The sequence below is a fragment of the Mesorhizobium sp. LNJC394B00 genome, assembly GCF_000502555.1.
Taxonomy (GTDB): Bacteria; Pseudomonadota; Alphaproteobacteria; order Rhizobiales; family Rhizobiaceae; genus Mesorhizobium.
The window spans coordinates 509,492-565,889 of sequence record NZ_AYWH01000001.1 but is presented as its reverse complement, the minus strand read 5'-3'; the positions used below and the strand labels follow the sequence as shown (position 1 = coordinate 565,889).

The window sequence follows — 56,398 nt, the reverse complement described above, 5'->3', positions numbered from 1 at the left end:
TTTCGGCGCCCAGCCGAGGATGCGGCCTGACTTGGAAAGATCGAGGCTCTGCGCATAGGCGAACAGGCCAAGACCGTAGCGCGTCACCGGCGGTTCCGGGCAGCCGGGCAATATATTCGCTACCGTCTCCGCTATCCCGGCCGCCAGCATGGCGGGCCAGAGCGGCATTCTGCGCCAGCGCGGCTGCACGCCGGCGCGGGCGCAGGCCGCCTCGGCAATGCGGCGGACCGGCACCACTTCGCCGCCGGAGATGTTGAATACCTGTCCCTCGGCAGCGCTGCCGGCGGACAGCGCGGCAAGCACCGCATCGACGACATCCTCTATATAAGTGAGATCGATGCGCGCCTTGCCGTCGCGAAACAGCGGCAGCGGCCGCTGCCGTGCCACCTGCAGCAGACGCGGCAGCAGCGTGCGGTCGCCGGGACCGTAGAGGCCGCGCGGCCGTAGCACCACCGGGCTGATCTCAGGCGCCGCCAGCACGATCTCCTCGGCCTGCCGCTTGGTGCGGGCATAGTGGTTGACCGGAGGGGGCAAGGCCGCATTCTCGGAAACTCCGAGCTGGTCGCGATAGGCGAAACAGACCGTCGGGCTGGAGATATGGACGAAGCGGCGCACGCCTTGCCCGCGCGCGAAATCGCTGAGGTTGCGGGTAGCTGTGACATTTGCCGTCTGGAAATCCGCCAACCTGCCGAAGGGCGCGGAAAGTGCCGCGCAGTGGATGATCGCATCGACTCCGTCGAGAGCGCGCGCGGCAGCTGCATCGAACGGTTGAGACAAATCGAGCCGAACGACCCGATGACCAGCGGCTTCGAGCGCCGCGCAGCGTTTGGCGTCCCTGCCAAGACCCAGCGCAGGTGTACCCAGTGCAGCCAGCCGCGCCATGACATGCGCGCCGAGGAAGCCGCTGGCGCCGGTGACGAGGACGCGTCCCACGGTCATGCTTCCAGCGCCATGCCGCCGAACGACACGCCGGCCGAGGTGCCGAGGAACAGCACCTTGGCGCCGGGCACAATGCGTTGTTCGCGGCGCGCGACGTCGAGCGCAAAGGGGATGGAAGCGGCGATCTGATTGCCGTAGCGCGCCGCGATGTCGACGAGCTTTTCCCTGGCGAAGCCGGTCTGGCGCGCCATGTGGGCGAGCGCGAAAGGGCTTGCCTGATGCGGCACGACGAGGTCGACATCGTCGTGCCGCCAGCCGGCGCGATCGAGCAACTCCGCTACAAAGCCGTTGAAATGGCGTGACGTGACGCGAAACAGTTCCTTACCCTCCATGTGGAACAGGCTGTGGCGGGCGAATTCCTCGGGCTCACGATGAAAGTCGAACCGGGTGCCGCCGGAGCCGATGCTGCAGGCCGCATAGGCGGAAGGGTAGGTGCGCATCAGATTGGCCGCCACCCCACCTTCGCCAGGGGCTGCCTGTTGCAGCACGGCGGCCGCCGCGCCATCGCCGAAGAGGGCCGCAATTTCCGGCTGGTCCTGCCACGGCAGGGCGCGCGAGGCGATTTCAGACGAGAACACCAGCGCCGTCCGGCATTGCCCGGCCTCGATCAGGCGCGACGCGGTCTCGAAGGCTGTGAGGAAACCGAGGCAGGTGCTGTTGACGTCGAAGGCGGCCGCCGACCCATCGGCAAGGCCGAGGCGCTGCATGACCAGCGGAGCCGTCGACGGCAACGGCTGATAAGGCACGCCGCAACCGCCGATGACCAGATCGACACTGCCTGCCTCAAGTTCGGCATCGGCAAGCGCCAGACGGGCTGCGGCACAAGCAAGGTCGACCTGCGATTCGGCGTCGCAGACATAGCGTTCGATGACGCCGGTCGCGGCCTCGAAATGTCCATCGCCATACCCCAGCCGCGCATCGAGGGCGCGCGACGTCACGCATCGAGCCGGCACGGCCCGCCCGGTTCCGATGATCCTGATCCGCATTCTCAGCCCGCCCAATGAGCCTGCATCCAGTCAATCCATAAAACGGATCCAATGTGATGGCCATCATCAAGACGAATGCGTGGGAACTATGGAGCCTTCAGTGGATTGCGTCTAGAATCTCTCGCAAGTATAAAGACCCGTACGGGGGCGATTATGGCCAGATCTTTTTTCCGCTTTATTTCTTCAATTTTTGGCGCGTCCGACGCCAGACAGGAAGGAAAAGCCGAGCCCAACAGAGCCAATACAGGGGGCTTGATCAGAGCCGAATGGCCCCATGACTATCAGTTCCTCTTTATCGAACCACCTGCGAACGAAATCGCGGAAGCGTTGGACGGCTGGAAGTGGATCGGACTGGATGGCCTTGAACCAGCTGCGGTGTCAGCTTTCGGCGACATATTTTTCCGTGCCGGCGACGGGTCGGTTCGTCATCTCGATATGCTCGACGGGAAATTGACCAGAATTGCGGGTCATTGGGCGGAATTTCAGGCCGACTTGCAGAATGAAGCGCGCCGCGACGAGTTGCTGCTGGCGGGCCTTGTCGTTGCCGCCCGAAAGAACGGACTGATTCCGGCAGCCGGCCAATGCTATGATTTCAAGAAGCCGCCGGTGCTTGGCGGCGAAATGAGTCTGCGAGAGATGGAAACGACGTTTTTCGTTGTGAAGGTGCATATCGCCGGCCAAATCCATCGGCAGGTGAAAGATCTCCCGCAGGGCGCGAAGATAAACAAGGTTACGATCAGCGACCGATAACGCGACTTACGCCTTGCGCTCCCAGCGACGGTCGGGCGTCTGCTGCCAGTAGGTGACAGCGTGGCCCGCTTCTTTCAACACCTTCCAATGCGTCCGCGCCCCTTCGACCTGGGCCGCGTCATGGCCGTCGAACAGGAACACGGCGCGTTCGTAGCCGGCGAGATCGGCGGGTGCGGCGCCATCGACGAGGAAGCGTATCTGCGCCTGGTTGGGGTTGGCGTCGCTCGTGGTGAGCAGGATTGGCTGTTCGGCCGGATGGGCTTCACGGTCGGTCGCGTGCGCGAGGAACGAATCGTCCCTGAATGTCCACAGATGCAGGTCGAGCGCATCGCGCCGCTCCTCGGTCCCTGTCTGCACCACGGCGCGCCAGCCGCGATCGACGCTGCGCTCGAGCAGGCCGGGAAGCGCATCCTCCAGCGTCGATTCGGTCAGGTGGTAGAACAGGACATCGGCCATTCCCTGCCTTATCCCTCGTAATTGTCGCGCACCAGCCGGTCGAGCAGCCTGACGCCGAAACCCGAGCCCCAGGACTGGTTGATCTCGCTCGGCGGCGAGCCCATCGCGGTGCCGGCGATGTCGAGATGCGCCCACGGCGTTTCCTTGACGAACCGCTGCAGGAACTGCGCGGCGATGATGGCGCCGCCATAGCGGCCGCCGATGTTCTTCATGTCGGCGTTCTTGGAATCGATCAGCTTGTCGTATTCAGGCCCAAGCGGCATGCGCCACAGCCGCTCCTGACTCGCCTGGCCGGCCGCCGTCAACCTGTCCGAAAGTTCGTCATTGTTGGAGAACAGGCCGGCATAATGCTGGCCGAGCGCGACCATGATGGCGCCGGTCAGCGTCGCCAGATTGACCATGAATTTCGGCTGGAAGCGGTCGTTGCAATACCACAGCGCGTCGGCCAGAACGAGGCGTCCTTCGGCATCGGTGTTGAGCACCTCGATGGTCTGACCCGACATCGAGGTGACGATGTCGCCGGGGCGCTGGGCATGGCCGTCGACGGCATTTTCCACCAGCCCGACGATGCCGACGACATTGGCCTTGGCCTTGCGCGCGGCTAGCGCCTGAATGAGCCCGATGACGGCCGCGGCGCCGCCCATGTCGCCCTTCATGTCCTCCATGCCGGAAGCCGGTTTCATCGAATTGCCGCCGGTGTCGAAGGTGACGCCCTTGCCGACGAAGGCGACCGGTGCGTCCTTGGCCTTGCCGCCCTTCCATTGCATGACAGCCATCCGGGCGCCGCGTGGCGAGCCTTGCGCGACACCGAGGAGCGAGCCCATGCCGAGCTTCTTCATTTCCTTCTCGGTGAGGATTTCGACCTCGACGCCGAGCGCTTCCAGTTCCTTGGCGCGGGCGGCGAATTCGATCGGGCCGAGCGTATTGGCCGGTTCGTTGACAAGGTCGCGCGCCAGAAGCACGCCGTCGATGACCGCAACCTCGTCGGCGAAGGCCTTTTTCGCCGCGGCAGGATCGGCGGTGTGGATGGTCACCTTGACCGGTTTCTTCGGCTCGGCATCGTCCTTGTCTTTCCTGGTCTTGTATTTGTCGAAGGAGTAGCTGCGAAGAATGATGCCGGCGGCAAGGTTCGCCGCTTGCCTGCCGCCAATCTTTGCGCCCGGCACATCGAGGATGACGGCCACCTCCGCTGCCTTGCGCAGGGACGCGGCGATGGTGCCGCCAAGCTTCAGCCAGGCAAAGTCATCGAGGCCGGCGACCTTGCCGGCGCCGACCGCCACCAGTCGGTCGAGCGATGTTCCCTGCGGCGCCAGCACTTCCACGACACCGGCGAATTTTCCGGAAAACTCCGCCACCGGAAACGCCCGCGCCAGCGTTCCTGAGGGGTCGCAGGCCTTTGCCGGTTCGCCAAGGCCACCATCGTCGGCCGCCAGCACGAAGATGCTGCCCTTTTTGGGTGCGGCAAATTTGGCGAAGGCGATCAATGGTCTCAAAGTCATCAGGTCCTGCTTTCGGGAAACGGCTCAGATTTTCAGGAAAAATGCATTCTCAGGGAAGATGCGCGACATTTGGTCGTTTTCCTTGATTTGGCAAGACTTTGCCGGAATCAGGGCTCATATGCGCAGCGGAATCGATAACGATTCGTCGCGGCACGGCCCCGCTTTCCTGCCGCAACCTGTTGTTAACCATCGATGTTCTCCCTTTCTTATCCATTGCCGCCGACACTCCGGCCTGCGGGACGGGCGATGTGGGACGGAGAATCGGATCGAACTGCCTGAAAGAAATGGCCAAACGCACCCAGTTGTACAGCCGCAGCCGGACGACTACCTTGTCCGCGGGCATGATGCCGTTCGGCAAATCGAGAAAAGCCTTACATGAAGGTCGTTGAACGCTACATCATGCGTCGCGCGTTGGCGGTGTTTCTCGCTGCGCTGATCTGGACGCTGGCCATTGTCTGGACGACGCAGGTGCTTGCCCGCATCGACCTGGTCACCGACAGTGGCCAATCGGCGCTGACTTTTTTCGAGGTCGCGGGCCTCATCATCCCCACCATCATCCCGATCGTGGTGCCATTCGCCCTGGTGGTGGCGGTGGCCCAGACGCTCAGCGTCATGAACTCCGATTCGGAATTGGCCGTCATCAACGCCGCCGGCGCCTCGCGCTGGACGATTGTGCGGCCGGTCCTGCTGATCGCGCTGGCGGCCAGCGTCTTTTCCTTCGCGGTCGACAATGGCGTCGAACCCTATGCCAGGCAGAAGAACCGCCAGCTGATCGCGTCCTCGCGCGCCGATCTCTTGTCGCTGATCATCCAGGAAGGCACGTTCCGCAAGATCGACGACGGGCTGTTCCTGCAGATAGGCGAGCGGCTTCCGGACAACCGGCTCGGCGGCATCTTCGTGGCCGATTCGCGCGAGGAAGGCGCCAATCTGATCTATTATGCCAAGAGCGGCAGCGTCGTCGAAAAGGGTGACGAGAAGGTGCTGATGATGAATGACGGCGTCATTCATCGCAAGACGCTGACCGGCGACCTGTCGGTCATCCGCTTCACGTCCTACGCCTTCGACCTTTCCGCCTTCATGTCGGCGGCGAACGATATCATGCTCCTGCCCAAGGACCGAACGACGCAATACCTGCTCAACCCGGATCCGAACGACAAGATCTTCCAGCGCAGGCCCGGCGCCTACAAGGCCGAGCTCGACCAGCGCTTTTCCGAATGGTCCTATTCGCTGGTGTTCGCGCTGATCGCGCTGGCCGTGGCAGGCGATGCGCGCTCACACCGCGAGGCGCGCATCCACCCGCTGATCACAGCCATCGCCATTGCGCTGTTCGTGCGCTGGCTGGGCTTCTTTGCCGCCGGCAAGGCCGACAAGATCCCGCAATACGCCTATATGGTCTATGGCGTGCCGGTCATCGCCTCGGCGGTCGCCATCTGGTTCATCGTCACCTCGCGAAGCATGGAACTGCCCGGCAGCTGGGCCGACTGGATGACGAATTTCGCCGGCCGCGTCAGCGATGGCTGGACGGCGCTCAAGCTGCGCCTCAATCGGCGCTACACATCCGGCCAGGGAGCCTGACGATGGGCTGGACCCTGGGCCGCTACTTCTTCTTTCGCTACGTGTCGATCACGATCTGGTTCTTCATCGGCCTTCTGGCGCTGGTGTTCCTGATCGACTTCACCGAGCTGTCCGGCCGCATCACCGGCCTGCCGGGCTTCACCTACGGCACGGCGGTCGCGATCTCGGCGCTGAGGATGCCAATGATCATGCTGCAGACGGTGCCGTTCGTCGGTCTGTTCTCGGCGATGGCGACGCTGGTGTCGCTCAACCGCAAATACGAGCTGGTGATTGCGCGATCGGCCGGAGTGTCGGCCTGGCAGTTTCTGTTGCCCTGCTGCATAGGTGCGCTGTTATTCGGCATACTATCGGTCGGCGTGCTCAATCCGATCGCCGCGCATGGCTTCTCATGGTCGGAGCAGATGGAAAACCAGCTGCGATCCGGCAATTCGAACGTGGTGGCGGCCGATGCCACGCCGTGGATCCGCCAGAAAACCAACTCGGGCGACACCATCATCGGCGCCCGCGCCATCCTGAACCAGGGCCTGGAAATGGCCGACACCGTGTTCTTCGTCCTCGATCCGCAGGGCAACATCGTCGAGCGCAAGGACGCCGCGCGGGCCTTTCTGCGCGACGGCTACTGGGAATTGCAGGACGTCAAGGTGTTCAAGGACGGCAACATCCGTTCCGAAACGACCGACCAGTTGCCGACCAACCTCAAGCCGGAATTCGTGCAGGAACGGCTGGCGCGCCCCGAAACCATCCCGTTTTACGACCTTCCCGGCAAGATTGAGGTTGCCCGCTCCTTCGGCCTCAAGGCAAATGCCTTCGCCATGCAGTTCGATTCGCTGGTGGCGTTACCGTTCCTGCTTGTGGCCATGACGCTGATTGCGGCAACAGTTTCAATGCGATTTGCGAGGATGGGGCAGTCGGCAACGATGATTCTGGGTGGCGTCCTCGCCGGCTTTCTGCTTTATGTCGTTTCGGTATTGGTCAAGGCATTCGGCGTGGCGGGATTCGTGCCCACAGCCGTGGCTGCATGGGTTCCGGTTGTCGTGGCTATGTTCTTTGGGGTGACATTCCTGCTATACAAGGAAGACGGCTAGTGAGGGAGGCGGCTTTGCGCAGCCATAGGCAGGCCGGTTTGGCGCGCCTCTATTCGGCGAGCGCCTTGGCATGCCTGCTCGCCTGTGGCGTGCTGACGGCCCCTGCGCTGGCGCAGGACGTCACCGACGTGGCAACGAAGGTTCCCTCCGGCTCCCAGATGCTGCTGGCGGCCGACACGCTCGTCTATAACAACGACAACCAGACGGTCACCGCCATCGGCGGCGTCCAGATCGACTATGGCGGCAACAAGCTCGTCGCCCAGCGCGTCGTCTATGATCGAAACACCAAGCGGCTGGTTGCCAGCGGCAATGTCGAGATCGTCAACAGCGACGGCACCAAGATCAACTCGCAGCATATCGATATTACCGACGATTTCGCTGACGGTTTCGTCAATGCGCTGCGCGTCGAAACGCCCGAAAAAGCCTATTTCGCCGCCGAAAGCGCCGAGCGCATGGGCGGCGTGCTGACAACGTTCCACAACGGCGTCTATACGGCCTGCGAGCCTTGCGAAGACAAGCCGGACAAGGCGCCGACCTGGCGGATCAAAGCCAGGAAGATCATCTGGAACGGCGAAAAGAAAACGGTTCGCTTCGAGAACGCGAATTTCGAATTCTTCGGTTTCCCGCTGGCTTATCTGCCGGCGTTCGAGATCGCCGACCCGACGGTCAAGCGCAAAAGCGGCTTCCTGATCCCCAGCATCGGCTACAACAATCGTCTCGGCGTCGGCGTCAAAATCCCCTACTACTTCGCTTTGTCGCCGACCTACGACCTCACCGTTACCGGCAGCGGCTACACCAAGCAGGGTTTCCTCGGCGAGGCCGAGTGGCGCCAGCGCTTCAACAATGGCCAATACACGCTGAAGCTTGCCGGAATCAACCAGCAGGACCCTGGCGCTTTCCGTGATTTCGCGGCTTTCCCCGGCGGCTACAATGTCAATTCGGGGCCAGCAGGCGATCCGAACAAATTCCGCGGGATGATGGGCACCAAAGGCCAGTTCGCCATCAATCCGCGCTGGGACTTCGGCTGGGATATCCTGCTTCAGACCGACAAGAATTTTTCGCGTACCTACACGATCGAAGGCTACAACGACGCCGTGCATCAATCGTCCGTCTACCTGACCGGCCTAAACGACCGCAATTATTTCGATGTGCGCGCCATGCGCTTCCAGGTTCAGGAAAACACACCGGACGGCAACGTCGCATCGCGCAGCGACAAGCAGCCCTGGGTGTTGCCGTCGCTCGACTATGCCTACATCCCCGACATGTCGGTGGCCGGCGGCCAGCTGTCGTTCAACGTCAATGCACGAGTCATTCGCCGCGACGATCTCGATCAGGCCTATTTTACCCCCTATGTGCCGGGCTCAGGCGTCCAGCGCGTGCGCGGCATCGAGGGCGAATCCGGTCGCCTCACCGCCGAAGCCGAATGGAAGCGTACCTTCACCACGGACGGCGGATTGCAGTTGACGCCCCTTCTGGCTCTGCAGGGCGACGTCGACTATCTCAACGCTTCTTCGGCTTCGCTGACTGCGGTAAACCAGATGGCAACGAATGTCGGTGCCGCCGACGACATGCGGTCTTCCTTCGCCCGTTACATGGCGACCGCCGGCCTTGAGATGCGCTGGCCGGTGCTGTTTTCGATGGCCCGCTCCAGCCATATCGTCGAGCCGATGGCGCAGGTCTTCATGCGCCCGAACGAGCAGTATGTCGGCGGGCTCGCCGTTCCCAACGAGGACGCACAGAGCTTCGTCTTCGATGCCACGACGCTGTTCGAGCGCGACAAGTTCTCCGGCTACGACCGCGTCGAAGGCGGCAGCCGCGCCAATGTCGGCTTCCGCTATTCCGGCGCCTATGACAATGGCTGGGGCACCAATGCCATCTTCGGCCAATCCTACCAGCTGGGCGGCCGCAACTCCTTCAATTCGCCGGATCTGGTCAATGTCGGCGCCAATGTCGATGGCGCCGCCAATTCGGGCCTGGAGACTTCGACCTCCGACTATGTCGGCCTTGTCGGCTTCAGCAGCCCGAGCGGCTTCTCCGGTTCGCTCAGCGGCCGCTTCGACGAGCAGACCTTCGAAGTTCGCCGTGCCGAGGTGAAGGCCGCCTATTCCGGGCTGCCGGTTTCGCTGAGCGCCAAATACGCCTTCATCCAGGCGCAGCCGCTCTATGGTTTCACCACCGACCGCCACGAAGTCACGCTCGGCGCCTCGACACACCTGGCCGAAAACTGGCGCGTCTTCGGCACCGGCACCTACGACCTGCAACAAAGCGTGCTGGTCAAGGACGGCGTCGGCTTTGCCTACAATGATTCCTGCTTCACCTACCTGATGACGTACTCGGAATCACGCGACATCAAAACCAAGGAAGTGTCGCAGAATGTCGGCTTCAACCTGTCGTTCCGCACGCTCGGCGATTTCGGCTCGTCCCAAAGCTCGATCGACTCCATCCAGTAGAGCCGGCTGACGACATCGTTTTGCCGCATAAAGCGGGCACGGATTTCGCCAATATCGGGCTGGAATCGGCCAAAACCGGGCTAGAATTGGGATGCTTTCGATGAGGAAATACCTGTTTTCGGCAGGATTCGCGCTCCTGTTCGCGGCGACCTCGGTCTCTGTCACCACGATGGTACCGCCGGCCTTCGCCAGTGAAATCAAGTATGTCGTCAACAACATGCCGATCACCACCGGCGACATCGCGCACCGGGCTGCCTTCCTGAAACTGCAGCGCAAGAAGGGTGACGCGGGTCAGGAAATGATCGACCAGACGCTGCGTATGGCGGAGGCCAGGCGTCTCGGCATCCGCATCTCCGACGCCCAGGTAGAGGCTGCCTATCAGCGCTTTGCCTCGAGCAACAAGATGCAGCTCAAGCAGCTCGACGGTGTCATGGCGCAGTCCGGCGTGACCAAGGAGCATTTCAAGGAATTCATCCGCTCCCAGATGGCGTGGAACCAGGCGCTGAGCGCACGCTACAGCGGCGGCGGCGGGCAGGTGAGCGAACAGGATCTGGTCAAGCGCATGCTCGAAAAAGGCGGCGCCAAGCCAAGCGCCACCGAGTACATGCTGCAGCAGGTGATCTTCGTGGTGCCGAAGGCCGAGCGCAGTGCCACACTCGCCAAACGCAAGCGCGAGGCCGAAGCCATGCGCGCCCGCTTCAATGGCTGCAACACCACGCGTGAATTCGCCAAGGGCCTGATCGACGTCACCGTTCGCGACCTCCCCCGATTGCTGGCGCCGCAACTGCCGCCGGACTGGGCCGAGCAGATCAAGGCCACCAAGCTGGGCGGCGCCACGGCCGTGCGCGAGACCGATCGCGGCATCGAATTCATCGGCATCTGCTCATCGCGCGAGGTTTCCGACGACAAGGCGGCCCAGATGGTGTTCCAGAGCGAAGGCAGCGGCGACAAGAACGCCGACGAGCTCTCGGCCAAGTATGTCGAAGAGCTGAAGGCGAAAGCCAAGATCGTTACGCGCTGAACCGGCCCAGCCGTGCATGAGACAGAGCTTCCGCTGGCGCTGAGCGTCGGCGATCCATCCGGCGTCGGTCCGGAAATCGCCATTGCCGCGTGGCAGAGCGCCCGCGGTTCCGGTGCCGCGCCCTTCTATCTTCTCGCCGATCCGGCGCTGATTGCCGCGCGGGCGCGCCGGCTCGGCGCGGCGGTGGCAATCGCCGAGACGGTGCCGGCCCAAGCAGCTGGTGTCTTTCAACACGCCTTGCCCGTGGTGCCGCTGGCGGCCCACTTCACCGATGATCCCGGCCGGCCCGACCCGGCCAATGCCGCCGGCATCATCGAGGCCATCGATCGCGCCGTCGCCGACTGCCTTGCCGGTCATGCGGCCGCGGTCGTCACCTGTCCGATCGCGAAGAAGCCGCTTTACGATGCCGGGTTCGGCTTTCCCGGCCATACCGAATATCTGGCGCATCTGGCCTCGCTCCATATAGGCGGCGCGGTGATGCCGGTGATGCTGCTCGTCGGCCCCGAATTGCGCACCGTTCCGGTCACCATCCACATCGCGCTGGCCGAGGTGCCGAAGACGCTGACGACGGAGCTGATCGTTGCCATCGCGCGCATCACCGCCGGCGATCTTGCACGCCGTTTCGGCATCGCCAGGCCGAGGCTCGCGCTTGCCGGCCTCAATCCGCATGCCGGCGAAAGCGGCGCCATGGGGACAGAGGACGAGCGCATCATTCGTCCTGCGGTCGACATGTTGCGGGCGCAAGGCATCGATGCCTTCGGGCCGCTGCCGGCCGATACGATGTTTCATGCGCGCGCCCGCGCCGGCTACGACGTGGCGGTCTGCATGTATCATGACCAGGCGTTGATCCCGGCCAAGGCGCTGGCCTTCGACGAGGCCGTCAACGTCACGCTTGGCCTGCCGTTCATCCGCACCTCGCCCGATCACGGCACAGCCTTCGACATCGCCGGCAAGGGCATCGCACGTCCCGACAGCCTGATCGCGGCGCTGAAGCTGGCCCGCCGGCTGGCCGATACCGGCGCAAAGCCCGCAGCTGCATGAGCCCAAAATCATGAGCCCAAAATCATGAGCCAAATTCATGAGCATTGACGGGCTGCCGCCGCTGCGAGAGGTGATCGAGCGCCATGGACTGCAGGCAAAGAAGGCGCTTGGCCAGAATTTCCTGCTCGACCTCAATTTGACCGGCAAGATCGCGCGGGTCGCCGGCGACCTCAGCGACAGCACGGTGATCGAGGTCGGCCCCGGCCCCGGCGGGCTGACCAGGGCGCTGCTCGCTGCCGGTGCCGGCCGCGTCGTCGCCATCGAGCGCGACGAACGCTGCCTTGCGGCCTTGGCCGAGGTCTCCAACCACTATCCGGGCCGGCTCGAGGTGATCAGCGGCGATGCGCTGAAGACGGATTTTGCCGCTCTTGCCAAGACCGCGTCACAAGTCGGCCCGGTGAGGATTGCCGCCAACCTGCCCTACAATATCGGCACCGAGCTGTTGATCCGTTGGCTGACCGTGGCGGACTGGCCACCCTTCTATCAATCGATGACGCTGATGTTCCAGCGCGAGGTGGCCGAGCGCATTGTCGCCGGTGCCGGCAGCGATGCTTATGGCCGGCTCGGCGTGCTGGCGGGCTGGCGGACCGAGGCGAGGATCGCCTTCGACGTGCCGCCGCAAGCGTTCACGCCGCCACCCAAGGTAACGTCGTCGGTGGTGCATCTGGTGCCGCGCGCCAGCCCTTTGTCAACCGACGTGAAAAAACTCGGCCGCGTCACCGAAGCCGCTTTCGGCCAGCGCCGGAAAATGCTGCGGCAGAGCGTGAAGAGCCTGGGTGGCGAGGCACTGCTGACGCGCGCCGGCATCGATCCGACCCGGCGTGCCGAGACGCTCAGCGTCGAGGAATTCGTGCGGCTGACAAACGCGGTTTGACCGGCGGCGCTGGTCGGCCGTGGACCCAAATCGCATCCTGTGTGACAGCGACGACAAGCAGCTAATAGCGGCATGCAGTTGCCGGTGAGTCGCCGAGCGTGATATTGTCGTCATATGAAAAAGAGTACCTCAAGCCTCCGGCCGACCCAAAGCCAGTTTGTCCTGACCAGCGGCAGGGGCGAAAAAATCAGCGCGGTTGAAGGCTTGAAGCTATCGCAACGTATGGGCTTCATTCTGAAGGAAAGCCGTGAGCGCGGCCTGAGCGGGGATGAGCGCAGGGCGCTTATCAAGGACCAAGTAACCCGCAAGAAGTAGGATCGGCAGGTGGTCTATGCCGCTGAACATGATCCGCTGTGCTAGCCAGGCACGACCGTTCTCCGCAACAGGCTGAATATCAAAGACCAGGCCCAACTCGATGAATTCGAGTTGGCACTTTTCCTGACCAGGGCCGACGAACATATCCCCGCAGGCCGTCTGGATTTCGAGCACTACAAGGCTGTCCATCATCACCTGTTCCAGGACGTTTATGAATGGGCGGGAGAGGTTCGCGCCATCCGCATCGGCAAGGGGGGGGCAACTGGTTCTGCTATCCTGAGTATATCAACCAGGAAATGCATAGAATTTTCGGCGAACTCGCCGACGGTGATTATCTCTGCGAACTCGACCTCGACGCCTTCGCCGTTCGGGCCGCGCATGTTTTGGCCGAAATCAATGCCGTCCACCCGTTTCGCGAAGGCAACGGCCGCACGCAGCTTACCTTTCTGGCAATGCTGATGGAGAATGCGGGATTCCCATTCAATGCCGATATGCTCGGTCGCGAAAACGTCCTGAATGCGATGATTGAGAGCTTTGCCGGCGAGGAAACCCCATTGGCAGAACTCATAAAAGATATCGCCAGCCAGTAACAGATGCCCACAGCGTCATATTGCCAGATCGTTTGCCAAAGACGCCTTCATGGGGACAGCCGGCCATCGGGGAACGACAGCTGCCTATTCCGTCTTCTCGTCCAGCAACCCCGAGACGAAATCGAACAGCCCGGGCCGGCGGTCGCGCCGCAGCCTTTCCGCCGTCACGATTCCACGCACTTCGGCGAAGGCGCGGTCGAGATCGTCGTTGACGATGACAAAGTCATATTCCTTCCAGTGCTCGATCTCGTTGCGGGCGTTCTTCAGCCTGGTCTCGATCACGTGCTCCTGGTCCTCGGCGCGGCGCTTGAGGCGCGACTTCAATTCCTTCATCGACGGCGGCAGGATGAAGATCGAGACGATGTCGGCGCGCATCTTCTCCTTGAGCTGCTGGGCGCCTTGCCAGTCGATGTCGAAGAGCATGTCACGGCCCTGCGCGAGCGCCAGTTCGGCCGGCTCGCGCGGCGTCGCGTAGCAATTGCCGTGGACCTCGGCCCATTCGAGCAACGCGTCGGAATCGCGCAGCCGCTCGAACTCGCGCGTGGTGCGGAAGTGATAGTGGACGCCCTCGATCTCCGAGCCGCGGCGTGGCCTGGTGGTGACCGAGACCGATAATTCCAGGCTGCCGTCGCTTTCCAGCAGGTTGCGCGCGATCGTCGACTTGCCGGCGCCCGACGGCGACGACAGAACCAGCATCAGCCCGCGGCGGCGAATGCGGGATCCGAGATCCCTGGCAACCATCGGCTCCTTGCCACCCATTCGGGTTTACTCCAGATTCTGGACCTGTTCGCGAAACTGGTCGACCACCGCCTTCAGTTCCAGCCCGATGGCGGTGACAGTGGCGGCGTTCGACTTGGAACACAGCGTATTCGATTCGCGGTTGAATTCCTGCGCCAGAAAATCGAGCTTGCGGCCGATGGCGCCGCCATTTGCCAGCAGCGCTCTGCCCGACGTCACATGCGTCTTCAGCCGGTCGATCTCTTCACGGATATCGGCCTTGGTGGCCAGGAACGCCGCTTCCATGTGCAGCCGGCCGGCATCGAGGTTGGCCGACGCATCCATCAGCAGCCGCACCTGTTCGGCGATTCGCTCGCGGATCGCCGCCGGTTCGCGCGACGGGTCGGCCTCGGCTTGAAGCGTCAACGCCTCGATGGCGTCGATATGGCCGGAAAGCAGCGAACGCAGCGCTTCGCCCTCGCTCTGGCGTGCCTGCTCGAGGCCTGTAAGCGCCGTTTCCAGCGCGGACAGGATTGACGCGTCGAGTGCTGCCCGCACCTCCTCGGTTTCGCTGGTTTCAGGGATATCGAGCACGCCGCGCAGGGAAAGCAGACCGTCGGCAGTTGCCGGACCAACACCGAACTGGTCCTGCAGCCGCTTGGCCAAGCCCGCCAGATCCCTGAGGAAGGCTTCGTTGACCACTGGCTGCGCCTGCTGGCCGGCGGCGCGGCCGACGGTCAGCGTCGCCTGGAAATTGCCACGCGAAAAGCGCTTCTGCAGCGTCTGCCGCACAGTCGGTTCGAGCCGCTCGAAACCTTGCGGCAGCCGCAACCTGACCTCGACGCTCTTGCCGTTGACCGACTTGACCTCCCAGGCGATCGAGGCGCCGTCATGTTCGGCAACAGTGCGTGCAAATCCGGTCATGCTCTGCAAATTCATGATGCGGCTCGTGTCTCCCTGATGGTCCGATTCTAATAATTGCGCATGCGTTCGATATCACGGGCAGCGCGAATGTCAGAATCGCAATACCGGCAAGATCTTGATTTCTGGTGTCGTTTCGATCTCGCGGGGCTGAAATCGAGCGAAGCAGAGGCACCCGAGCAAGACCGAAGACGCTTCGAACGGCGCTACTCGTTCAAAGCAGCAGCGCGTCCGCCTCTGTCCGCATCGCTTAAGGTCGATCCGTCTGAAAGCGCCGGCCTGCTACTGGGCGGCACCCGTATCGCCGGCATCACCGCTGTCACCGGCGGCATCGCCACTTGCGTCACCGTTGTCGTCGCCATCCGCCGGCGCATCGGTCTGGCCCGGAGTCTTGGCGCCCTTGGCGGCGTCTTCAGCCTGCTTCTTCTGCAGTGCCCGGTAGCGGGCAACGTTCTCATTGTGCTCGGCAAGCGTGGTGGCAAAGACGTGGCCGCCGGTGCCGTCGGCGACGAAATAGAGATCATCGGTCTTCGACGGGTTGGCGACGGCTTCGAGCGCGGCGCGGCCGGGATTGGCGATCGGCGTCGGCGGCAGGCCGTTGATCAGATAGGTGTTGTAAGGCGTCTGTTTCTGGATGTCAGATTGATAAATCGGCCGGTCGGCGGGTTTGCCCTTGCCGCCGAACAGGCCGTAAATGATGGTCGGATCGGATTGCAGCCGCATGCCCTTGGCCAGACGGTTGAGGAAGACGGCGGCAACGCGCGAGCGCTCGTCGCCCCGGCCGGTTTCCTTTTCGACGATCGAGGCCAAGGTGACGAAGTCGTCGACATTGGCCAGAGGCAGGTCGGGCGCGCGCCGCTGCCAGACCTCGTCGACCAGCTTCTTCTGGTCGGCGAGCAGCTTGTCGACCATCTGTTGGCGCGTGGCGCCGCGGGTAAAGCGCAGCGTGTCGGTGGCGAGGCTGCCCTCAGCCGGCTTGGCGGCCGGCATGTCGCCGGTCAGCGCATCCTGCTCGGCGATGCGCTGCAGCGCCTGCTCGACCGTCAGGCCCTCGGGAATGGTCAGCGAGTACATCACCGACTTGCCGCTCTTCAGAAGCTCCATGATGTCGCGCATGGAGGCGCGCGGCTTTATCTCGTATTCGCCTGCCTTCAGCGCTGAATCATTGCCATAGACCCGCACGGCGATGCGGAAGATGCGGGCATCGCTGATCAGCCCACGCCGTTCGAGCTGGTCGGCAATATCCTGGACGCCGGTGCTCGGCTTGACCAGGAAGGTGTCGCCGGCCACCGACGGGCCCGGTTCGTTGAATGCCTGCTTGCCGAAATAGAGCGAAACGCCGGCGGCGAGGATCATCAACATCACCGCGGAGATGACGAAGTTCATGAACACGACGACTTGGCTGCGCGAGGCGCGCGAGCGCTTTGGTGGTGGTGTGCCGGCTTCCGGGCGCAAAGCTTCGGCCGCGGTCTTCGGCACGATCGGGCCGGTCTGCTGGTTTTGTCCGAATTGTCCGCTGCCGCCCGGATTGGTGTTCATTAGCGCCCTACCATCTGATCTCTTAGAGCGACCATGCGCCCGATTGGACGCACAGCGTGCCCTAACATTTCAAGCCTACGCATCGTGCTTTTAAAAAAAGCGCCTTCGGTTTCAGGCCGATGCGACGAATCCCCAGCGGCAGAGTAGGCTTGAATATGGCAAAATTGACGACAGACCGCTGGCGCGCCGGTCGATACCGCAATCAGCCTGTATAACGCTGGAATACCAGCGAAGCGTTGGTGCCGCCGAAGCCGAAGGAGTTGGACAGCGCCACGTCGACCTGGCGATGCCGTGGCGTGTTCGGAACAAGATCGATCGCGGTTTCGCGTTCCGGGTTGTCAAGATTGATGGTAGCTGGCGCGATGTTGTCTCTGATAGCGAGGATCGAAAAGATCGCCTCGGCGGCACCCGCGGCACCCAGGAGATGGCCGATCGACGACTTGGTCGACGACATCGAGATTTTCGAGGCGGCGTTGCCGACCAGCCGCTCGACGGCGCCGAGTTCGATCGTGTCGGCCATGGTCGAGGTGCCGTGCGCGTTGATGTAGTCGACGTCGGCGGGCGTCAGCTTGGCCCGGTTCAGCGCCGCCGTCATGCAGCGGAAGGCGCCGTCGCCGTCTTCGGCCGGTGCAGTGATGTGATAGGCATCGCCGGTCAGGCCGTAGCCGGTGACCTCGGCATAGATCTTGGCGCCGCGCGCCTTGGCGTGTTCGAGTTCTTCCAGCACGACGACCCCGGCGCCCTCGCCCATGACGAAGCCGTCACGGTCGCGGTCATAGGGACGCGAGGCCTTCTCAGGCGTGTCGTTGCGGTCGGTGGACAGTGCCCGGCAAGCAGCGAAGCCGGCAAGCGATAGTCTGGTCACCGGCGATTCCGCGCCGCCGGCCAGCATCACGTCGGCATCGCCGAAGATTATCAGCCGGGCGGCATCGCCAATGGCGTGCGCGCCGGTCGAGCAGGCGGTGACGACGGCGTGGTTGGGGCCTTTCAGCCCATGCCGGATCGATACCTGGCCAGATACCAGGTTGATAATGTTGCCGGGAATGAAGAATGGACTGATACGGCGCGGTCCGCGCTCTTTCAGGATGATAGCGTTCTCGGCGATGCCCTCGAGGCCGCCAATGCCGGAGCCGATCATGACGCCGGTGGCGCAGCGCTCGGCTTCGGTGCTGGGCTCCCAGCCGGAATCCTTCAGCGCTTCGTCGGCGGCCGCAATCCCGTAAAGGATGAAGTCGCCGATCTTGCGCAGTTCCTTGGGCTCGAGCACGGCTTCGGGATTGAGCGTGCCGTTGGTGCCGTCACCGCGAGGAATGACGTGGGCGATCTTGCAGGCAAGATCTTCCACTTCGAACTCGGTGACGCGCTTCGCGGCGCTGCGGCCGGTCAGAAGTTCCTTCCAGCTGTGCTCGAAGCCCATGCCGAACGGCGAAACCAGGCCAAGGCCCGTGACGACGACACGCCTCATCGCAGGTCCTCCCCGGTGATGACTGCGGATGGTGTCAGGCCGAAGCCTTGTCGATGTACTTCACGGCATCGCCGACGGTCAGGATGGTCTCGGCCGCATCGTCCGGAATCTCGACGCCGAACTCTTCTTCGAAGGCCATGACGAGTTCGACCGTGTCGAGGCTGTCTGCGCCCAGATCATCGATGAAGCTCGCCTGCTCCGTCACCTTGTCGGCATCGACGCCAAGATGTTCGATGACGATCTTCTTGACGCGCTCTGCGGTGTCACTCATTTGGGGCATCCTCGTCTTTTGTTTGTCTGTCTTCGTTAGCGGGCAGAATGCCGCTAATCAAGCTGAAAGATGGTCCTGCCGGAAACGCAACGATGCCGGACCGGTTTTTGCCCGAACCGCCGGGTTGCGGGCCGCATTACACGAAAAATGGCTGAGGTCCAAGGCGAAATGGTCTCTTTTCACAAGCCGGCCATGTCTTCTTATCACCCGGCAATATCCTGTCAGATCATGGCCATGCCACCGTTGACATGGATGGTCTGGCCGGTGACGTAGGCTGCCTCGTTGGAGGCGAGATAGGCGACGGCCGACGCCACTTCAACACTCGTGCCCATGCGGCGCGTCGGGATCGCGGCCATTATCGCGTCTTTCTGCTTGTCGTTGAGCTTGTCGGTCATGGCCGATTCGATAAAGCCCGGGGCGACGCAGTTGACGGTGATGTTGCGGGTGGCGATCTCCTGCGCCAGCGACTTGGAAAAGCCGATCATGCCGGCCTTGGAGGCGCAATAATTGGTCTGGCCAGGATTGCCGGTGACGCCGACCACCGAGGTGATGTTGATGATGCGGCCATGGCGGCGGCGCATCATCGGATGGGTCAGCTCGCGGGTCAGCCGGAACACGGCGGTGAGGTTCACCTCCAGCACGCTGTCCCAATCCGCGTCCGCCATGCGCACGAACAGGCCGTCCTTGGTGATGCCGGCATTGTTGACCAGTATGTCGACGCCTTCGAGTTCGGCTTCGGCCTTCTGGCCAAGCGCCTTGACCTCGTCACGGTCGGCAAGATTGGCCGGGAACAGCTTTACCCGGTCGCCGAGTTCGCCGGCCAGGGTCTCCAGTTTCTCGATGCGGGTGCCGTGCAGGCCGACAATGGCGCCTTGCGCATGCAGCACCCGGGCAATCGCCTCGCCAATGCCGCCCGATGCGCCGGTGACGAGCGCCTTGCGGCCGGTCAGTTCGAACATTTTCGTCTCCTGATCTTAAGAGAACACCCTTCCCACGGGAGGGGTTGAATCGCCAGTGGATTATGCAAGCGCGGCCAGCGCCGCCTCGACATCTGGCGGCGTGCCGACGGCGGATGTGGCGATGTCGCGGTTGATCCGCCGCGCCAGGCCGGAAAGCACCTTGCCGGCGCCGATCTCAAACAGCGTGGCGACGCCGTTGGCGCCGAACCACTCCACCGTTTCGCGCCAGCGCACGCGGCCGGTGATCTGCTCGACCAGGCGGCGCGCGATCTCGTCGGGGTCGCTGGTCGGGGCTACAGTGACGTTGGAGACGACGGGCACGACCGGTGCATTCTTGGTCACGCCGGCCAGCGCCTCGCGCATGACATCGGCCGCCGGCGCCATCAGCGCCGAATGGAAGGGTGCGGAGACCTGCAGCATCAGCGCCCGCTTGGCGCCCTTTTCTGTGCACAGTTTCGCGGCGAGTTCCACCGCCGCCCTGGCGCCGGAGATCACCAGCTGGCCGCCGCCATTGTCGTTGGCGATCTGGCAGACTTTGCCGGATCCCGTTGCGGCCTCGGTGCAAGCGGCTTCGACGTCGGGCTGTTCCAGTCCGATGATCGCCGCCATGGCGCCCTCGCCGGCCGGCACCGCCGCCTGCATGGCGTTGCCGCGGATGCGCAGCAGCCGGGCAGCATCGGCGACCGAAACGAAACCGGCCGCGGCAAGGGCGGAATATTCGCCGAGCGAATGACCGGCAACGTAGGCAACCTTGTCCTTCAGCGAAAAGCCGCGCGCTTCCAGCGAGCGGATCGCCGCCAGCGAGACCGCCATCAGCGCCGGCTGGGCATTGGCAGTCAGGGTCAGCGCCTCTTCCGGGCCTTCCCAGATCAGTTTCGACAGCTCTTCGCCCAACGCATCATCGACTTCCTCGAACACCCTGCGTGCCTCGGGGAAGGCGTCGGCGAGGTCCTTGCCCATGCCGACAGCCTGGCTGCCCTGTCCCGGAAAGGTGAATGCGACGGCCATTTGGGCGCTCTCCAGCGGCTGATTTTTCCTGCCTGTGACGCAAGGCGGACCGTCAAGTCAAGCCCGGAGGCGGCATTTCGGCTCTCGCTTGAACCGGAGCTGACCTCGAGTCCCTGTTCCCAAAGGCTTTTTGCCGATCACACCTGATGAAAACCGCTCACGAATCGTTTGCTGGCTCTTCTTATTTTCGCCACAGGCGCTAGCTTTTGCATGACAGTTCTATGACAGAACGGTGGCGCGAGTGGAAATACGCGTTGCTTGGGCCGGGGGAAGAGACGTGGCTAGGATCAGGAAAGGCGCGGCCGTACCCGCGCCACAATTCTTGGAAGACGATCCGTCCACCGGCTACCTGCCGGGGCGCAGATGGCCGGTCATCCGCTACGGTCTGGTCACGCTGCTTGCCTCCGCCATCCTGGTGTTCGCTATCGAATGGATCGTGCGCGGCGACTTCTTCGGCACGGTCGACTTCTTCCTGCAGCCATTCAAGCCGGGCTGGACCACCATCATTGTCTTTGCATTGGTGCTGATGGGACTGGACGCCGTGCTTGGCCGCAGTCACCAGAGCCTGATGATCGTGGCGCCCCTGACGCTGGCGCTGGCCTTTGTCGGGCATCAGAAGTCGCATTATCTCGGCGATCCGCTCTACCCAACCGATTTTCTTTATTCGCGCCAGATCATGGCACTGATGCCGCTCCTGGTGCGCGAGCGGCCCTGGACGGCGCTCGCCATGGCGGTCGGCATCGTCGCCGGCCTGTCGCTGCTGATCTATGGCTGGCGGTTGTGGCGCCGCAAGGTTCCGATCCTCAGCCGCAAAGGGCGGCTGGCGCGGCTGACGCTGGCAGTGCCGCTGCTCGCCTTCTTCGTCTCGATCATGGACTACGCCACCTTCTCGTGGACCCGCGACCGGCTGCAGATCATCCCGATCATGTGGGACCAGAAGGAGAACTACGCCTCCAACGGGTTTGCGCTGGCCTTCGCGCTCAACGTGCCGATGGCGCATGTCTCGGCGCCGGCGGGCTATTCCGACAAGGCGATCGACGCGATCGACAGGCCTGCTGTGGCGGCCTCGGTACCGGATGAGAAACCCGACATCATCGTGGTGATGAGCGAATCTTTCTGGGATCCGACCAAGCTGCCCGGCGTCACAATCACGCCTGACCCGATCCCCAATGTGCGGGCGCTGCGTTCCGGCTATATGTTTTCGCCGGAATTCGGCGGCATGACCGCCAACATCGAATTCGAGGCGCTGACCGGCTTTTCCAATGCCTTCCTGCCGGCGGGCTCGATCCCCTACCAGCAATATGTGCGCACGCCGACGCCGTCGCTGGCGACCTTCCTGAAAAGCGAGGGCTACCGGGCGCGCGCCATCCATCCGGGCACCAACTGGTTCTGGAACAGGGGCGCCGTCTATGCCGATTTCGGTTTCAACGATTTCCGCTCGGAAGAGACGCTGCCGCCACTGGAAAAGCGCGGGCCGCTGGCTTCCGATGCGTCGATGACCGACGAGATCATCGCAGAGGCCGACGCCAGCGAGCGGCCGGTGTTCTTCTTCGCCGTCAGCCTGCAGAACCACGGTCCCTACGAGCCGTACCGCTATTACAATCCGACCCACAAGGTCGTGGCACCGATCAGCACGTGGGCGCGGGAATCGCTGCTCAGCTACGCCGAGGGATCGGCCGATGCCGACCGTGGCCTCGAGCGATTGATCGAATGGGCGAAGAAGCGCGAGCGGCCGACGGTCATCGCCTTCTTCGGCGACCATCTGCCGCCGCTCGGCCCCGTCTATGTCGAAACCGGTTACCTGAAGGACAATGTCGCGCCGCGCAAGGAACCGACGCCGGAGGCGGCACTGGAGCATCATCAGACGCCGCTGGTCATCTGGTCTAACCGCACCGGTCCGGCGCAGGATATGGGCGCGGTGAGCCCGGCCTTCCTGCCCTACCATATCCTTACCACGGCCGGGATCACGCACCCCTACTATACCGGCTTCCTGGGCGCGCTGCGCGAACGCTATCGCGTCGTCGACCGCAATCTGCTTTTGACACCGTCAGGTGAGGCCACGCCGGACTGGGCGCGGCAGAAGGACGTTGATCCGGCGATCAACGACTTCCGCCTGCTGCAATACGATATGATGTTCGGCAAGCGTAAGGCGGCTCCGGACTTCTTCCCCGAAACGATCAACGGTGGTACCCCGCATACGAGTTGATGCCTGGTATTTTTCCAACCCTGCGACGCCAGGACGCTGTCCGGAGCATGCGTTACCCTTGCCTTCCAGCCAATTTGCTATATAGACGCCCGCAATCTGCCGGTCCTTGCTGGGGGCTGAACGGAGGGCCGGAGGTTTTACCCAAAACCTTCGTGTGAAGCCAGAAGCGCTTCCGCCTCCCGTGTCTCCGCTCTCGACCGTCTCGAAATGCTCCTTTCTTCCCCGCCCCCTCGGGACCAGCGGGTCAGAGAAGTTGCAGAGGCTTTGCCGCGAGGATCCGGGAGAGAAACGAAGAAAGGCACTGAACCACTATGGCTCTATACGAACATGTGTTCCTTGCCCGGCAGGACCTCTCGCAGCAGCAGGTCGATGCGCTTGTCGAACAGTACAAGGGCGTCATCTCCGCAAATGGCGGGTCCGTCGGCCGGGTCGAGAACTGGGGACTGAAGTCCCTCACCTACCGGGTCAACAAGAACCGGAAGGCTTACTACACGCTTATGGACCTCAACTGCCCGCCGGCAGCGCTCAACGAGATGGAGCGCCAGATGGGCCTGTCCGAGGACGTGCTGCGTTTCCTGACCGTCAAGGTCGAGGCGCATGAGGAAGGCCCGTCGGCCATGATGCAGAAGCGCGAAGAGCGCTCGGAACGCGGCGGCTTCGGCGACCGCGACCGTGGTGATCGTGGTCCGCGCTCGTTCGGCGACCGTGATCGCGGCGACCGTGGCGATCGTCCGCCGCGCTCATTTGGCGACGCCGGTGGTGATCGTGGTCCGCGCCGTCCGCGCGAAGGCGTTGAAGGAGGTGCAGAATAATGGTCGACATCAATCAGATCCCGACCCGGCGCCCGTTCCATCGCCGCCGCAAGACCTGCCCGTTCTCCGGCGCCAACGCGCCCAAGATCGACTACAAGGACGTGCGTCTTCTGCAGCGCTACATTTCCGAGCGCGGCAAGATCGTGCCGTCGCGCATCACCGCCGTCAGCCAGAAGAAGCAGCGCGAACTCGCCAAGGCGATCAAGCGCGCCCGCTTCCTCGGCCTGCTGCCCTACGTGGTTCGCTAAGACTTTCGAGCGGGCGGTTCGCCGCCTGCTTCCTTCTCCCACGGCGACGGGCGCCGCAGGGGTAATTTGATGATGCATGTCGTTGTCCCAAAACCGGGACCACTCTTGGCGACGTGCATTGAAATCCCGAGTTGAGGTGAAAAGCCTCTAACTGCCGCGACAGGCAGGACAGCGACACCGGCGCCAAGGCGCTCAGAGCTTCCTGACCTGTTCCATTCAATTCGGCGCCGATCCCGCGGTCGGTGCCCAGACGAAGGAACAAGACCATGCAAGTGATTCTTCTCGAACGCGTTTCCCGCCTCGGCCAGATGGGCGATACCGTCAAGGTCAAGGACGGCTTTGCCCGCAACTTCCTCTTGCCGCAGGGCAAGGCGCTGCGCGCCAACGAAGCCAACAAGAAGAAGTTCGAAGGGCAGCGCGCGCAGCTCGAAGCGCGCAACCTCGAGCGCAAGTCGGAAGCCAGCCAGGTTGCCGAAAAGCTCGACGGCAAGAGCTTCATCGCCGTGCGTTCGGCCGGCGAGACAGGCCAGCTCTACGGTTCGGTGTCGACCCGCGACATCGCCGACCTGCTGACCGCCGAAGGGTTCTCGGTCAACCGCAACCAGATCCAGCTCAACCAGCCGATCAAGACCATCGGCGTCACCAATGTGGCGATTGCGCTGCATCCGGAAGTCGAGGTCACCATCAGCCTCAACATCGCCCGCACGGCCGACGAAGCCGAGCGCCAGGCCAAGGGCGAGACGCTGACCACCGCCGAAGCCATCTATGGCGACGACATCAACGACAACGCACGGCCGGAGAACTTCTTCGACCCGAACACCGAGTTCGAAGGCGGCGAAGAAGACAACGCCTGATCCCGCACGGGGCCTGATCGGGAAGCGAGGGGAGCAGCGCTCCAATCACTTCCTCGTCATCCAGCCTTTCTGGACCAATGCCCGGGCCTCTCGCCCGGGCATTTTTGTGCCAAATGGAACTTTTCGAACCCCTATATATTGTTGCAGAATTGGTCCGCCAGTCTGACCGTGAGGGGACATTTGGTGATGAATATTCTGTTGAAGCGCGTTCTCGACCGCCTGGTGCGTACGGGCAATCTGAAAGTCACCGGGCCGAAGGGCTCGACAGTGGTTTTCGGCGACGGCAGCGGCGAGCCGGTGCATATGCACATCAAGACCGCGCATGCCGAGCGCGCCATTACCTTCGATCCGATGCTGGCCGTGCCGGAAGCCTATATGGACGGCGAACTCGACATCATCGAGGGCGGCGTACTGGGTATGATGCGCATCGCCTTCCAGAACATGGGCAGCGGCGGTATCGACGCCACCTGGTCGAAGGCCATCGAGGGTCTGCGCCACGCCTTTCGCCGCCTGCAGCAGATCAACACCGCATCACGGGCGCGCCGCAACGTGCAGCGCCACTATGATTTGTCGGGTGACCTCTACCGGCTCTTCCTAGACGACGACATGCAGTATTCCTGCGCCTATTTCGAACAGCCGGACATGACGCTCGACGAGGCGCAGATGGCCAAGAAACGCCATATCGCCGCCAAGCTCAGGCTGAAGGCCGGCCAGACCGTGCTCGATATCGGCTCCGGCTGGGGTGGGCTCGGCCTCTATCTCGCCAAGGCTTTCGATGTCGACGTGCAAGGCGTGACGCTGTCGACCGAGCAGCACGGCGTCGCCACCGACCGGGCGCATGCGCAAGGCTTGCAGGACCGCGTGCATTTCGACCTCAAGGACTACCGCGAACTCAACGAACGCTTCGACCGCATTGTCTCGGTCGGCATGTTCGAGCATGTCGGCGTCAACCACTTCCGCACTTTCTTCGACAAGTCGGCGACGTTGTTGAAGCCCGACGGCGTCATGCTCTTGCACACGATCGGCCGCTCCGGCGTGCCGTGGGCGACCAGCGCCTTCATCCGCAAGTACATTTTTCCGGGCGGCTACATTCCCTCGCTGTCGGAGGTGATGCCGGCGATCGAGAAGTCGGGCCTTGTGGTCACCGACATCGAGATTTTGCGGCTGCACTATGCCGATACGCTGAAGCATTGGGGCCAGCGCTTTGCCGCCAACCGCGACAAGGCCAAAGCCATCTACGACGAGCGCTTCTGCAGGATGTGGGAGTTCTATCTGGCGGCTTCGGAAGCCGCCTTCCGCTGGCAGGATCTGGTGATCTTCCAGATCCAGATCGCCAAGAAGAAAGACACGCTGCCGATGACGCGCGACTACATGGCCAAATGTGAAAAGGCGCTCGAAATGCGCGAAATGGGGCATCGTCAGGAGGCGGCGGCCGCCGAGCCTGCTGTCGCTAGGTCTGTGCCTGCCAGGTCCGTTGCTGTCAGGTCCGTTGCGGCCAAGCCAGCGCGCCGTCGCAAGGTGGCGGATCGCGAATAACGCCTCGATTGCGATTGCCGCTTGCCATTGACGGCTCTGACACTGAAAAAGGTCTCGTTCTCGCGAGACCTTTTTTAATGACCTGCCTGCCCACCATCGCCACCACCCTTGTCGAGTTCGCCCGCGCCTCGGTGCTCGCGGCACGCGGAGCCTGAGCGTGGAACTCCCCGCCTCGCTGCGACAAGGCGTCGAGCGCCTGCTCGAAACGATACCGCTGGCGGTGCTGCGCCAGGCGGCGAAGACGCTGTCTGACCGCTACCGCGCCGAATTGCGCGACGGCCGCCCGCACATGGCCGAAGAGATGGCGGTAAAAGCCTATCTGGCGACGCGGCTGCCGGCGACCTACGCGGCGGTACGGGCCGGTCTCGACGAACTCGCCTATGCGCGGCCCGATTTCCAGCCAACGAGCTTGCTCGATGTCGGCGCCGGTCCTGGCACGGTGCTTTGGGCCACTACAGACCTGTGGCCCGACCTCGAAGAGGCGGTTCTGGTTGAAGCAAGCGCCGCGGTGCGCAAGGTTGGCCAGTCGCTCGCCCTTGATACCATCGCCACCAGGATGGACTGGCGCGCCGGCGACGTGACCATCGACCTTGCCGATCTCAAGCCTGCCGATCTGGTCACCTGCGCCTATGTGCTGGACGAGATCGCGCCGGCATCGCTGCCGAAGCTTGTCGGCCGGCTCTGGCAGTTGACCGGCGACACACTGCTGATCGTCGAGCCCGGCACACCGGCCGGCTGGCAGCGCATCCTGGCAGTGCGCAGGCAATTGCTGGAGGCCGGGGCGCACGTGCTGGCGCCTTGTCCGCATGAGGCGCCCTGCCCGCTTGAGCCGCCCGACTGGTGCCATTTTTCGCGCCGCGTCGCCCGCTCGCGCCGGCACCGCCTGGCCAAGGACGCCGACGTGCCGTGGGAGGACGAGAAATTCATCTACGTCGCGGCGTCGCGGCAAGCCGCGCCTGTACGTCAGCCGCGCGTGATTGCGCCGCCGAAATCGGGCTCCGGCAAGGTGCTGCTCAAACTGTGCCAGCCGGATGGCGGCGCCGGCGAGACACTTTTCACCAAGCGCGAGGGCGAGCTGTTCAAGGCAGCGCGGCGGCTGGACTGGGGCGATACATTGGACGGAAGAAGCGGGTAATCACCGAGATTGTTCTTGCTCTGTTCCAACGACTCGGATAGAAGTCAGCGCCTTTCTGAGTCAACCGGAATCGGGGCGCGGAAACACTCTTCTGTGGACGGTTTGCCGCCCCTGTGAACAACGGGGCATCGAGGTTGATTGGTCGTGCGGTGATGCAGAAAGGTCAGCACCGATTTATCTCGTTCTGATATCGAGAAGCCGGGATCAAAATCGGGGACATCATGGCAGAGGCAGCGCGAAAATTCGGCGTGGCGGAGCAGCAACCGCTTTATCGTGAAGCGCCGAACAACATCGAGGCCGAGCAGGCGCTGCTCGGCGCCATCCTCGTCAACAACGATGCCTTCTACCGCGTCTCCGACTTCCTCAAGGCCGGCCATTTCTACGAGCCGCTGCACCGGAAAATCTTCGAGGTCGCGGCCGAGCTAATCCGCATGGGCAAGGTGGCGACGCCGATCACGCTGAAAACCTTCCTGCCGGCCGACGAGAAGGTCGGCGACATGACGGTGGCGCAATATGTGGTTCGTCTGGCGGTCGAAGCCGTCACCGTCGTCAATGCCACCGATTATGGCCGCGCCATCTACGATCTGGCCACGCGCCGGGCACTGATTACCGTCGGCGAGGACATGGTCAACATCGCCTATGACGCGCCGGTCGACATGGCGCCGTCCGAACAGATCGAGGATGCCGAGCGGCGGCTGTTCGAACTGGCCGAAACCGGCCGCTATGATGGCGGCTTCGAGAGCTTCACCGACGCGGTCAAGACCGCCGTCGACATGGCCAACGCCGCCTATATGCGCGACGGCCATTTGTCGGGCCTCGCCACCGGCATGCGCGATCTCGACCGCCGCATGGGTGGCCTGCAGGCGTCGGATCTGATCATCATTGCCGGCCGTCCGGGCATGGGCAAGACGTCGCTCGCCACCAACATCGCCTTCAACATTGCCGAGATGTATGAGCCGGCGCAGCAGGCCGACGGCTCGTTCAAGGCAGCCAATGGCGGCGTCGTCGGCTTCTTCTCGCTGGAAATGTCGTCCGAGCAGCTCGCCACCCGCATCATTTCCGAACAGACGGAAATTTCGTCGTCAAAAATCCGCCGCGGCGAGATTTCGGAGATGGATTTCGAAAAGCTGGTCGCCTGCTCGCAGACCATGCAGAAGATCCCGCTGTTCATCGACCAGACCGGCGGTATCTCGATCGCGCAGCTGTCGGCGCGGGCGCGGCGGCTGAAGCGTCAGCGCGGCCTCGACCTCATCGTCATCGACTATATCCAGCTGATGCAGGGGTCGAGCGCGAAATCGTCACAGAACCGGGTGCAGGAAATCACCGAGATCACCACCGGCCTCAAGGCGCTGGCCAAGGAACTCTCCGTTCCGATCATCGCGCTGTCGCAGCTGTCGCGTCAGGTCGAAAGCCGCGAAGACAAACGCCCGCAGCTGTCCGATCTTCGCGAATCCGGCTCGATCGAGCAGGACGCCGACGTGGTGATGTTCGTCTACCGCGAGGAATATTATCTGAAGAACCGCGAACCGAAGCCCGGCACCGACGAATACATCAAGTGGGAACACGAGATGAACGAGATGCGCGGCAAGGCCGAAGTCATCGTCGCCAAGCAGCGCCACGGCCCGACAGGTTCGGTGAGCCTCGCCTTCCATGGCGAGTTCACACGGTTTTCCGACCTCGCCGAAGAGCATCATATTGCGGAGAGGTTCGAGTAGCTTTTTGGCCTACCGCAGCGCTCCGTCACACCCCCCTCTGGCCTGCCGGCCATCTCCCCCGCAAGGGGGGAGATCAGCAGCTTTGCGAATGGCGCTCATCTTGCGACGTTGGGGATTGGCGAAAGCAGCGACGATAGCCAATCTCCCCCCTTGCGGGGGAGATGTCCGGCAGGACAGAGGGGGGTGTGCAAGATCACCCTCCTTCGGTCATTTGCAGGCAGCATCACTCCATGGCTAAATCGCGCGTCCAGTTCATCTGCCAGAATTGCGGGTCGGTGCATCAGCGCTGGGCCGGCAAATGCGATGCCTGCGGCGAGTGGAACACACTCGTCGAGGAAGGCACGTCCGGCGGCATCGGCTCGGGACCGGCCAACACGCGCAATGCGCGCAAGGGCCGCGCCGTGGTGCTGACCAGCCTGTCCGGTGACATCGAGGATGCGCCGCGGATCATCTCCGGCATTGGCGAACTCGACCGCGCCACCGGCGGCGGTTTCGTGCGCGGCTCGGCGCTGCTGGTCGGCGGCGATCCCGGCATCGGCAAGTCGACGCTGCTTACCCAGGCCGCAGCAGCATTGGCGTCAAAAGGCCACCGCATCGTCTATGTCTCGGGCGAAGAGGCTGTCGCGCAGATCCGGCTGCGGGCGCAGCGGCTTGGCGTCGCCGACACGCCGGTCGAACTTGCCGCGGAGACCAATGTCGAGGATATCCTGGCAACAATAGCCGACGGCAGAAGGCCGGACCTCGTCATCCTCGATTCCATCCAGACGCTGTGGACCGACATGGCCGACTCGGCGCCCGGCACCGTCACCCAGGTGCGCGCCTCGGCGCAAGCGATGATCCGCTACGCCAAATCCACCGGTGCTGCCATCGTGCTGGTCGGCCATGTCACCAAGGAAGGCCAGATCGCCGGTCCGCGCGTCGTCGAGCACATGGTCGACGCCGTTCTCTATTTCGAAGGCGAAGGCGGCCATCACTACCGCATCCTGCGCACGGTGAAGAACCGTTTTGGGCCGACCGACGAGATCGGCGTCTTCGAGATGTCGGACAAGGGCTTGCGCGAGGTCGCCAATCCGTCGGAGCTGTTCCTCGGCGAACGCCACGCAAAATCGCCGGGTGCCGCGGTATTTGCCGGCATGGAAGGGACACGTCCGGTGCTGGTCGAGATCCAGGCACTGGTGGCGCCGTCCACATTGGGCACGCCGCGCCGTGCCGTCGTCGGCTGGGACGGCGCACGGCTGTCGATGATCCTTGCCGTACTCGAAGCCCATTGCGGCGTGCGCTTCGGCACCCACGATGTCTACCTCAACGTCGCCGGCGGCTACCGGATTTCCGAGCCGGCGGCCGATCTGGCGGTTGCCGCTGCACTGGTTTCGTCGCTCACCGGTCTTGCCCTTCCCGCCGATTGCGTCTATTTCGGCGAAATCAGCCTGTCGGGCGCAGTGAGGCCGGTTGCGCATGCGCAGCAGCGCCTTAAAGAGGCCGAAAAGCTGGGTTTTGGAAGTGCGGTTCTGCCCTTGGGCAGCGAGGAGGTTGTCGGGGGGATCGGGGCCGGCGCTTTCCAGCCGACCGAACTTGCCGATCTCGTCGCACGCATAGCCGGCTCACGGCGCAGCCGTGTCGACGTGGAAGATTGACGCGGCTCGCCCGAGCCGTGAAAAGACAATCTGAGTGGGGCGAAAGACATGCCGATTACGCTGCTGGACGGAATTCTCGTCGGCTTCACCCTGGTCTCGGCGATGCTCGCCATGGTTCGCGGCCTGTCACGCGAAATCCTGTCCGTCGTGTCCTGGGCGGCTGCCGCCGCGGCGGCATTCTTCTTCTACAAGCCGGTGCTGCCTTACGTTCAGCCCTATGTCGAAAGCGACAAGATCGCCATGGCGGCATCCGCCGGCATCGTCTTCCTCATCGCGCTGATCGTCGTTTCCGTCATCACCATGAAGCTTGCCGACTGGATCATCGATTCCAGGATCGGCGCGCTCGACCGTACGCTGGGCTTCCTCTATGGCGCCGCGCGCGGCGTCCTCGTAGTCGCCGTGGCGCTACTGTTCTTCAACTGGCTGGCCGGCGCCAAGGCCCCTGCCTGGATCGCCAACGCCAAGTCGAAGCCGCTGCTCGAGACCATCGGCGCCAAGCTGGAAAGCCTGCTGCCCGAAGATCCGGAAAACGCCATCCTGAAGAAGCTCAATCCGAATCAGCCGGCAGCCGAGACGCCTCCGGCGGCCGATGCACCGGCGGCGGATGCTCCGGCAACCGGTGACGATACGCCGGCGCCCGACGACGAGACCGACGCTCCGGCCGATAACGCACCCGCGCCCGCTGCTCCGGCTCCGGCCGCGCCGGCAAACTGATACGGACGGATGGTGCCGGACAGGCGCCATCCCGGCAGTTCCGGCCTGACTACGTTGCTTTCGCGGCGCTATCGCACTATATGGCCATTTTAGCGGAGCTTGAGCCCCATGGCAGTTTCGAAGGCAGACGCGGACGACGTGCTTTCCGCCGAAGCAGACGATCATTTCCACGACGAATGCGGGGTGTTCGGCATTTTCGGCCGGCAGGACGCTGCGGCCATCGTAACGCTAGGCCTGCATGCGCTGCAGCATCGCGGCCAGGAAGCGGCCGGCATCGTCTCCTATGACGGCACGCAGTTCCATGTCGAACGCCATGTCGGCCTGATCGGCGACACCTTCACCAAGCAGCACGTCATCGACAGCCTGCAAGGCAACCGTGCCATCGGCCACACGCGCTATGCCACGACCGGCGGCGCCGGCATGCGCAACATCCAGCCCTTCTTCGCCGAACTCGCCGATGGCGGCTTTGCCGTCGCCCATAACGGCAATCTCACCAACGCCATGACCGTGCAGCGCGCGCTGCAGAAGCAGGGCGCGATCTTCTCGTCGACCTCCGACACCGAGACGCTGCTGCATCTCGTTGCCACCAGTAAGGAACGCGATTTGAATTCGCGCTTCATCGACGCCGTGCGTCAGGTCGAAGGCGCTTTCTCGCTGGTCGCGATGACCTCCAAGAAGATGATCGGCTGCCGCGATCCGCTCGGCATCCGCCCGCTGGTGCTCGGCGACCTGGACGGCGCCTGGATCCTGGCCTCCGAAACCTGCGCGCTCGACATTATCGGCGCCCGCTTCGTGCGCGACCTGAAGCCCGGCGAAATGGTCGTGGTGACCTCGAAGGGCATCGAGAGCCTGTTCCCCTTCGAGCCGCAGAAGACCCGCTTCTGCATCTTCGAATATGTCTATTTCGCCCGCCCGGACTCCTCGGTCGAAGGCCGCAATGTCTACGAAGTGCGCAAGCGTATCGGCGCCGAATTGGCGCAGGAAAGCCCGGTCGAGGCCGATATCGTCGTGCCGGTGCCGGATTCCGGCACGCCGGCGGCAATCGGCTTCTCCCAGGCGGCAGGCATCCCCTTCGAACTCGGTATCATCCGCAACCACTATGTCGGCCGAACCTTCATCCAGCCCGGCGATTCGATCCGCCATATGGGCGTCAAGCTCAAGCACAACGCCAACCGCCGGATGATCGAGGGCAAGCGCGTGGTGTTGGTCGACGATTCGATCGTGCGCGGCACCACCAGCCAGAAAATCGTGCAGATGGTGCGCGACGCCGGCGCCAAGGAAGTGCATATGCGCATCGCCTCGCCGCCGACCAGCGCGTCGTGCTTCTACGGCGTCGACACGCCGGAGAAGTCGAAGCTTTTGGCATCGCGCATGTCGATCGAGGAAATGGCCGAGTTCATCCGTGTCGATTCGCTCGGCTTCCTCACCATTGACGGGCTCTACCGCGCCGTCGGCGAAGCCAGCCGCGACAATGAGCAGCCGCAATTCTGCGACGCCTGTTTCACCGGCCAGTACCCGACCCGCCTGCTCGACTTCGAAGGTCACGACAATGTGCGCACGCTGTCGCTGCTGGCGAACAACGGGGCGTAAAGCCCAACTGCTATCCTTGAAAGCGCCCGCATGACCCTCGACCTCTCCGGCCGCGTCGCGGTCGTTACCGGCGCCTCGCGCGGCATCGGCTACTTCATCGCCAAGGAACTTGCCGCCGCTGGGGCCCATGTCATTGCGGTAGCCCGGACCGTCGGCGGGCTGGAAGAACTCGACGACCAGATCAAGGCCGAGCGCGCGAAAACCGGCAAGGGCGAAGCGACGTTGGTGCCTCTCGACCTCTCAGACATGGCCGGCATCGACCGGCTGGGCGGCGCCATTCACGAGCGCTGGGGCAAGCTCGACATTCTGGTGGCCAATGCCGGTGTGCTCGGCGTCATCTCGCCGATCGGCCATGTCGAGGCCAAAACCTTCGAGAAGGTTATGACCATCAATGTCACCTCGACCTGGCGGCTGATCCGCTCGGTCGACCCGCTGCTCAGGCTGTCCGACGCCGGCCGCGCCATTCTCATGTCGTCCGGGGCCGCGCATTCGGCGCGCGCCTTCTGGGCGCCCTATGCGGCGTCGAAGGCGGCTGTGGAAGCCATGACGCGTTCCTGGGCGCATGAGACGCAGAGCCTGCCGCTCCGCATCAATGCGGTCGACCCCGGCGCCACCCGCACCGCCATGCGTGCGCAGGCCGCGCCCGGCGAGGATCCGGAAACGCTGCCGCACCCGTCAGAGGTGGCAAAACGCATCGTGCCGCTGGCGAGCCCCGAGATGAAAGAGACGGGGCTGATCTTCCAGGTCAAGAACAACCGCTTCGTCGCCTACCGGCAGCCGGAATAAACCGGGTTGTAGCGGGATTAAACAGGCCTCCAGTTACGTTTCTTCGAATGTAGGACATTCGAAACAGGAGGACCGACATGCGTAGACTTCTTCTCGTTGCCGCCGCCGCGATTGCCGCCACAGCCGGCGTGGCGCTGGCGCAATACGCAAAGATGAGTTTCTTCGTCACCAGCGTCGGTTCCGGCAAAGGCGCCGATCTCGGCGGTCTCAAGGGTGCCGACGCGCATTGCGCCTCGCTGGCGGAAGCGGCTGGGGTTACCGGCAAGGAATGGCACGCCTATCTCTCGAGCGCCAATGTCGATGCGCGCGACCGTATCGGCAAGGGTCCCTGGGTCAACGCCAAGGGCGAGAAGATTGCCGATGACGTCGCCTCGCTGCACAGCGACGCCAACGCCATCAACAAGCAGACGGCGCTGACCGAGAAGGGCCAAGTGGTCAATGGCCGCGGCGACAAGCCGAACCGGCACGACATATTGACCGGCTCGAAGCCTGACGGCACCAAGCTCGCCGACCAGACCTGCGGCGACTGGACCTTGAGCGGCGCGGAGGGCGCGGCGATGATGGGCCATCACGACCGCACCGGCCTTGATGAGTCGGCGGCGGCGAAATCCTGGAACTCCTCGCATGCCTCGCGCGGCGGCTGCAGCCAGGAGGCGCTGAAAGGCACCGGCGGCGACGGCCTGTTCTACTGCTTTGCGACGAACTGAGAGACGTCTGGGAGCGGTTCGTTCACGGGTCTGTGATGATCCGGCAGGTCCCTCCCCCCTCGCCCTGCTTTCGCCATCAGCCGGGAGTTGCTAGGGTCGACCCGACTCCGACACTCAGCAAAGCGAGGAATTCCCATGGCTGCTCCCAGCGTAGCATTGGTCTGGTACCTGGTGATCGCCGGCCCGCAAGGCGGCATGGTGGTGCTGCCCAGCACCTTCGACACCCGCGAACAGTGCACAAACGCGATTACCGAATATCAGAAGCAGCCGACGCCGGCCGGCTGGGCGGTCAACTGCGTGCCGAGCGCCTCGCCGTTTACCGATGAGGGCGACGCGGAAGAGCCTGCTGCGCAGTAGCGCAATCTCCCCCCTCGAGGGGGAGATGGCCGGCAGGCCAGAGGGGGTCGCCTCGCGTAGAGTGCCAACCTCCTTCCGCACAAAGGGCGTCGCGTCCAGTCGGCCCGACCCCCTCTGTCGCCTTCGGCGACATCTCCCCCTCAAGGGGGGAGATCAGGCGCGCGCACTCACCGTCAGCTCCGGCTTGCTGTTGATGGTCTGGAACACCACGCAATAGCGTTCGGTCAGCTTGATGAGCGAATCGATGCGCGCCTGCGGCTCATCCGTGTCGAGGTTGAAATTCAGCCGGATGGCGCGAAAGCCCACGGGGGCGTCCTTGGCCACGCCCAGCGTGCCGCGAAAGTCGAGATCGCCTTCGGCCTCGACGGTGGCTGCGCCAAGCCTGAATTCCAGCGCCGTCGCCACTGCCTTCAGCGTCACGCCGGCGCACGCCACCAGCGCCTCCAAAAGCATATCGCCCGAACACAATTCGAGCCCGGAACCGCCGGTCGCCGGATGCAGGCCGGCGACCGCCAGCGCCCTGCCCGTCTCGACCTTGCAGGCAATCGACTGGTCGTCGATGGAGCCTTTGGCGCGAAGCGTGATCAGCGCTCGCGAGGAATCGTCGCGATAAGCCTCCTTGATCGGTGCCTGCATGGCCTTGAGTGCGGTGGCGTCCATGTTGCATTCCTTTTCGAGTCCGTCGCGCTTTGATAGCACTGATATGCCGGCGAGACAGCGCCCCCCTCTGCCTGCCGGCCACCTCCCCACAGGGGGGAGATCTGCAGCTTCGCCGATGGCGCTTTCTACGCCGGCGATTAGCGAAGGCGGTCGCGACATCCAATCTCCATCCCTGTGGGGGATGTCCGGCAGGACAGAGGGGGCGTGAAGGAACGCTAGCTCGCGAAGAGTTACTTTGACTTCGACCGCCCGAGCCATACCTAAGCAGAGTCATTCCCGCGGAGGCATCATGCCGTTCAAGCTGAAACTGATCTCGCTTACCCTGTTGGTGCTTGCAGCCTTCGCGCAGCCAGTCGTCGCCGAAACGCCCGAGCGCCCCGCACCGGCAGGCGGCGTGCTGTCGCTGCTGCCGGCACCGCAGACGACCAGCCATTCAATCACCATTGCCGGGCGCAAGCTGGACTATCAGGCTAAGGCCGGCACGCTGTCGCTGCTATCCGGCAAGGGCGAGGTCACCGCGGAAATCTTCTATGTCGCCTATACGCTGCCGCCACTGGCGGGCGCGGAGAAGGCTCGCCCCATCACCTTCGTCTTCAATGGCGGCCCGGGCGCGGCATCCGCCTATCTGCATCTCGGCGCACTCGGCCCGCGTGTCGTCGCGACCGGCGCCGATGGCCAATTCCTGCCGCCGCCGCAAAAGCTGATCGACAATCCCGACAGCTGGCTCGACATGACCGACCTCGTCTTCGTCGATCCGGTCGGCACCGGCTACAGCCGCGAGGCCCCCGGCCAGGACACGAAAGATTTTTGGGGCGTCAGCCCGGACGCCGGTTCGATCGGCGCTTTCATCCGGCTCTATCTCGCCCAGAACGGCCGCACCGGATCGCCGCTCTTCCTTGCCGGCGAAAGCTATGGCGGGTTCCGCGCGGCACTTCTCGCCAGGACCCTGCAGGAAGATGTCGGCCTGAGCCCCAACGGCATCGTGCTGATCTCGCCTGCACTGGAGTTCACGCTGGTGCTGCCCGACGAATTCCAGCCGCTGCATTGGGCGCTGGAACTGCCCTCGCTGGCGGCGGTGCGCCTGCGCAGCGAAGGCCTCAGCGGCGAAGCACTGCGCGAAAAGCTCGCCGAGGTCGAAAAGTATGCGCTGGGCGACTACCTCACGGCTCTGACCGGCGGGCTGGAACAGGGCGGGCGGCTGGCCAGCCAGCGCGTGGCCGATATCACCGGCCTGCCGCTCGACCTCGTGCAACGCAATTTCGCCCGCATCCCGACCGCCCTGTTCGCGCGCGAATTCCAGCGCGCCAGTGGCAAAGTGCTCAGCCCGTATGACGGCACCATCGCCACCAGCGACATCGCCCCGGAGAGCGCCCGCAGCGCCGGCCCGGATCCGGTGCTCGACCGCAGCGTGCCGGCGCTGACCTCGGCCTTTGTCGGTTATGCGCGCGACGAGCTGAATTTTCGCACCGATGTCAGCTACAGGTTGCTCAATGGCGATGTGACCCACGCCTGGGACTATGGCGGCTCGCGGCAAGGCTATGCCGGGGTGATGGACGATCTGCAGCGGGCGCGCTCGCTCAACCCGGGGCTCGGCGTGGTGATCGTCAACGGCGCCACCGATCTGGTCACTCCCTATCTGGCCTCACGCTATCTGGTGAGCCAAATCCCGACGCTCGGCGGGGCAAAACCCATCCGTCTCGACGTCATCGAGGGCGGCCACATGATGTATCTCAGGCCGGGCGGCCGGCGCGCCCTGAAGGAGGCCGCTTCGGAGCTCTACCAGGCAACACAGTGACGGCGTGCCCACGCTGTCGGCCAGGCTGCGCCAACGCAAGCTTGCCAGTGGCGTAGCGCCCCGCAGGCTTTCGCCCGTATAGCCTGCAATGGGAGCCTGATTGGGGCAGGCTTCTTCTTCGTCCTCTTGACAGCGCCGGACACGCCGCATGGCCGATATTGCCATTCTGGAAACCCGCGAAAGGGTGCTTGCCGGCATCCTGTTCACCGGCTGCGCCTATTTCCTGTTTTCGACGCAGGACGCCGCGATCAAGCTTCTGGTCGTCGGCATCAGCGTCTGGCAGATCATGTTCTTCCGCTCGATCGCTGTGCTTATCGGCTGTGCTGCAATCGGCGGACCGCCCATCTTTGCCGACACAATGCGCTCGCCCATCGTGCGGCCGATGCTGGTGCGCAGCGCCTTCACGCTCGGCGCCTGGCTCTGCTACTACAACGCGGCCCGCTCCCTGCAGTTGGCCGAACTCACCACCATCTATTACGCCGCCCCGATCATCGTCACCGTGCTGTCGGTGGTGATGCTTGGCGAAAAGGTGCCGCTGTTGCGCTGGCTGGCGGTGTTCATCGGCTTCGTCGGCGTCTTCATCGCCTGTGATCCCACTCGTCTCGGCTTGTCCGTGCCGATGCTCTTGGTACTGGCTGCGGCAGTGCTGTGGGGCATTGCCGTGGTGCTGTTGCGCAAGACGGCGCTGGCCGAGCGCACGCTGATCCAGCTTGTGCTCAACAATTTCTACTTCCTCGTGTTTTCCACGGTGCCGGCGCTGTTGGTCTGGCAGATGCCGGACTGGCGCCAGTTGCTGCTTTTGATCAGCGTCGGCGCGCTCGGCGGCGTGGCGCAATTTATGCTGTTCGAAGGCATGAAGCGGGCGCCGGTGTCGATCGTGGCGCCGTTCGAATACACCTCATTGGTCTGGGCCTTCGGGCTCGGCTTTGCGATCTGGGGCGACGTGCCGCGTCGCGAGGTGTTTCTGGGGGCGGCGTTGATCGTCGGCGCCGGCCTGCTGATCATCGGCAACGAGCATTTCCGCAAGCGGCTATGAGTACCCCGTGCTGACAGCATGGTGGCAGGAGAAGACGGATAGGCTGCTGAGATGACGGAAGCGCTCGACGGCCCAGGCACCACAGATACCGCTGCCGAGCGTACGCTCGGCATCATGCTGGTGGCGGCCTCGGCGGCTTTCTTCGCCCTCACCGGCGTGCTGACCAAATCGATCCACGCCGACCCGCTGACCATCACTTGCTGGCGCGGCTTTGTCGGCGCGATCCTGATCACCTTCTATGTGCTGTGGCGCCGGCGCCGCTCCGGCGGGCGGGAAAGCTTGCGGCTTGGCTGGCGCGGCTGGTTGCTGGCCCTCGAGGGCGCCGCGGCCAGCATCGCCTTCATCTCGGCGTTCAAATTCACCTATGTCGCCAATGTCGCGGTCATCTACGCCACCGCGCCCTTCATCACCGCGCTGCTCGCCTTCGTGCTGGTGCGCGAGCCGTTCCGGGCGCAGACGCTTGCCGCCGCCGCCGTTTCGCTGTGCGGCGTGGCGATGATGGTCGGCTCCGGCTTCGGCAGCGGTCATCTGTTTGGCGATGGGCTCGCGCTGCTGATGACCGCCGGCAGCGCGCTCTACATGATCATGGTGCGCGCCTTCCGCGACACGCCGGTGGTGTGGGCGGGCGCAGTCTCGGCGCTTCTGCTGTTCGTGCTCGGCTGGTTCGTCACCGACCCCCTGGCGATTTCTGCTCGCGACGCCGTGCTGCTCGTCGCCTTCGGAGGATCGTTTGCGGCGGCGTCGATCCTGTGGACGGAAGGCTCGCGGCTGATCCCTGCGCCCGAGTCCGGCCTTCTCGGTGCCGCCGAAGTGCCGTTTGCGATCCTGTTCGCCTTCCTGTTCCTCGGCGAGATCGCGCCGGCCGCCAGCCTGATCGGCGGCGCCATAGTACTGTGCGCGGTTTTCGCCCATGCGGGGCGCGACTGGCTGGCCGCGAGAAAAAGTGCGGCAACCCAATAATTATTTTCCAAGTCATGGAACCATCATGCGGATCAGGCAGTTTTATGGTGCGACGGGTCACCCCCCAAGTCCCCCCAAACCCCTCGACCCGTCCTCCTCAAAGCCGACCGTAAAGGTCGGCTTTTTCTTTGGACATCAGCCGGCAAAGCCGGGCAAGGCGAGGTTGTCGCTGAGCAGGATGGCAAGATCGCGCGCCGGCCGCTCGGCGCCCTGGCCGAGTTTTATCGCGAATTGCGCTGTCGGCACCGGCGGCAGGGCGAATTCGCGCGGTGCTTCGGCAATGCCTGAATGGGCAAAGCGGGCGGTGCGCAAGGTCAGCGCGATGCCGGCATTGACCGCCGTGCGCAAGCCGGCAAGGCTGGCGCTGCCGGCGGCAATGCGGTAGCGGCGGCCGGCAGCATCGAGGGCCGCGAGTGCTGCTTCGCGAAAGCCGCAATAGGGGTCGAGCAGCGCCAGCGGCAATTCCTCTTCCCGCACGGCAAGCCCTTTTTGCGAGCACAGCCACAGCATCGGCTCACTGAACAGCCCGACTTCGTCATTGGCCGGCGTCTTGGGCATGACAATGGCCAGATCGAGCTGCCCGGCCTGCAGCGCCTCGCCAAGCTCGGCCGAACGGCCAACGCGGAGTTCGACCCTGACGCGCGGATGGCTGGTCGCGAAGGCGCGCAGCAGCTCCGGCAGGCCGCTATCGGCGAAATCCTGTGTCGTGCCGATGGCGACGCGACCAGCGGCACGCGCGCCCTTGAGCGCCAGCCAGGCCTCGCTGTGCACGGCAAGAATGCGGCGGGCATGACCGACAAGATCCTCGCCGGCCGGCGTCAGCCCGCGCCCGCGCCCCTGCGCCACCAGCAGCGGTTCGCCGACGATCTCCTCCAGACGCTGCATCTGCGCGGTCACCGCCGAGGGCGAGCGGCCGACAGCAGACGCAGCCTGAGCCAGCGAGCCGCCATCGACAAAGGCAAGGAAGGTTTTGAGCAGATCGGGATCGAGCGCCTGCATAATTCGATAATACAGAACCTTTTGTTCGAAACAATTCGATTTTTTTGATTCCAAGATGATGGCATTGTCTCTCCAACGGCAAACAGACGCCGCTCAAACGAAGGAGAGAAAAATGCCCATCATCAACATCAGCGTCACCGGTAAGCCCGACGCCAAGCTGTCCGCCACAATCGCCAAGGAAATCACCGGCCTGACCGCAACCCATCTGCGCAAGGACCCGACGATCACCGCCGTCGCTGTCACCTATATCGACCCGCAGCACTGGTTCGCCGGCGGCAAGTCGCTGGCAGAGCATGGCGCCAATACTTTCTGGCTCGACATCAAGGTGGTCGACGGCACCAACACCAAGCTGGAGCTGGAAGCCTATCTGAAGGCGATCTTTGAGGCCTTCGGTAAGTTGCTCGGTGGCGTGCATGAGGAGAGCTATGCCTTCGTGCACGAGGTTCCGGCCGCAGCTTATGGCTATGGCGGCAAGAGCCAGGAGTTCCGGTTCATCAGTGGGCGGCTGAAGGCCACGGCCTGATTGCTACCCAGCGGGAGGATGAAGCCTTGTATCAAGCGCGAAATCCTCCCGGAGATGCAAGCTATAAAGGCCTGCCGCCCGGTTGGGATCGAACACCAGGTTCCAGCTGTGCTGGGATACCGCGCTGGGGATCAGAAAGAACGGATGCTTTGCCAGCAGACCATCGCCGAACTGCTGCTGTCCCGCGCCCGGGATGCCGGGACGCAGCCAGTTCGCGTTCGGAATATCGTCGGTTTGGACCACATAAATCTCTGATGGATCGACGATGTCGAATGCCGTCAGCACGTGAGGGACAGTATCCAGCGTGCGAAACCCCTTGTGGACCGCCACCTCCAAGATGGCGGTCGATGGGTCGATGGACGCATATACGGCTCTGATCCCTTTGCTGTTCCACCTTCCCCCAAGCTTGAAGGCTCCTTCGCCACTGTCCCAGCTCGCCTTGAAGCGTCTGTGATCAAGCCTCCAGCCCAACAACTGCCCTGTTCCGAGGGAGCCCGGCAAAGGCGTCACGCGTAGATACCATAGTCGAGCCGCTCAAGAAACTCCTGCACAAGCGCAGTGCCCGCCGCCGTGGCCAGCAGATCGATCGGCCGGCGATTGTCCAAACCCATGGCAGACTCGATCATCCATTTTTCCGCGTCTTCCTGAGTCCCGAGCACGGACGTGGCCTTTGTCAGGAGCTTGGCGAAGTTCCAGGTTCTGGAACCTTGCTCCCGACTGAGGGTCTTGGAGTGATCCGATTTGTGCCGCTGAAATGTCCGCTCGCTCATGCCGAATGCGGTCTCAAACGCATCGGCGGGATCAATGACCATCAGATGCCTGACGAGGCTTTCGAGCGCCTGGCCCGGAATTCCATGCAGGATCATTTCATGTGCCTCAAGAGGACTGGCTACCGAGAATCCAAGAACCTTCCGTCCACCAAACAGGTCGACCATTCGTTCGAACTCCGGCTCCATATGTGGTGCCTCGGCAAAACCCAGCGGGGAACTGGCCATATTACCTCTCCGTCACGTGTCGCTTTATTTACGACACGTGTCGCAACATTTCAAGGCCTGCGTTTGGGTCATTGCCTGGTGAGGTCAGGTGGAACACCGCTCCCTCGCACCCGCGCATTGACCTTGCTCCCCATTGCGCTACCCTCTGCTCTCGAAGCGGACGAAGAGCCGCATACCGGACCGTTGGGAGAGACGCGGCATGATCCTGACACTGGCGCTGCTTGCAGGCCTCGTGCTGGCCTGGCTGCTGATTGGCGCGATCGAGACGTTTCGTCTCGACCTGCGCTTTACCCAGGCGCTACTCTATGTGCCGTTCAAGCTCGCCTACCGGATCGATGACCGGCGCATCCGCATTGCCCGCAACGCGCCGACGCCGGTGATCTATGTGGTCTCGCACCAGTCACGCTTCGAGCCGGCGCTGATGCTGTCGCTGCTGCCCGACGACACGCTGCACATTCTCGACGAGGCCTCGGCGCGCTCGCCCTGGATGGAGCCTTGGCGCGAGCTTGGCCGCACCATCGCCTTCAACGCCGAGCATCTCTTCGTCAGCCGGCGGCTGGTCAGGGTGCTGAAGGGTAAAGGCCGGCTTGCCGTCTATCTGCCCGATGACGTCGAGCCCGATGTGAAGACGTTTCGCCTGTTCCGCGCCGTCACCCGCATCGCTATGCAGGCCGACGCCCGCATCGTGCCGATCTTCGTCACCGGCTCGCGCGACCTGCCGGTTTCCTTGACGCCAAAGAACCGGGCGCCGCGCCACTGGTTCCCAAAACTCTCGATCAGCGTGCTGGAGCCGATGACGATTGCCGAACTGGTGGCGCGCAACCCCGACCAGGCTTCCAACACCAATGCGTTGTTCGACCGCATCGCCGAGGCGCGGCTTTATGGCAGCAACCTCGATCGCGGCCTGTTCCTGGCCATGCGCGATGCCGCGGATCGCACCGGCGCCTCGCATCCGATCATCGAGGATGTGATCAGCGGCTCGCTCAGCTATCGAAAAATGTTCATCGGCGCGCGCGTGCTCGGCCGCCGTTTCCAGGCGGTGGCGGCGCCCGGCGAAGCGGTCGGGGTTTTGCTGCCCAACGCCAATGGCGTGGTGCTGTCCTTCGTCGGCCTGCTCTCGGCCGGCCGGGTAGCGGCGATGATCAACTACACGGCAGGGCCGGCCAGCGTAACCGCCGCGGTGCGCGCGGCAGTCATCCGAACGGTGGTTTCCTCGCGCGCGTTCGTCGAGAAGGCGGCGCTTGCCGACATCATCGCCGCGATCGAGGCCGGCGGCGCCAAAATGCTGTGGCTGGAGGATGTGCGCGCAAGCGTCACGACGCTGGAAAAGCTCGCAGCAGCGGTGCTGTGGCGGTTCCCGCTGCAGCGGCAGGATGCGGCCAAGCCCGCCGCAATCCTGTTCACCTCAGGCTCGGAAGGCACGCCCAAGGCCGTGGTGCTGTCGCACCGCAATCTCCACGCCAACGCCATGCAGGCCGAGGCGCGCATTACCATTTCGCCGTCCGACATCCTGCTCAACGTGCTGCCGGTTTTTCACTCTTTCGGCCTGACCGGCGGTACCATCCTGCCGCTGGTGACCGGGGTGAAACTGTTCCTCTACCCGTCACCGCTGCACTACAAGATCATCCCGGAGATCGCCCGCAAGGTGAAGCCGACCATCATGTTCGGCACCGACACTTTCCTTGCCAACTATGCCCGCACCGCCAAGGATGGCGATTTCTCAAGCCTGCGCTTCGTCGTCGCCGGCGCGGAAGCGGTGAAGCCGGAGACGCGGCGCGTTTATCGCGAGCGCTTCGATGCCTCGATCATCGAGGGGTTCGGGCTGACGGAGGCCGCTCCCGTCGTCGCCGTCAACACCGCCATCCATGGTCGCGACGGCACGGTCGGACGGCTGTTGCCGGCGATGCGCATGAAGCTCGAACCGGTCGAGGGTATCGAGGGTGCCGGCCGCCTGTGGCTCGACGGGCCGAATTTGATGATGGGCTACATGACCGCTGACCGGCCCGGCGAATTGCAGCCGCTGGACGGCTGGCACGACACCGGCGACATCGTCTCGGTCGACCGCGAAGGCTTCATCACCATTCGCGGGCGGGCAAAACGCTTCGCCAAGATCGCTGGCGAGATGGTGTCGTTGGGCGCCGTCGAGATGCTGGTGCAGTCGCTGTGGCCGGAAGAGCGCCACGCCGCGGTGGCGGTGCCGGACAAGAGGCGCGGCGAGCGCATCGTGCTGGTCACCACCGCCGACGACGCCGATCCGGAAGAACTGCGCGCCTTCGGCAAGAAGGCAGGTGCGGCCGAACTGATGGTGCCCAACGACATCGTCAAGGTCGGGGAGATCCCGGTGCTGGGTTCCGGCAAGACGGATTATGTCTCGACGCGGAACCTGGCGATCGAGAAGCTGGGGCTGGGCCTGGCGGCTTAGCGTATCTCCCTCCTTGAGGGGGAGATGGCCGGCAGGCCAGAGGGGGTCGCCTCGCGTGAAGCGCCGACGTCCTCTTCGCTCAAACGAGGTCGCGTCCGGGGCGTACCGACCCCCTCTGTCGCCTTCGGCGACATCTCCCCCTCAAGGGGGGAGATAACAACTACCCAATATCCGACGGCGGCACTTTTTCGCCCTCGCGCTTGGCGCGCTTCGAATACGCCCGCACGCTGAAAGGCAGGAAGATGAGATAGCCTGCGACAGAGGCGGTCAGCGTGTACCAGGGATAGGTCATCAACAGCAGGACGTAGAGAACGACCGCCAGGATGATCGGCAGCACCTTGTCGCCCGGCACTTTCAGGCTTTTGCCGGAATAGACCGGCAGCCGGCTGACCAGCAGGAAAGCGACCAGCACAGTGAAGCCGGTGGCGACGAATGCCGTCAGGCGGTCCGGCTCGAGACCGAGCCGCAGGAAGGACAGATAGAGCGGCAGCATGACCAGCACGGCGCCGGCCGGCGCCGGCACGCCGACGAAGTATTCGCTCTGCCAGATCGGCCGGTCATGGTCTTCGTCGAGCACGTTGAAGCGCGCCAGCCGCAGGCCACAGGCGATGGTGAACAGAAGAGCTGCGATCCAGCCGAAGGAGCCGGCGCGGTCGAGCAGGAAGGCGTAGAGCACCAGTGCCGGCGCGACGCCGAAATTGACGATGTCGGCCAGCGAATCCATCTGCGCGCCGAATTTGGATGTCGCCTTCAACATGCGCGCCAGGCGCCCGTCTATGCCGTCCAGGAAGGCGGCGAGCAGCACCATCACCACGGCCGGCTCGAAACGGCCCTCGAAGCCGAAGCGGATGCCGGACAGGCCGGCGCAGATGGCAAGCACGGTGACCAGATTAGGCAGCACCATGCGCATCGGAATTTCGCGGATGCGCGGGCCGCCGCTGCCATGGGCCTCGAACTTTTTGAACGGCGCGCCCACCGCTTACGAAATCCTGACGAGCGGGGTTGCGGCGACGCCGCCGAATTCGGCGAGCACGGTTTCGCCGCCGACCGCTTTCTGGCCGACGGCGACGCGCGGCACCGCGGTCGACGGCAGGAAGACATCGACGCGCGAGCCGAAGCGGATCAGGCCAAAGCGTTCGCCGACGGCAATGGAGCCGCCGGTCTCGGCCCAGCAGACGATGCGGCGCGCCACCAGGCCGGCAATCTGCACGGCGACAACGATGCCGTTGGGACTGTCTATGACCAGCCCGTTGCGCTCGTTCTCCGAGCTTGCCTTGTCGAGTTCGGCATTCAGGAACTTGCCCGGCCGGTGCTCGATTTTGGTGATGCGGCCGCGCACCGGAGCGCGGTTCACATGGCAGGAAAAGACGTTCATGAACACCGAGATGCGGGTCATCTCGGTGTTGCCGAGGCCAAGCTCGCGCGGCGGCACGGCCGGGCCGACCGCCGAGATGACGCCGTCGGCGGGACTGACCACCAGCCTGTCATCGACCGGGGTGACACGCTCGGGGTCACGGAAGAAATAGACGCACCAGGCGGTCAGGATCAGGCCGATCCAGAACAGCACCGAGGAGAAATAGCCGAGGAACAGCGTGCCCGCACCAAAGGCGGCAATGAACGGATAGCCCTCGCGATGGATCGGAACGAAGGCATTCTTGATCGAATCGACGAGGCTCATCGGATGGGGCTCATGGGATGGGGGCGGTCCCTGTTTCAGGTCCGGCCTCAATACCGGAAAGGCTCCGCTGCCGCAACGCAACATTGGGCAAGGCCGCATCGTCCGCAGCCGGCAGGAACGGTGACGTGCTTGCCTGCCGCCGGCTTTGCCGCCAGAATTCGGGCCAACGCCGGCTGAACGCGCGGCGAAAAGGCCGACTGCCATGGCGCCAAATTCAGGCAAAACGTATCTTGTTGCCATACGATCGGCAGCCGTGGGTGCCGTTTTGACCGTACTTGTGGCAGCGAGCGACCACGCAGTTGCGCAAGTATCCTTCGACTGCGCCAAGGCCGCCAGCTTGGCGGAAAAGGCCATTTGCGCCGATCCGGTCCTGGCGCAAGCCGATGCCGACGTCGCGAAGAATTATACCGCGCTGCTGAAGAGGCTCGATGCTCATACCGGGAAGGCGCTGCGGGACGACCAAAGCGATTTCATCGCCTATCGCGATCAGATCGCCGGTTTCAACGAAAGTTCGCCCAAGAACCAACAGACTTTCGATCTCGGCGAATTCCTGCGCGACCGCGCAACCTTCCTGTCCGGCATACGCAAGCCCCCCGATGCAGGTTTGATCGGCACATGGAGCAGCGTGCGCGGCAGCGTCGACATCAAGGCTGTTGGCGGAGGCAAGGTCGAAATCTCGGAAGATGTCGTTTCCAATCCAGTCTCGGGAAGTGGGTCATGCGAGATCGACGGCACGGTCGAGGAGCGCAACACTCTGCGGCTGGTCGGCCGTGCCGTCGACAACGACAACCCAACCGGTTTTGTCTTTACCTTTCGACGCGACGGCGATGCGCTTGTCGTCGAGCAGAGCGGCGCCGGCAAGGATGGCAGATCGGAGCCCCTGTCATGCGGTGCCAACGGCCATGCCGATGGCATGTTCTTCCTGACGGAGAAAAAGTAGGCTTGCTGTAACCCGCCGCAGCGGAGCGATCAAAGTGGGCATTGAGCTCGGCGATAGCGGCCTCAGCGAGGCTTTCATCATCCTTGCCGCGCAAGAGCACACCGCCGTTCCGCAACGATTGGAAAAGGAAGACTTGGCCTGATGCCAGCACCACCCAATTCACGATTGCTCCTTCCTCCTTCTGCACCACCGAATTCGCAGAAACGATGGCATCCGTCGGGTCGAAGCCTGCCTTGCGGAGCAGGAGGTCGACGGCGGCGGGAGCATGGTATTGTTCCGCCAGCTCAATGACCGCTGTGATCTCGGGCTCTTCAGCAATGCCAAGCTTGGCGCCAACTTTCGGGGCGTTAGCCGCTAGCGGGCTCTCGCCTGGCGGTATGACAAGCAACTCTTCTGGAGCGATGTACTCGTAGACCGTGACGTGTGTCTCCGTCGCACTGCATAGTCGGGTCTTCTTCGCGCTGGTCTGAAGTTGAAAAACCAGCTGTTTCTCTCCTTCTATGTTCAGCATCCTTGCCATGCCGAACGCGATTTTGATCTCGGGCGGCGCGATCTTGGCGCAGGCAAGGCCGGCCCGACATCGCGCCAGCTCAAGATCATCTGGCCTGCCAAGTTGCCAACGGACTTATGAAGAAGCCTGCCTTCGCGCTTCGGATTGGCCATCACCGGCCGGTGTATGACGTCGTCGTAATCGTCACTATCGACAACTTGCAGATCAGGCCATGACGCGATCCAGCGCGCCAAAAGGTTTTCCATGGGCGCGGCCTCATCCGCAACGTAGAACGCATGATCAAGTGTATCGAGAAAATCATCCCGCCCGCCCTCGAAGCCCGTCTGCTGGGCGGCTTCGTTGGGATGGTCTGCAATCCAGCTGGACATCTTTTCCAAAGTCGCAAGCTGGCCCTTTGCGCCACAAGCAGTGAGTCCAGCTCGTGCGTTGGCAATCATGGCGCCGATTTCCTGCCCGGCATTGTGGATGAATTGACTATGGCCGCCGTTCTTTACCTCCGAAGAGTACGAGTCGGCATGAAGGACCTGCATCGCCTTGGTGTCGATTTCGGGATAACGATAGAGTCCTTTGGAAACCATCGCTGTGACGAATTGCATGACAGCGAAGACGAGAAAAAACGGCTCTTCATCAGGATCCTCGACGTTCGAACGCAGTACGACGACTGGCAACGGCAGGCCGAATTCCAACTGCTTTCCAGAATTTGATGCCGACTTCTCGGGCGTTTTCTTGGATTTGCGGGAAAAGAAACCGAACATCGAAAATACTCTCTTGGTCGCAAAACTTGCGCGAACGGGTTATTTCCGACGCGACAATATCAGCTGCCCTCAAGGATTAAAGGCACTCTGATCCAGAGGCATTCGCACGATGGTTTGCCGAAATTGTCGACGGTCATGTCGGGGCGCCATAGATTCACACGTCCTTGGCAGGAAAGCGCTTCGCGACAATGCCGAATTGCGGCGAGTCGACAAACCAGGGTCAGAGATGCCATCCTCGAAATCAATCGCCCTGAACGCCAAGGTCATTACAGAAGGCCTCGCTTTCGGAGAGTCTCCCCGCTGGCACGACGGACGCCTGTGGCTCTGCAACTGGGGAACCGGAGAGATCGTCGCGGTGGATGAGGACGGCGGGAACCAGGTGATGCTCACCGTGCCGGCCATCCTGCCTTATTCGATCGACTGGTTGTCGGATGGCCGATTGCTGATCGTCTCGGGTCGGGATGGCTTGTTGCTGCGGCAGGAGGCGGATGGAACGCTGGCCACCCATGCCGATCTTCGGTCGCTGTCAAACAGCCCGTGGAACGAGATCGTCGTCGACGGGCGCGGCAACATCTATGTCAATGGCGGCGGGTCGGCGCCTGCACCGGGCGAGCATTTCGGGCCCGGCACCATCGTGCTGATCACGCCGGACGGCTCGGTTCGACAAGTGGCCGAGAACATCGCTTTCGCCAACGGCATGGCGGTGACGCCGGACAACAGGACACTGATCGTGGCGGAGTCGCATGCCAACCGGCTGACCGCCTTCGATATCGCGGAGGATGGCGGGCTTTCCAACCGCTGCGTCTGGGCCGATCTCGATGGCTTTCCCGACGGCGTCTGCCTCGATGCCGAAGGAACTGCCTGGTATGCGGATGTTCCCAACAAACGCTGTGTGCGGGTGCGCGAAGGTGGTGAGGTCTTGCAGTCCGTCAATGCCGATCGCGGCTGCTTTGCCTGCATGCTCGGCGGCCTGGATGGCAAGACGCTGTTCATCGTTGCCGCCCAATGGCGTGGTTTCGAGAACATGATCAGCGATGCCCGCACCGGCCAGGTGCTGAGCGTCGAGGCGCCAGCACCTGGCACGGGCTGGCCCTCCTACATCTCAGGCAGACGCTGATAGTTGGCGATATCGGCCTTCACACCCAGCCGGGCAATGGTCTCCTGCGGGTTGAAGCCCGCCCGCTCGTGGGCCGCCTTGACGATCGGCACGACATTGTCGACGGCCGCCTGGTTTTCCCATTCGACAATGGTGACCAAGTTGAACTCACCCGGACCCGAAAATTGCTCGAGCACGAAATCCTGGACGAAGCCTTGCTGCAGACGCAGCAATTCATGAGTCGCCCTGACCTTGCGAAGGATTTCTTCACGGGCCTCGGCAGGAACGACGAATTTGTCGACCCTGAACACGGCTGCCTCGGCAAGTTTATCCATTTGAATCTGTCTCCGTTCTTGAACGACTTGGGTTCGGTGGCTCAGGAAAGGGTTTGCGATCTCAACTTAGGTTGAGGTCAAGGGGAAATTTTCGGTGGTGATGATGGCGACGACGCTGCGTATCTCCCCCCTTGAGGGGGAGATGGCCGGCAGGCCAGAGGGGGTCGGTTCGACTGGATGCGCCCCCCTTGCGACCGATGAAGGTTAGCGCTCCACGCGCGGTGACCCCCTCTGTCGCCTTCGGCGACCCTCAAGGGGGGAGATTGGCGCTCCGCCGCCTAGCTCACCTCCGAAGTCCGCCTGCGCACAACCACACCCAGCTCATCGCTCTCGCGTGCAACTCGAAGCCTCTCTTCGGCTTCTGTCGCTTCGCGCTGGCGGTCCCACATCGACGCGTAGAGGCCATGCTTTTGCATCAGCTCGGCATGGGTGCCGCGCTCGGCGATCTCGCCGTCCTTGAGCACGATGATCTCGTCGGCGGTGATCACCGTCGACAACCTATGCGCAATGACGATGGTGGTGCGGCCCTTGCTGACCAGGTCGAGGGCGGCCTGGATTTCCTGTTCGGTGTGGCTGTCCAGCGCCGAGGTCGCCTCGTCGAGCATCAGGATCGGCGGCGCCTTCAAAATCGTGCGGGCAATCGCCACGCGCTGCTTTTCGCCGCCCGACAGTTTTAGCCCACGCTCGCCGACCATCGAGCGGTAGCCTTCGGGCAGTCGTTCGATGAACGGGCCGATCTGGGCAAGCTCGGCGGCTTTCTGCATTTCTTCCTCGCTGGCGCCGATGCGGCCGTAACGGATGTTGTAGGCGATGGTGTCGTTGAACAGCACGGTGTCCTGCGGCACCATGCCGATGGCGCCGCGCAGGCTCGCCTGCGTCACATCACGGACATCCTGGCCGTCGATCAGCACCTGACCGCCCTGGACGTCGTAGAAGCGGAACAAGAGCCGCGAAATCGTCGACTTGCCGGCGCCGGACGGGCCCACGATGGCCACCGTCTTGCCGGCCGGAACCTCGAAGGAGACGCCCTTCAGAATCTTGCGGCTGGGGTCGTAGGCGAAGTGCACGTCGCGGAACTCGACCTTGCCGGCTTTAACAGTGAGCGGCTTGGCATCCGGCTTGTCGGTGATTTCCTGCGGCACATCGAGCAGGTCGAACATCTGCTCGATGTCGGTCAGCCCCTGGCGGATTTCGCGGTAGATGAAGCCGATGAAATTGAGCGGCACCGAAAGCTGCATCAGCATGGCATTGATGAAGACGAAATCGCCGACCGTCTGCGTGCCGGCCTGCACCTCCAGCGCCGACATGCACATGACGATGACGGTGCCGAGACCGAAGATGATGCCCTGGCCGAAATTCAGCCAGCCGAGCGAGGTCCATATCCTGGTCGCCGCCATTTCATAGCGCGCCATCGAACGGTCGAAGCGCTCAGCCTCCATACCCTCGTTGTTGAAGTATTTGACCGTCTCGTAGTTGAGCAGGGAGTCGATCGCCTTGGTGTTGGCGTCGGTGTCGCTGTCGTTCATGTCGCGGCGGATCGAGATCCGCCAGTCGCTGGCGCGAACCGTGAACCAGACGTAGAGCCACACCGTGGCCGCCACCACGACCACATATTTCCAGCCATAAGTGTAGGCGAAGATACCGGTGGTCAGCGCGAATTCGAGGATGGTCGGCGCCGTGTTCAGCATGATGAAGCGCACGATCGTCTCGATGCCCTTGGTGCCGCGCTCGATGATGCGCGACAGGCCGCCGGTGCGGCGCTCGAGGTGAAAGCGCAGCGACAGCTGGTGCATGTGAACGAAGGTGCGGAACGCGAGCTGGCGCACCGCATATTGGCCAACGCGGGCAAACAGCGCGTCGCGCAGCTGGTTGAAGCCAAGCTGCACCAGCCGCACGACATTGTAGGCGACGACCAGCATCACCGGCGCCAGCAGGAAGGATGGCAGCGGCGGCGGCGATTTGGCGTCACCGGCCAGAGAATCGGTCGCCCATTTGAAGAAGTACGGCCCGGCAACCAGTGTCAGCTTGGCAACGACCAGAAGCAGCGTTGCCCAAGTGACGCGTGCCCTGAGATCGGCGCGGTCGGCCGGCCACATATAGGGCCACAGATTGCGCAAGGTGCTGAAGGTCGAGCTATCGGAAACGGTTTTTTCTGCCACTTGTCTTGCCTTTTGGGTGAGAAATCAGCGGCCGGAGCAGCAGGAATTGACGAGTGCGGTCAGCGATGCGGAAACGTCGGCGAGCGCGGCGCGGTCGAGTTGATAGAGCGAGCGCTGGCGGTCGGGCTCGAAGCGGACCAAGCCTGCTTCGACCAGGATTTTCAGATGCTGGGAGACCGTCGACTGCGCGAGGTCGAGATGGTCGACAACCTCACGGCAGCAGCAGGAGCGGCTGGCCGACAGATGTCTAAGGATCTCGATGCGCGCCGGGTGCGAGAGTGCGGCGAAGCGAGCGGCAACGGCGCGGCTTTGGGGCGGTGCGCAGTTTGCGTGGTCTGGTTCAGCGAGCGAGTCTGCCATCGTTCATCGGCGATAGACGATGAACGGGTGCGTGGCAAGCTAACCCGATGGGTAGAGCGACCTAATCTCCCCCCTCGAGGGGAGATGTCGCCGAAGGCGACAGAGGGGGTCGGTACGTCCTGACGCAACGTCGTTTGCAGCAAAGAGAAGGTCGGCGTTCTATGCGCGGCGACCCCCTCTGGCCTGCCGGCCATCTCCCCCTCAAGGGGGGAGATCAAGCGCTCGGCCGCTACTGCGTCTTCACCGGCGCCGTTGTCACCTGCTCGCCCATCGCCTTGAGGTCGGCGGCTTCGCCTTCCTTGGACTTTTCCGGAACCTTGAACACCTGCCCCGGCCAGATGCGGTCGGGATCGCTGATCTGGTCCTGGTTGGCGAGATAGATGGTCGAGAAGCGCACGCCGTGACCGTAGACGCGCCGTGAGATCCGCCACAGCGTGTCGTGCCTGCGGATGATCACCGCGCCGTCGGCATGTTCAAGCTTTGGCGCCACCGTCTCTGGCACATCGGGCGTTGCCGCCGCGACGACGGCTGGAACCTCAGCGGCAGGCGCTGCCGGTGCCGCAGGTGCCCCGGCAACCGCCGGGGCAGCCGGAGCCGGCGCTTCAGCCGCCGGTGCGGCTGGTGCGGATGCGGCAGCAGCTGGTGCGGGCTTCGCAGGGGCAGCCGCGATAGTGGCTGGGGNCTGGCGCCGCAGGCTTCGGAGCGGCCGGTGCTTCGGCAGCAGCCGGTGCGGCCGGCTCAGCAGGCTTTGCTTCGGCGGGCTTGGTCTCGGTGGGCTTGGCCTCCGCGGGCGCCACGGCGGCGATCGCTTCGCCGGGTTCGCGCTCGAACGGCACGGCGGCGCGGGCCACGACCTTCACGCCGTCGGCGTCGAGACCGTCGACATGGATGGTGTAGCTGCCGACCGGGATGTCGCGCGTCGCCTCGACCAGGAAATGACCGTCGGGCGAGGTCACCGCATCACCAAGCAGGATATCGTTGGCATAAGCGCGCACCTTGCGGCCGGCGTCAGCCAGACCGGCGACGAAGATCTTGTTGCCGTCGATCTCGACCGCCTCGACGACGATCTTGGGTGCAGCCACGCCTGCCGCCGGCGGCGCTGCAGGTACTGCTGGCGCTGCAGGGGCAGTTGCGGCTTCCACAGCCGGAGCAGCAGGTGCTGTTTCAGCGGCCACGGCAGGCCCAGCCGTAGCAGGCGCCTCAGAGGCTGGGGCAGCGGCCTGATCGCCGGCGGCCGGTGCCGCGGGCTTGGTCTCAGGCGCCGGGACGCTAAGCAGCTCGGCCGGCTTGCCGGGTTCCTCGACCATCGCCAGCACCTGGCCGGCGGCGTCCTTGGGAACCGAAACGACGGCGGTCTGCACGGAAGGGGTAACCACATCGCCGGCCGTCGCGCGCAACGCAATCGTATAGTCGCCGGGCTTCAGCGGATCATCGAGAACGATGACGAAGGCGCCGTCCGGACCGGCGACAGTCGAGCCAAGCACCGAGGAGCCGTTGAGGATCTCGATCTTCGAATTGGGCGCAGCATTGCCGGCAACGACGATCGAGCCGTTGCTTTCGACGCGCACGACGTCGAAGCTCGGCGCAACCGGGCCGGCCGCGGCCGGCGCTGGGGTTGTTGGGGCAGCAGCGGGCGCGGCAGGTGCCGCCGGAGCCGCAGCTTCGGTCGCGGGAGCCGTTGCGTCGGCAGGCGCGGGTGCTGCGGGAGCCTTGGCATCGGTGGGCGCGGCGGGCGCCGGCGGCAGCCTTCCCTCGGTCCCCGGATCGGCCAGCTTTTCAGCCGGCGGCGTCAGCGATGCAATCGCCGCAGGCGGCGTGGGATTCAGATACGGGTCGAGTGCGCCCGATACATAGGCGGTTCCGACGACCGCGACGGTCCCACCGGCCGCGAACAGAAACGCCTTCAATGGATTAACAGCCATATTTCCCCTACCCCTTAGCCACCTGAAGCCGGTCTAGCGTGTTTTGCCGGCACCGACAAGAAAAAGCCCGGGCTTGTCAGCCTTGGGGCTTGACCCCGCATTCAGACCCAATCACCAATCACGAATGAACACGATTCGATCCGTCTGCGTCTATTGCGGCTCGTCTCCGGGCCGCGATGAAATCTATGCCAAGGCCGGGCACCTGCTTGGCCGCTCGCTCGCCAAAGCCGGCCTGCGGCTGGTCTATGGCGGCGGCACCAAAGGCATTATGGGCGCAGTCGCCGAAGGCGCGCTCAAGGCCGGCGGCAAGGTAACGGGCATCATTCCGCGCTTCCTCATCAACAAGGAGGCGACCGAAACCGCGCTTGACCGGCTCGACGAGTTGCTGATCACCGACAACATGCACGAGCGCAAGCACAAGATGTTCGAGAAATCCGACGCCTTTGTGGCGCTGCCCGGCGGCATCGGCACGGTCGAGGAAATCGTCGAGATCATGACCTGGGGCCAGCTCGGCCATCACCGCAAGCCGATCGTCTTCGCCAACGTTCAAGGATTCTGGGATCCGATGCTGGCGCTGCTCGACCATATGGCCAGCGAAGGCTTCATCCACACCGCGCAACGGGTCAAGCCGCTGGTGGTCGAAGACCCCGAGGCCATCGTCGCCGCCATCATGGTGGCGGGGTCGTCGGTCGATGCGCCGACGGAAGGCGTGCAGTCGGTGATTGATAAAATGTGATAGTGACTAGTGAGAGAGGCCCCGCTGCCCATCACGCCGTAGCGCGAAGATCCTCGACGATGGTGCCGGCGGCAGCGACCTCCGCCTCATGGTCCGGCTCCCGCCAGGTCTCGGCGAGACCCGCCGCATACCAGTCCTGCATGGCCGGCAGGCCAAGCAATTGCGGGGGATAGGCTGCAGCTGCCCCTTCGAAAGACAGCCCATAGGATAGCACACGGAACGCCACCGGAGCAAAGAAGGCGTCGACGGCGGAAAAATGGCCGCCGGCAAGGAACGGCCCGCCGAACAGGGCAAGGCCATCGTTCCAGAGATCGCCCAAACGGAACAGATCCTGCTTCAGCGCGTCCGACATCGGCAACGGTTTTACCCGCAAGCCGCAATTCATCGGGCATGCGCCGCGCAAGGCCGTGAAACCAGAATGCATTTCGGCGGCGGCCGAGCGCGCCCAAGCTCGCGCCTTGGCCTCGGCAGGCCACACGCCATGGTGGCGCTCGGCGAGATACTCGGCAATAGCCAGCGAATCCCAGACAGCCCAGCCGTCATCCACCAGGCAAGGCACGCGCCCGCTGGGCGAGAACGCCCGGTAGAGATCGAAACTGGGCCCGGTCGGAAACGGCGTCAATTGCTCCTCGAACGGAATGTCGAGGGTGCGCATCAGCACCCATGGCCGCAGCGACCATGACGAATAGTTCTTGTTGGCGATATGCAGCACGTACATCGAAAGGCTCCCTACTTCGGGGCCAACGCCACCGGGCGGATTTCACGGCCACGAAACATCGACCAGGAATACATCGCCAATGCCGCCCAGATCAGCGCAAAGGCAATTGCTTGCGTGGTGCCGAACGGCTCGTCGAAAATCAGCACGGCGATCAGGAACACCATGGTCGGTGCGATGTACTGCATGATGCCGATGGTGGAGAGGCGCAGAAGCTTGGCGCCGAAGGCGAACAGAAGCAGCGGCACCGAGGTGACTGGCCCGCAGCCGATGAGCAAAGCCATATCGGTGCCGTTGCTGGAGATGAAATGGTCCTGGCCGTTGACGACCAGGAAGACGATGTAGGCAAGCGCCGGCACCGACAGCAAAAGCACTTCGAGCAGAAAGCCCTGGCTCGGGCCGATCGGCAGCGTCTTGCGGAAGAACCCATAGGCAGCGAAGGAAAACGCCAGCGCCAACGACACCCAAGGCAATTTGCCGGCATCGACGGTCAGAACGGCAACTGCGACCGCCGCCAGCAACACGGCCGCGATCTGCAGCCGGTCGAGCTTCTCGCCGAGCAACAACGCGCCGACGACGATGCTAACTAATGGGTTGATGTAGTATCCGAGCGCGGTCTCGACGGTGCGGTCGACCGAGATCGCCCAGACATAGATGGCCCAATTGACGGAGATCAGGGTCGCCGTCAACGCCGCCATGGCGATGCTGCGTGGTGAGCGGATTGCCCCCTTGAAATCGGCGGTCCGACCGGCCCAGACCAGCACTGCAGCAGCAATCGGCACCGACCAGACGATGCGGTGGGCGATCACCTCGATCAGCGGCAGATGCGCAACCGCCTTCATGTAGAAGGGCAACAGCCCCCATAGCAGATAAGCGCCGAGCGCGAGGAGAAAGCCGTTGCGGGCTTTGGAGTCGGCGTCGGGCTGGATCGTGTCGCTGGCCATGGCAAACGCTATGGCCCAGTGGGCCATCCAAAACCATCGCAAAATTATGATGGATCAATGGACTTCCGCTGATGGCTCAAGGGGCGGCGCCAGTTCCTCGCC

The 56,398-nt window shown here is 63.5% G+C and carries 55 protein-coding genes and 1 pseudogene (1 of these 56 only partly in view); 29 read left to right on the top strand and 27 right to left on the bottom strand.

The features are described 5' to 3' along the window. Both X751_RS160760 and X751_RS160765 read right to left on the bottom strand, forming a co-directional pair. Positions 1-939, bottom strand: partial view of an NAD(P)-dependent oxidoreductase gene (locus tag X751_RS160760; RefSeq protein ID WP_031204524.1) — the 5' portion only. 66 nt of this gene lie to the left of the window's left edge; the window shows 939 of its 1,005 coding nt (coding positions 1-939); it begins with the start codon at positions 937-939; the stop codon falls past the left edge of the window. Next, positions 936-1,925 carry a 3-oxoacyl-[acyl-carrier-protein] synthase III C-terminal domain-containing protein gene (locus X751_RS160765; protein ID WP_023743804.1) on the bottom strand — a complete coding sequence of 330 codons (990 nt, stop codon included), beginning with the start codon at positions 1,923-1,925 and terminating at the stop codon, positions 936-938. Before X751_RS160765 ends, X751_RS160760 begins: the two co-directional genes overlap by 4 nt. Positions 1,926-2,078: 153 nt before the next feature. Here X751_RS160765 and X751_RS160770 point away from each other — a divergent pair, with 153 nt between their 5' ends. Next, entirely contained in the window at positions 2,079-2,675 is a 597-nt protein-coding gene (locus X751_RS160770; protein ID WP_023743803.1) for a T6SS immunity protein Tdi1 domain-containing protein, read from the top strand. 6 nt (positions 2,676-2,681) lie between these two features. Here X751_RS160770 and X751_RS160775 read toward each other — a convergent pair whose 3' ends face one another. The 3 genes from X751_RS160775 to X751_RS1000000166725 are packed head-to-tail and all read right to left on the bottom strand — an operon-like array spanning position 2,682 to position 4,973. Next, positions 2,682-3,131, bottom strand: coding sequence for a DNA polymerase III subunit chi (locus tag X751_RS160775; protein WP_023672739.1), 450 nt, complete (start codon positions 3,129-3,131; stop codon positions 2,682-2,684). A gap of 8 nt (positions 3,132-3,139) precedes the next feature. Beyond that, positions 3,140-4,630: a leucyl aminopeptidase gene (locus tag X751_RS160780; RefSeq protein ID WP_023715072.1), complete on the bottom strand. Its 1,491-nt coding sequence runs from the start codon at positions 4,628-4,630 to the stop codon at positions 3,140-3,142. Positions 4,631-4,679: 49 nt separating this feature from the next. Beyond that, positions 4,680-4,973, bottom strand: coding sequence for a hypothetical protein (locus tag X751_RS1000000166725; protein ID WP_155923601.1), 294 nt, complete (start codon positions 4,971-4,973; stop codon positions 4,680-4,682). A 32-nt stretch (positions 4,974-5,005) separates the two neighbouring features. On the opposite strand from X751_RS1000000166725, the gene lptF reads away from it, so the two are divergent. The 6 genes from lptF to rsmA all read left to right on the top strand — a co-directional run bounded on the left by lptF (position 5,006) and on the right by rsmA (position 12,676). Continuing rightward, positions 5,006-6,205, top strand: a complete 1,200-nt coding sequence (gene lptF, locus X751_RS160785) for an LPS export ABC transporter permease LptF (protein WP_023672737.1) — start codon at positions 5,006-5,008, stop codon at positions 6,203-6,205. Positions 6,206-6,207: 2 nt separating this feature from the next. Beyond that, entirely contained in the window at positions 6,208-7,290 is a 1,083-nt protein-coding gene (gene lptG, locus X751_RS160790) for an LPS export ABC transporter permease LptG (protein ID WP_023702945.1), read from the top strand. After that, on the top strand, positions 7,290-9,740 hold the full coding sequence (locus X751_RS160795) for an LPS-assembly protein LptD (protein WP_023743802.1): 2,451 nt from the start codon (positions 7,290-7,292) through the stop codon (positions 9,738-9,740). Before lptG ends, X751_RS160795 begins: the two co-directional genes overlap by 1 nt. Positions 9,741-9,831: 91 nt before the next feature. Then, a complete protein-coding gene (locus X751_RS160800; RefSeq protein WP_023731133.1) occupies positions 9,832-10,761 on the top strand; it encodes a peptidylprolyl isomerase in 930 nt (309 codons plus the stop codon). Between the two features lie 12 nt (positions 10,762-10,773). Beyond that, positions 10,774-11,802 carry a 4-hydroxythreonine-4-phosphate dehydrogenase PdxA gene (gene pdxA / locus X751_RS160805; RefSeq protein ID WP_031246866.1) on the top strand — a complete coding sequence of 343 codons (1,029 nt, stop codon included), beginning with the start codon at positions 10,774-10,776 and terminating at the stop codon, positions 11,800-11,802. A 37-nt stretch (positions 11,803-11,839) separates the two neighbouring features. Continuing rightward, positions 11,840-12,676: a 16S rRNA (adenine(1518)-N(6)/adenine(1519)-N(6))-dimethyltransferase RsmA gene (rsmA, locus tag X751_RS160810; RefSeq protein ID WP_023743800.1), complete on the top strand. Its 837-nt coding sequence runs from the start codon at positions 11,840-11,842 to the stop codon at positions 12,674-12,676. A gap of 210 nt (positions 12,677-12,886) precedes the next feature. Here the strand turns inward: rsmA and X751_RS1000000167400 are convergent, their stop codons facing one another. After that, the gene (locus tag X751_RS1000000167400) at positions 12,887-13,183 is read right to left on the bottom strand and encodes a hypothetical protein (protein WP_198022429.1); all 297 of its coding nucleotides are present in this window, start codon (positions 13,181-13,183) and stop codon (positions 12,887-12,889) included. A 23-nt stretch (positions 13,184-13,206) separates the two neighbouring features. Between X751_RS1000000167400 and X751_RS01000000163440 the strand changes: the two genes are divergently transcribed. Next, entirely contained in the window at positions 13,207-13,581 is a 375-nt protein-coding gene (locus tag X751_RS01000000163440) for a Fic family protein (protein ID WP_348524570.1), read from the top strand. Positions 13,582-13,665: 84 nt separating this feature from the next. On the opposite strand, the gene gmk is transcribed toward X751_RS01000000163440, so the two are convergent. From gmk to fabD, 7 genes are all read right to left on the bottom strand, one after another. Beyond that, entirely contained in the window at positions 13,666-14,322 is a 657-nt protein-coding gene (gene gmk, locus X751_RS160820) for a guanylate kinase (protein ID WP_023689111.1), read from the bottom strand. Between the two features lie 24 nt (positions 14,323-14,346). Then, a complete protein-coding gene (locus X751_RS160825; RefSeq protein ID WP_023743798.1) occupies positions 14,347-15,237 on the bottom strand; it encodes a YicC/YloC family endoribonuclease in 891 nt (296 codons plus the stop codon). 264 nt (positions 15,238-15,501) lie between these two features. Further along, on the bottom strand, positions 15,502-16,758 hold the full coding sequence (mltG, locus tag X751_RS160830; RefSeq protein ID WP_023715070.1) for an endolytic transglycosylase MltG: 1,257 nt from the start codon (positions 16,756-16,758) through the stop codon (positions 15,502-15,504). A gap of 202 nt (positions 16,759-16,960) precedes the next feature. Continuing rightward, the gene (gene fabF / locus X751_RS160835) at positions 16,961-18,223 is read right to left on the bottom strand and encodes a beta-ketoacyl-ACP synthase II (protein ID WP_023685687.1); all 1,263 of its coding nucleotides are present in this window, start codon (positions 18,221-18,223) and stop codon (positions 16,961-16,963) included. 34 nt (positions 18,224-18,257) lie between these two features. Beyond that, positions 18,258-18,494 carry an acyl carrier protein gene (locus tag X751_RS160840; RefSeq protein WP_006203723.1) on the bottom strand — a complete coding sequence of 79 codons (237 nt, stop codon included), beginning with the start codon at positions 18,492-18,494 and terminating at the stop codon, positions 18,258-18,260. 221 nt (positions 18,495-18,715) lie between these two features. Further along, a complete protein-coding gene (fabG, locus tag X751_RS160845; RefSeq protein WP_023685686.1) occupies positions 18,716-19,453 on the bottom strand; it encodes a 3-oxoacyl-[acyl-carrier-protein] reductase in 738 nt (245 codons plus the stop codon). 60 nt (positions 19,454-19,513) lie between these two features. Then, positions 19,514-20,461: an ACP S-malonyltransferase gene (gene fabD, locus X751_RS160850; RefSeq protein ID WP_023743797.1), complete on the bottom strand. Its 948-nt coding sequence runs from the start codon at positions 20,459-20,461 to the stop codon at positions 19,514-19,516. Positions 20,462-20,738: 277 nt separating this feature from the next. Here fabD and X751_RS160855 point away from each other — a divergent pair, with 277 nt between their 5' ends. The 13 genes from X751_RS160855 (at position 20,739) to X751_RS160915 (ending at position 34,755) form a co-directional block, all read left to right on the top strand. Further along, entirely contained in the window at positions 20,739-22,667 is a 1,929-nt protein-coding gene (locus X751_RS160855; protein ID WP_023743796.1) for an LTA synthase family protein, read from the top strand. 311 nt (positions 22,668-22,978) lie between these two features. Beyond that, a complete protein-coding gene (gene rpsF / locus X751_RS160860; protein WP_023672722.1) occupies positions 22,979-23,479 on the top strand; it encodes a 30S ribosomal protein S6 in 501 nt (166 codons plus the stop codon). Further along, entirely contained in the window at positions 23,479-23,727 is a 249-nt protein-coding gene (rpsR, locus tag X751_RS160865) for a 30S ribosomal protein S18 (RefSeq protein ID WP_006203718.1), read from the top strand. Before rpsF ends, rpsR begins: the two co-directional genes overlap by 1 nt. Positions 23,728-23,993: 266 nt before the next feature. Beyond that, a complete protein-coding gene (gene rplI, locus X751_RS160870) occupies positions 23,994-24,581 on the top strand; it encodes a 50S ribosomal protein L9 (RefSeq protein WP_023672721.1) in 588 nt (195 codons plus the stop codon). 186 nt (positions 24,582-24,767) lie between these two features. Continuing rightward, positions 24,768-26,117, top strand: coding sequence for a cyclopropane-fatty-acyl-phospholipid synthase family protein (locus tag X751_RS160875; protein ID WP_023743795.1), 1,350 nt, complete (start codon positions 24,768-24,770; stop codon positions 26,115-26,117). A gap of 157 nt (positions 26,118-26,274) precedes the next feature. After that, positions 26,275-27,252 carry a small ribosomal subunit Rsm22 family protein gene (locus X751_RS160880; RefSeq protein ID WP_023743794.1) on the top strand — a complete coding sequence of 326 codons (978 nt, stop codon included), beginning with the start codon at positions 26,275-26,277 and terminating at the stop codon, positions 27,250-27,252. A gap of 221 nt (positions 27,253-27,473) precedes the next feature. Continuing rightward, positions 27,474-28,967, top strand: a complete 1,494-nt coding sequence (locus X751_RS160885) for a replicative DNA helicase (RefSeq protein ID WP_023672717.1) — start codon at positions 27,474-27,476, stop codon at positions 28,965-28,967. A gap of 230 nt (positions 28,968-29,197) precedes the next feature. After that, positions 29,198-30,601 (top strand): DNA repair protein RadA, encoded by a 1,404-nt coding sequence (gene radA / locus X751_RS160890; RefSeq protein ID WP_023672716.1) that lies wholly within the window; start codon positions 29,198-29,200, stop codon positions 30,599-30,601. Between the two features lie 48 nt (positions 30,602-30,649). Next, positions 30,650-31,315: a CvpA family protein gene (locus X751_RS160895; protein ID WP_023672715.1), complete on the top strand. Its 666-nt coding sequence runs from the start codon at positions 30,650-30,652 to the stop codon at positions 31,313-31,315. Between the two features lie 108 nt (positions 31,316-31,423). After that, complete coding sequence (gene purF / locus X751_RS160900; RefSeq protein WP_023672714.1) at positions 31,424-32,905, top strand: amidophosphoribosyltransferase; 1,482 nt, start codon at positions 31,424-31,426, stop codon at positions 32,903-32,905. A gap of 30 nt (positions 32,906-32,935) precedes the next feature. Beyond that, positions 32,936-33,691, top strand: a complete 756-nt coding sequence (locus X751_RS160905; RefSeq protein ID WP_023672713.1) for an SDR family NAD(P)-dependent oxidoreductase — start codon at positions 32,936-32,938, stop codon at positions 33,689-33,691. Between the two features lie 77 nt (positions 33,692-33,768). Beyond that, positions 33,769-34,398 (top strand): hypothetical protein, encoded by a 630-nt coding sequence (locus X751_RS160910; protein ID WP_023743793.1) that lies wholly within the window; start codon positions 33,769-33,771, stop codon positions 34,396-34,398. Positions 34,399-34,533: 135 nt separating this feature from the next. Further along, the gene (locus tag X751_RS160915; protein ID WP_023689120.1) at positions 34,534-34,755 is read left to right on the top strand and encodes a hypothetical protein; all 222 of its coding nucleotides are present in this window, start codon (positions 34,534-34,536) and stop codon (positions 34,753-34,755) included. Positions 34,756-34,908: 153 nt separating this feature from the next. Here X751_RS160915 and X751_RS160920 read toward each other — a convergent pair whose 3' ends face one another. Then, positions 34,909-35,415 carry an OsmC family protein gene (locus tag X751_RS160920; RefSeq protein ID WP_023672710.1) on the bottom strand — a complete coding sequence of 169 codons (507 nt, stop codon included), beginning with the start codon at positions 35,413-35,415 and terminating at the stop codon, positions 34,909-34,911. A 289-nt stretch (positions 35,416-35,704) separates the two neighbouring features. On the opposite strand from X751_RS160920, the gene X751_RS160925 reads away from it, so the two are divergent. The 3 genes from X751_RS160925 to X751_RS160935 all read left to right on the top strand — a co-directional run bounded on the left by X751_RS160925 (position 35,705) and on the right by X751_RS160935 (position 39,206). After that, positions 35,705-37,210 carry a peptidase S10 gene (locus X751_RS160925; RefSeq protein WP_023695603.1) on the top strand — a complete coding sequence of 502 codons (1,506 nt, stop codon included), beginning with the start codon at positions 35,705-35,707 and terminating at the stop codon, positions 37,208-37,210. A gap of 148 nt (positions 37,211-37,358) precedes the next feature. Beyond that, positions 37,359-38,246 carry a DMT family transporter gene (locus tag X751_RS160930; RefSeq protein WP_023689123.1) on the top strand — a complete coding sequence of 296 codons (888 nt, stop codon included), beginning with the start codon at positions 37,359-37,361 and terminating at the stop codon, positions 38,244-38,246. A gap of 51 nt (positions 38,247-38,297) precedes the next feature. After that, positions 38,298-39,206, top strand: a complete 909-nt coding sequence (locus tag X751_RS160935) for a DMT family transporter (protein ID WP_023689124.1) — start codon at positions 38,298-38,300, stop codon at positions 39,204-39,206. A gap of 135 nt (positions 39,207-39,341) precedes the next feature. On the opposite strand, the gene X751_RS160940 is transcribed toward X751_RS160935, so the two are convergent. Beyond that, the gene (locus X751_RS160940) at positions 39,342-40,205 is read right to left on the bottom strand and encodes a LysR substrate-binding domain-containing protein (protein WP_023695604.1); all 864 of its coding nucleotides are present in this window, start codon (positions 40,203-40,205) and stop codon (positions 39,342-39,344) included. A 112-nt stretch (positions 40,206-40,317) separates the two neighbouring features. On the opposite strand from X751_RS160940, the gene X751_RS160945 reads away from it, so the two are divergent. Continuing rightward, positions 40,318-40,728 carry a 4-oxalocrotonate tautomerase family protein gene (locus tag X751_RS160945; protein ID WP_023693979.1) on the top strand — a complete coding sequence of 137 codons (411 nt, stop codon included), beginning with the start codon at positions 40,318-40,320 and terminating at the stop codon, positions 40,726-40,728. 3 nt (positions 40,729-40,731) lie between these two features. Here X751_RS160945 and X751_RS160950 read toward each other — a convergent pair whose 3' ends face one another. Continuing rightward, entirely contained in the window at positions 40,732-41,238 is a 507-nt protein-coding gene (locus X751_RS160950) for an RES domain-containing protein (RefSeq protein ID WP_023689127.1), read from the bottom strand. Beyond that, positions 41,235-41,723 carry an antitoxin Xre/MbcA/ParS toxin-binding domain-containing protein gene (locus X751_RS160955; protein ID WP_023695606.1) on the bottom strand — a complete coding sequence of 163 codons (489 nt, stop codon included), beginning with the start codon at positions 41,721-41,723 and terminating at the stop codon, positions 41,235-41,237. Before X751_RS160955 ends, X751_RS160950 begins: the two co-directional genes overlap by 4 nt. A 199-nt stretch (positions 41,724-41,922) precedes the next feature. On the opposite strand from X751_RS160955, the gene X751_RS160960 reads away from it, so the two are divergent. After that, on the top strand, positions 41,923-44,145 hold the full coding sequence (locus X751_RS160960) for an AMP-binding protein (RefSeq protein WP_023695607.1): 2,223 nt from the start codon (positions 41,923-41,925) through the stop codon (positions 44,143-44,145). A 160-nt stretch (positions 44,146-44,305) separates the two neighbouring features. Here X751_RS160960 and pssA read toward each other — a convergent pair whose 3' ends face one another. Then, positions 44,306-45,121 carry a CDP-diacylglycerol--serine O-phosphatidyltransferase gene (gene pssA / locus X751_RS160965; protein ID WP_023672701.1) on the bottom strand — a complete coding sequence of 272 codons (816 nt, stop codon included), beginning with the start codon at positions 45,119-45,121 and terminating at the stop codon, positions 44,306-44,308. Between the two features lie 3 nt (positions 45,122-45,124). After that, entirely contained in the window at positions 45,125-45,907 is a 783-nt protein-coding gene (locus tag X751_RS160970) for a phosphatidylserine decarboxylase (RefSeq protein WP_280806411.1), read from the bottom strand. Positions 45,908-46,088: 181 nt separating this feature from the next. On the opposite strand from X751_RS160970, the gene X751_RS1000000164680 reads away from it, so the two are divergent. Beyond that, complete coding sequence (locus tag X751_RS1000000164680; RefSeq protein WP_196815013.1) at positions 46,089-46,763, top strand: lysozyme inhibitor LprI family protein; 675 nt, start codon at positions 46,089-46,091, stop codon at positions 46,761-46,763. A 504-nt stretch (positions 46,764-47,267) separates the two neighbouring features. Here the strand turns inward: X751_RS1000000164680 and X751_RS160975 are convergent. Then, positions 47,268-48,029 carry a DUF4375 domain-containing protein gene (locus X751_RS160975; RefSeq protein WP_023743789.1) on the bottom strand — a complete coding sequence of 254 codons (762 nt, stop codon included), beginning with the start codon at positions 48,027-48,029 and terminating at the stop codon, positions 47,268-47,270. A gap of 226 nt (positions 48,030-48,255) precedes the next feature. Between X751_RS160975 and X751_RS160980 the strand changes: the two genes are divergently transcribed. After that, entirely contained in the window at positions 48,256-49,146 is an 891-nt protein-coding gene (locus tag X751_RS160980) for an SMP-30/gluconolactonase/LRE family protein (protein ID WP_031204535.1), read from the top strand. Here the strand turns inward: X751_RS160980 and X751_RS160985 are convergent. The 5 genes and pseudogenes from X751_RS160985 to X751_RS0132520 all read right to left on the bottom strand — a co-directional run bounded on the left by X751_RS160985 (position 49,125) and on the right by X751_RS0132520 (position 53,901). Next, a complete protein-coding gene (locus X751_RS160985; RefSeq protein ID WP_023685667.1) occupies positions 49,125-49,460 on the bottom strand; it encodes an antibiotic biosynthesis monooxygenase in 336 nt (111 codons plus the stop codon). The genes X751_RS160980 and X751_RS160985 overlap by 22 nt on opposite strands. 278 nt (positions 49,461-49,738) lie before the next feature. Beyond that, positions 49,739-51,619, bottom strand: a complete 1,881-nt coding sequence (locus X751_RS160990; RefSeq protein ID WP_023743787.1) for an ABC transporter ATP-binding protein/permease — start codon at positions 51,617-51,619, stop codon at positions 49,739-49,741. 24 nt (positions 51,620-51,643) lie between these two features. Then, positions 51,644-51,979, bottom strand: coding sequence for a metalloregulator ArsR/SmtB family transcription factor (locus X751_RS160995; RefSeq protein ID WP_023743786.1), 336 nt, complete (start codon positions 51,977-51,979; stop codon positions 51,644-51,646). Positions 51,980-52,208: 229 nt separating this feature from the next. Then, positions 52,209-52,571: pseudogene (locus X751_RS1000000165165) on the bottom strand (LysM peptidoglycan-binding domain-containing protein); the annotation flags it as partial. A 10-nt stretch (positions 52,572-52,581) separates the two neighbouring features. Beyond that, complete coding sequence (locus tag X751_RS0132520; protein WP_245265725.1) at positions 52,582-53,901, bottom strand: peptigoglycan-binding protein LysM; 1,320 nt, start codon at positions 53,899-53,901, stop codon at positions 52,582-52,584. 124 nt (positions 53,902-54,025) lie between these two features. Between X751_RS0132520 and X751_RS161000 the strand changes: the two genes are divergently transcribed. Next, positions 54,026-54,637 carry a TIGR00730 family Rossman fold protein gene (locus X751_RS161000; protein ID WP_023673582.1) on the top strand — a complete coding sequence of 204 codons (612 nt, stop codon included), beginning with the start codon at positions 54,026-54,028 and terminating at the stop codon, positions 54,635-54,637. 31 nt (positions 54,638-54,668) lie between these two features. On the opposite strand, the gene X751_RS161005 is transcribed toward X751_RS161000, so the two are convergent. Further along, complete coding sequence (locus tag X751_RS161005) at positions 54,669-55,355, bottom strand: glutathione S-transferase family protein (protein ID WP_023743785.1); 687 nt, start codon at positions 55,353-55,355, stop codon at positions 54,669-54,671. An 11-nt stretch (positions 55,356-55,366) separates the two neighbouring features. Beyond that, entirely contained in the window at positions 55,367-56,296 is a 930-nt protein-coding gene (gene rarD, locus X751_RS161010; RefSeq protein ID WP_023743784.1) for an EamA family transporter RarD, read from the bottom strand. Positions 56,297-56,398 lie beyond the last annotated feature (102 nt).

Coding starts and splice junctions, on each gene's coding strand:
- X751_RS160775 (WP_023672739.1), bottom strand. CDS start 3,131: ATGGCCGATGTCCTGTTCTACCACCTGACCGAATCGACGCTGGAGGAT.
- X751_RS160875 (WP_023743795.1), top strand. CDS start 24,768: ATGAATATTCTGTTGAAGCGCGTTCTCGACCGCCTGGTGCGTACGGGC.
- fabD (WP_023743797.1), bottom strand. CDS start 20,461: ATGGCCGTCGCATTCACCTTTCCGGGACAGGGCAGCCAGGCTGTCGGC.
- X751_RS160930 (WP_023689123.1), top strand. CDS start 37,359: ATGGCCGATATTGCCATTCTGGAAACCCGCGAAAGGGTGCTTGCCGGC.
- X751_RS160980 (WP_031204535.1), top strand. CDS start 48,256: ATGCCATCCTCGAAATCAATCGCCCTGAACGCCAAGGTCATTACAGAA.
- X751_RS160765 (WP_023743804.1), bottom strand. CDS start 1,925: ATGCGGATCAGGATCATCGGAACCGGGCGGGCCGTGCCGGCTCGATGC.
- X751_RS160920 (WP_023672710.1), bottom strand. CDS start 35,415: ATGGACGCCACCGCACTCAAGGCCATGCAGGCACCGATCAAGGAGGCT.
- X751_RS160995 (WP_023743786.1), bottom strand. CDS start 51,979: ATGGCAGACTCGCTCGCTGAACCAGACCACGCAAACTGCGCACCGCCC.
- gmk (WP_023689111.1), bottom strand. CDS start 14,322: ATGGTTGCCAGGGATCTCGGATCCCGCATTCGCCGCCGCGGGCTGATG.
- X751_RS1000000166725 (WP_155923601.1), bottom strand. CDS start 4,973: ATGCCCGCGGACAAGGTAGTCGTCCGGCTGCGGCTGTACAACTGGGTG.
- X751_RS160800 (WP_023731133.1), top strand. CDS start 9,832: ATGCTTTCGATGAGGAAATACCTGTTTTCGGCAGGATTCGCGCTCCTG.
- purF (WP_023672714.1), top strand. CDS start 31,424: ATGGCAGTTTCGAAGGCAGACGCGGACGACGTGCTTTCCGCCGAAGCA.
- X751_RS160885 (WP_023672717.1), top strand. CDS start 27,474: ATGGCAGAGGCAGCGCGAAAATTCGGCGTGGCGGAGCAGCAACCGCTT.
- lptG (WP_023702945.1), top strand. CDS start 6,208: ATGGGCTGGACCCTGGGCCGCTACTTCTTCTTTCGCTACGTGTCGATC.
- X751_RS1000000167400 (WP_198022429.1), bottom strand. CDS start 13,183: ATGATGGACAGCCTTGTAGTGCTCGAAATCCAGACGGCCTGCGGGGAT.
- X751_RS160825 (WP_023743798.1), bottom strand. CDS start 15,237: ATGAATTTGCAGAGCATGACCGGATTTGCACGCACTGTTGCCGAACAT.
- X751_RS160970 (WP_280806411.1), bottom strand. CDS start 45,907: ATGTTGCGTTGCGGCAGCGGAGCCTTTCCGGTATTGAGGCCGGACCTG.
- X751_RS160780 (WP_023715072.1), bottom strand. CDS start 4,630: ATGACTTTGAGACCATTGATCGCCTTCGCCAAATTTGCCGCACCCAAA.
- X751_RS01000000163440 (WP_348524570.1), top strand. CDS start 13,207: ATGGGCGGGAGAGGTTCGCGCCATCCGCATCGGCAAGGGGGGGGCAAC.
- X751_RS160935 (WP_023689124.1), top strand. CDS start 38,298: ATGACGGAAGCGCTCGACGGCCCAGGCACCACAGATACCGCTGCCGAG.
- rsmA (WP_023743800.1), top strand. CDS start 11,840: ATGAGCATTGACGGGCTGCCGCCGCTGCGAGAGGTGATCGAGCGCCAT.
- X751_RS161000 (WP_023673582.1), top strand. CDS start 54,026: ATGAACACGATTCGATCCGTCTGCGTCTATTGCGGCTCGTCTCCGGGC.
- rarD (WP_023743784.1), bottom strand. CDS start 56,296: ATGGCCAGCGACACGATCCAGCCCGACGCCGACTCCAAAGCCCGCAAC.
- X751_RS160895 (WP_023672715.1), top strand. CDS start 30,650: ATGCCGATTACGCTGCTGGACGGAATTCTCGTCGGCTTCACCCTGGTC.
- rpsF (WP_023672722.1), top strand. CDS start 22,979: ATGGCTCTATACGAACATGTGTTCCTTGCCCGGCAGGACCTCTCGCAG.
- lptF (WP_023672737.1), top strand. CDS start 5,006: ATGAAGGTCGTTGAACGCTACATCATGCGTCGCGCGTTGGCGGTGTTT.
- X751_RS160955 (WP_023695606.1), bottom strand. CDS start 41,723: ATGGCCAGTTCCCCGCTGGGTTTTGCCGAGGCACCACATATGGAGCCG.
- X751_RS160925 (WP_023695603.1), top strand. CDS start 35,705: ATGCCGTTCAAGCTGAAACTGATCTCGCTTACCCTGTTGGTGCTTGCA.
- fabF (WP_023685687.1), bottom strand. CDS start 18,223: ATGAGGCGTGTCGTCGTCACGGGCCTTGGCCTGGTTTCGCCGTTCGGC.
- rpsR (WP_006203718.1), top strand. CDS start 23,479: ATGGTCGACATCAATCAGATCCCGACCCGGCGCCCGTTCCATCGCCGC.
- X751_RS161005 (WP_023743785.1), bottom strand. CDS start 55,355: ATGTACGTGCTGCATATCGCCAACAAGAACTATTCGTCATGGTCGCTG.
- X751_RS160960 (WP_023695607.1), top strand. CDS start 41,923: ATGATCCTGACACTGGCGCTGCTTGCAGGCCTCGTGCTGGCCTGGCTG.
- X751_RS160770 (WP_023743803.1), top strand. CDS start 2,079: ATGGCCAGATCTTTTTTCCGCTTTATTTCTTCAATTTTTGGCGCGTCC.
- X751_RS160915 (WP_023689120.1), top strand. CDS start 34,534: ATGGCTGCTCCCAGCGTAGCATTGGTCTGGTACCTGGTGATCGCCGGC.
- X751_RS160975 (WP_023743789.1), bottom strand. CDS start 48,029: ATGTTCGGTTTCTTTTCCCGCAAATCCAAGAAAACGCCCGAGAAGTCG.
- X751_RS160940 (WP_023695604.1), bottom strand. CDS start 40,205: ATGCAGGCGCTCGATCCCGATCTGCTCAAAACCTTCCTTGCCTTTGTC.
- radA (WP_023672716.1), top strand. CDS start 29,198: ATGGCTAAATCGCGCGTCCAGTTCATCTGCCAGAATTGCGGGTCGGTG.
- X751_RS160945 (WP_023693979.1), top strand. CDS start 40,318: ATGCCCATCATCAACATCAGCGTCACCGGTAAGCCCGACGCCAAGCTG.
- mltG (WP_023715070.1), bottom strand. CDS start 16,758: ATGAACACCAATCCGGGCGGCAGCGGACAATTCGGACAAAACCAGCAG.
- rplI (WP_023672721.1), top strand. CDS start 23,994: ATGCAAGTGATTCTTCTCGAACGCGTTTCCCGCCTCGGCCAGATGGGC.
- X751_RS160910 (WP_023743793.1), top strand. CDS start 33,769: ATGCGTAGACTTCTTCTCGTTGCCGCCGCCGCGATTGCCGCCACAGCC.
- X751_RS160985 (WP_023685667.1), bottom strand. CDS start 49,460: ATGGATAAACTTGCCGAGGCAGCCGTGTTCAGGGTCGACAAATTCGTC.
- X751_RS160905 (WP_023672713.1), top strand. CDS start 32,936: ATGACCCTCGACCTCTCCGGCCGCGTCGCGGTCGTTACCGGCGCCTCG.
- X751_RS160840 (WP_006203723.1), bottom strand. CDS start 18,494: ATGAGTGACACCGCAGAGCGCGTCAAGAAGATCGTCATCGAACATCTT.
- fabG (WP_023685686.1), bottom strand. CDS start 19,453: ATGTTCGAACTGACCGGCCGCAAGGCGCTCGTCACCGGCGCATCGGGC.